This is a genomic window from Pseudomonas sp. RC4D1 (assembly GCF_018390395.1).
In the GTDB taxonomy this organism is placed as follows: Bacteria; Pseudomonadota; Gammaproteobacteria; order Pseudomonadales; family Pseudomonadaceae; genus Aquipseudomonas; species Aquipseudomonas danubii.
Window position 1 is genome coordinate 112,671 of sequence record NZ_JAHBAW010000002.1, and the last position, 52,798, is coordinate 165,468.

Genomic DNA, 52,798 nt, shown 5'->3' on the forward strand with positions numbered 1-52,798 from the left:
CCTCCTCCAGCGCCGCAAAGACCTTGCCGGCGGCATCGAAAGTGGCGCACTGCAAACTTACGCCGAGCTCTTCAGCCAGAGCTTCTGCCAAGGCGACCGACACACCTTGCGGCGAACCATCGCTACCTTTTTGCGCCAGGACTGGGTTGCCAAAGTTAATCGCGGCCCGCAGCACGCCTTGCGGTGCAAGGTCGTCCAGGACCGCGCGGTTGATAGCACTCATGTTTTGCTCCGTGAATGAGGTTCAGTGAAAAGCAGGACCGATTTAGCCGATACAACTACCTGATGAGCTCTGACTAGCGCGTAACTGTCAACGCACTCACACAGCAGCCACCTCAATCCTTCTGCCGTTGCGACCAACCGATAATCATAAAGACGCTCCCGGGTATCCAAAAACCGGGGTTCGAGGTTCCCATCCCTACAGCAAGCAAGGTCATGCCAACTACGAACAATGGCTGCCGGAACACATTTTCCATAACAAAAGAACCTCCTGAAAAAATCAGCCTCATTTAATCAGAAACTCTCCGTTTAAGTGCAGTCAACACCACATACCTTCTACCGCGCTCGGTTGGAGCGCCTGCCGATGTTTTCTCAAGGCAATAAAGAACCCGCTCAGGGCGGGTTTTAAGGGAGCCGCTTAAAAGCCTGCTCGGGAGTGGACAGTACCAGCTTCAGAAAGCAGGTCCGGATTCAACCGGACCTGCCAGATGACCTGCCTAAGGGCATTCACAGGTAGACGGACCAAACACCGGGCCACTGCACGGGTCCTTGGATGGGCCAAATACCGGGCACGCGGCCTGGGCAGTCAGGGAAAAACCACAAAGCAGCAGTACAGCCAACATGACTTTCTTCATTTGTAACCTCCTGGTCAGTAGACGAGCAATCCATGCCCCCCTGTCGAGGGCACAAGCCAATATCAGGGACATTCGCAAACCGTAGGCCCTAGAACCGGTCCCGCACAGGGATCTTCCCCAGGCCCCAGTACGGCGCAATCCGCCTGCGCCGTCAGTGAGAACATCCACAACAGCAGCGAAGCCGCCAACATTTTCCTTTTCAATGTGATCTCCTTGATCGAAACAATGATAACTATCCGTGTTCGCCCCTGTAGCCAGGCCATTGCCCGCTGAAGGCTCAAACACCCGTCCCTCACGCACCTACCGCCAGATCGGTCCGCGAGCACGCCAAAGGACCCGAAACAGAAAAGACCAGTCACGTCGGTTGCGCCAGTGCGGTGTATTGTCGCGCCAGAGGCTAAACGGATCCGAAGTCATCATTCCTATCGGATAGGCTAAGACCTTGTCCAACGCGCTATCAGGAGTCCATTTTTCACCATTGGTTTAACGAGGCACTTGCTTCAAAAGGCGCGCTTATCGTTATCGATCGCAGCCATAACCAAGTGATCGGCTCCTCTCGCTATTACGAATTCGATGAGAAGAAACGAGAAGTGACGATCGGGTACACCTTCCTGGCTCGTGATCGTTGGGGAGGCGGAACCAATAGAGAGTTGAAACATTTAATGCTGACCCATGCATTTCAATGGGTGGACACTGTTTGGTTTCACGTTGACAGCCAGAACGTTCGCTCTCAACGCGCCATGGAAAAAATCGGCGGGCACCTCTCCCATCGCGCCATCAGACAACTCACTGATCGCACTCAAGAGTACCTGCTCTACAAAATAGAGAAGCCGAGTCGCTTTGATTAATACAAAAGCCCGGCATTTGGCCGGGCTTTGCATTTCACATACAGGAGCATTCAGCTATGCACCACCAATACACTTCCTGTCTATTGCAAGCTCACCGCGAACCTGGACTTCTCGTAAACCAATCTCGGTTGCTCGTGAGCCCTTGACTCCAGCAGAGCGCTCACCATAGATCTGTGAGCCTTGCACACCCGAGTATCTCACGCACTTGTACATGATCAGTCACTGGCAATGAAGGATGCCGCGCTCCTTAGAGCTCTGTACCCGCGCCTCCTCTAAAAATCATCGGCTTTTTAAAATCACACCACTCATATATTGATTTAAATCGCGAAAATCATTAACCCGCCAAGAGAATGGCGATAGCTTTACACCATTCTCCCGTAAAGTTCTTGGAATCAAGTCGCCATTGGGTCGCAGTATTACTGATGAAACGATAACGCCTGGATAATCATTTAGGCGTTTTTTAAATGCGGATGTCGTTAGATCAGGCGTGGGCGGATTGCTTTTATTTGCCAATGGCCCCGTTCCCTTGATATCTGCTCCGTGACACATAGCGCATCGCTGTAGATAGAGATTTTTTCCATTGGCATTATCCGCGAAGGATAGGGATGCTTGAATCAACGACATAACCCCTAGCGAAACGATGAGCAATACTTTTTCTTTCATTTTTTATGTGGCCTTATTGGACAAACAAGATCTGAATCGAAGGAAAACCCCGGTCATACCTCTACAACACTCAACTCTCTCGAGAACATCTAGACCGAGATTATTCATTAGCAAGGTGCTTACCCCCCGAGAAGTAAACTTCAGACCAAACGGTATTTCGCTTGACATGCCCGACCACTAGCCTGATATCAGCTCGTTGATTTAACAGAACTGATCCTAATGACGGTGATTAGAAGCCCGCCATTCTCCTTCGAGACGCTCTTGCGTGCAACGATCGTTCAGAAAGGCTAATGAACAATCCCAAGGCTGTGCACACGTAAAGAAGGACACCCGCGGTGCTTTCTTCCGGCAAACCTGGCCACACCGGGCTCTGTGCCCGATGTTGGTTCGAGCGACTGGATGAAGGCGGCCCCAAAAAGCCTTTCATTGACCTGCCTTTCACTCGCACGCAGATCTGCTGTCATACAGTTGCGCAGTACCTTGAAAGCCTACGTCCAGCCATGATCATTTTTTACTAAGCTTGGTATGTTTTAGCTCGCAGCCTGCGAGTCGCATGACTACAAGGAGTCTGTCATGGGTCGTGAAATACCTAGAAAGTACATTAAACAGCAGAAATTTTATAAACGAAAAGAACTGGCCTGGTCGATTATTCACTACACGCTTGGGGTATCAGCAGGGGCATTTGCTTTCCTGGCAGCCCACACTGCAAGGCTCAACGCAGACGACGCCAGTGCGATGGCGATGCTGTCTGGGATAGTAGCGGCAGTGCTGACTTTTCTATCGCCAGCATCAAGGCGAAAAGCATATACGGAAGCTAGGGACTTAATGAGAATCGCGCGAATGCGATATCAGGAGGAAGGCAATCTTACGATAGCGCAGCTCATTGACGCGATGGAAACCGCATCTCAAGTTATGCGGCGCCGATAAGTAAGCCACCATCCCTTACCACCGTTACTACGCCCAGGCACTGGCAGGCCTTCCCTGAAATGCATACGTCTCAGTTTTTGCTGCTGCCTCTGCTTGTTGACCGTTAATCATGTTCGAGGAGCAAGTCACCAGCCAGTCCCAACTCCGCAATCAAAGTCCGCATGCTTTCAGCTTTTTGTGAGATCGGAAGACGATAACATCCAGAGGCTGGAAACTAAAAAGCCCAACGAAAGGTTGGGCTTAGAACCTGACAATCTATTTGAAGTAACCGGTTCGACGCAGCCGCAGGCTGTAGACCCAAACGGCAATCAGCAGGATTGCTTGCAGAGTGGACGGCAACACATGCCAGGCAACCTGCGCGTACATGCTGGCCGGTACTACGAAAATTTCCGGCAACATAAGCGGTATCAGCGTCAGCCCCAAAAGCAGTGCCCCCATGAGGCACCACGAGGATTTTGCGCTACGCACCCAAAACAACAGGCCGCCCGTAGCCAGCAGTAAGCAAGTCAGTACAGGGGGTAGCAGCATGATCAGCGCGATATCTCCTGTCCTGGCTAAGTCCCAGCCTTCATTGACCAGCCAATAAGCAATTTTGAGCGTCAGGAGCAGGCAGTAGGCCACTCCGAAGATGACCGGTGCCGGGCGTGAAGCGTTCCTTACTTGAAGCGTACTTGTGTCCATAATTCCAGATCTGAGTATATGACTGGCCAGCCCAATCGACCTGCGCAGTGTACCCGAGGCTCAGCGCATCACTAAGGGATCGACGTATCCGCCTGGGTCATCACCAGTCAGAAAGGAAAGAAGCTTTCCCCTCTAGAACTGGCCGACGGCATCAGCAGCACGCAATTCAGTGGTGACGCGCTGCACGCCAGGAAACTGGGTGAGCTGGAAAAAGGTTAAGCCCGCACGCGCCACGCCCAGTCTGTCTCGTCCAATTAACTATAACGCTCATGGCTGGAGTAACGCCCGCAGTTGCAAAGGAACCTCAATAACTTCTCTGGTAATCGGTGAGACACAAACGTGTGTAAGGCTAGAAGTAAATGCCATAACATCTGGCGTCAAACTGCCCTCGACTAAAAATGTGAACGAGTGAAGCCCAACACTGGAAACACTTACCTTAATTGAAAGCTCGTCATCCCAAGTGACCGGATGAAGAAACTCTAGCGAGAAGGCCCTTGCTGGAGGCAGTAAATTAAAACCTAGCAGCGTTCTTAATCCGGGACCGGACAGCCAAACTGTAAGTGCATCATGAACGGCCTCAACCACAAAGTACGAAAACCTAGGTGTATAGACAATCCCCTCCGGATCACAGTCGCCGAACAACACCTTCCTCTTGATAATCACTGAGTTCGGCAAAAGATCAATCCTTAATATTGAGTGACGAAGTTACAACAACCAACTCGCAGCTGCTGTTTGCCCAAGGACACGATACCTCCCTCCCTTCTCCACTGCATAGACGGTATAGCGGCCAAGGACGAAGTCATTTCTGAAAAAAGTCGTGATGCAGCAATCCCCAGAAGCCGCGAGCATCTAGACCGTGACCGGCTGGGTCGCCGCCGATGGACGTGTCTGGGGTAACAATGAACATATGCCGCGCTGGTGCGGCGCTATGTGACTTCAGCAAGCGTCAGCTCAAGGGAATGCTCCACTTTGAAGGTGTCGTGCGTGGCCGTCAGACTGTTAAGCAAGGAAAGACCAGGGCCCAAGCCTGTTTGTCGCCGGCGTCACGGGCATTCCAGCGCGCTTGCCACTCTTTGTCCTTTGCCAACAGGCCTTGGTTGTATGAGTCCGTCAGCGCCCAACCTGCCAGGGCAAGCAGTAGCAGCACCAGAGCGACCCCGCCAACCTTTATCGCCAGGGCGTTCATACCAGCACCTTCAGCGCCAGGTCATACAGCTCCTTGCGATCTGCAGCGCCATTTGGAATCCGCCCTGGCTGCCCGGTGTTGATGATGCTGCCAATGTCTTGAAAGCGGCCGGCGTCGGCGAGCTCGTTGAGCCCATGCTGCGCCCACCACCACGCGGCAGACTGAGCGGCCTGCTTGGTTGCTCAAGCAGTTCGGGCTGGATTTCAAGCGGCAGGCCCAGGCCTTCACCGGCTGCGCGGTAGTTGCTGCGGCCGGTGAGTTGAATCAGCCCGCGCCCGCGGTAACGGAAACCATCGCCAGAGGCCTCCGGGCCATTGCCCATACGCCCGCCGTAAACAGCATCGCCGAAGTGCTCCGGCTTGCCGCCCAGTTCATCCGCCCGCAGCACCAACGAGCGCCACCGGCTGCCAACAGCGGAGGCCTGGCCTATCTGGCGGATACGGTCGACGCGGTAGTTGAGGTTTTCCACAAGGTTGCACAGTTGGCCCGACTCATGACCGACCTGCGCCAGAAACGCAGCCTGACGCAGGCGGGAATCGATCTTCCAGCGGGCCATGGCGCGGTTGAGCGTAGGAACAAAAACGCCCGCGACTGGGCGGGCGCATTCGAACGCTGTAGTTACAGCTGTGGATTGAACGGGTATGGGTATTCAGCAGTGTCTATGTACGAACAAGAAGGCATGCGATCTGAAAGCAGCGACATGAACCCCTGGGGGGGGGCGTGCTGTAAACACCGTCATATGTGGTCTCCGGCGAGTTCCACATGCAGTGCACAATTGACCCTTGCTGGCCGTAGCAGCCCTCATGTACAGCACCTCTGAAGACAGTGCTACTGGTCCGTGCGTTCAGGAGCGATCAGCCCCTGCTTACGCAGGTAGACCCGCAGATCAGCCTTCGCGAATCCGCCGTTCTGCCAGAGCCCGACGAGCGTGGTGATCATCTGCAGATCAGCTGTCAGCTCCACGAACTCTTGGTTGACCTGGTAGGCGACCTTCTTGTCAGTGATGCCCATGTACGCGCAGCACCACATGAGCGCCCTGGTGTAGGCCTCGCTGACGTTGGCCACACACCCGGCAAGGACCGAAGTCGATGCAGACTTATCGCCACGGGCCTCGGTTGCCGTTTTGGACGACAGAGACGCCACGACCATGCGAGCACCCAACTCGATCATCATCTGGTTCTTGTCGGCCATGGCCTCCTTGACCAGCGTATTGGGCAAGGGCTGCGCATATGTAATCCGCCCGCTTGAAGGAGACGTCGTTGCTCATCGGGCGTATCCCATTTTGATAGAGGTGACGATCGCTTTGATCGGATAACGCTTGGCAATGAAGTAGCCAGCAGCATCGTTCATGTGGTCGTGCCCCTTCTTCGGATCTTTGTCAGGCTCGCCCTTGTCGTTGTAGGTCTGCCGCTCGAGGCAGAGAGTGAGCTGAGGGCACTGGTCGATATTGACCATCAAGCCGGCACAGCGAATCAGGTGCCCGCTCTTGAGCGTGATCAGCATGCCCGACTCGTTCGGCTTGTACTCACGCCACTCACGGGGGATAGCCTGCTTGAGCCGACGCCAGAAGACCCGGCGAGCCTGTTTCTGTGTCGGGGCGGCGTACCAGATTTCATCCTCGACGCTTTCGCCCCACTCCGCAGCCAGGCGGGCCGCGCGGCGCATCTCTGCCTTGCCGAGGAAGGTCTTACCAAATCGGCGACCACACACGGCATCGCGGAACCACGCACTACGCTGGAAGCCCCACACGTAAATGTTCGCCTGTTTTGGCGTCAGCCTTACCGGCGCTTCATAGGTGCGGGGTAGCGGGGACATTCTCGTCTGGCTCCAGCTTGTACTCAGCAACGGCGTACTGTTGGTCTGCCTGGGAACCCAACCGCCGGCGCGGAACGCTACCTGCTCGGCCTGGCCAAGAACTATCCGCCCCTGCTTCTCGAAGCTCGACGATGCCCACATAACCCGGATGTCTGCATCCAGTAGGTGGGTATGGTCTTCGTTGTGGATGCTGCCGATGTGGGCGAGGATCTCGGTTTGGATCCACTCCCACACTTCAAGGGCTGGGGCCAAGCGGATACCGAGGTCGGACAGATTGGTTAGCTCAAGCAGTGAGAGGGTAGGCACAGGCCTGTTCATTCGCTCACCTTCGCGATTCCGACATGACCTCAATGTGGCTCTTGAATGCAACCAATGCTGAGACGATCTGCTTACTGATCTCTAGGTTCTCTGCGATGCCCGCCTCATCCATTCCTTTAGCGAGCAGATTCACAGTTATCGACGCAGGCTCGACAACTATTGCGGACATGGTGTTCAGCACCAACCGAAGCGCCGCTTGGGCATGACTCGCACGAGGTGAAGCGTTAAACAGTGCAACCGGCTTATCAGGAAATTCATGGCTGGCCACAAGCCAATCTAAGGCGTTCTTGAAAGAACCAGGTATTCCACGAGCATACTCAGGGCACGAAATAAGGATGCCATCTACCTTACCCACCAAAGCCCGTAACTCTGCGACGATCTGCGGCGGATCATCAGCCAGATCCGGATCGAAGTGCGGTAATTGACCGACCGCCAGATAGTGCTTGATCGACACCCCCTCAGGGCTCAGCACCTCAGCCGCACGTAGCAGTGCGGAGTTAGAAGATGCTGCGCGAATGCTTCCGGACACCGCTAACAGTTGGACCATTTGTAAACATTCCATTCCCGTGAGATAGCACAGTGTCGCATACGTGAATCAGGACGATCTCAGACATGACTGGACCCCTGTCCGGGAGGCTCGTTCGGTCACCTCCCAGTCGGGTTGCTTGGTTGTCATTAAATTGCCTCTGAATTGTGGGATAGCCCAACATCGATAAACTGCATTGAGTTGAGTTATTCCAGTTCTGTTGATCTAGATACTGGGTATCGAGTTCTTAAATCACAGGAAATCGATAATGCAGCGCTCGACTAAAGCAATCATCCTCATCGCCCTACTAATGCTCCCCACTACCACTCACCATGATCTGGGTCTGTGTGTGGACGTGCCCATGCAGCATAGAAGTTACCTCTCGCGATATCCGCACCACAAAATGGCGCACCCGTGATTTGTGGTGCGGGCGCTGTTAAGCTCGCGACTTATGCCGCCATCCAAGGAAAAGGAAATGAGCTTCGACTGGCACGCAGGGCCAATTACCCGTAACACGCCGCTGGACAAGAACTATCGAAATACGCAAAAGGTGCGACAGTTCCTGACTGGAGAGTGCGGCGACGCATTCAAATTCAATCGCACCTTCATGGCTTGGATCAAAAGCGGCGAGCCAGTGACGATGGGCGATGTAGCAGATGAGTGGATACGTACCCGAGGCTGACCATGGGAAGGTCCGTTTGAGGGCGTCATCAGCTAACGTGAACGACGCCGCTCAACCCCATCTGGCCCATACCGGTAATCCTTCAAGCAGTGCTCGCAGTTCAGAGCCCGGCACAGCCAGACCTTCACCCTCTGCCAGTACGTGACCATGAAGACGTGCCGAACGCCGGCCAAGGCCAGGGAGGCGTATAAGGTCGCCTCGGCCACCGACTGGGACATGATCAGCCTATCGTTGCGTACCAGGAGCGCGTAGCCGCTCAGCGCGATAGTCGCGTAGATCAACTTCCCTAGCACCCCGTCGCGGACCTTCCCACTCAAGCAGCACCAGGTCGCCCATAGCGCGATCAGGCCAGCCGACCACGTTGCAACGTGGTCCAGGATCATGTGCCACCTCCCCCGAACTTCGAACGAATGAACGCCCAAAGGTCAGCAGCTTTGATTGCTCGGGTAATGGCAGCGATCAACGAGCCGCCGAAGGTGCCGAGCAGAAAACCGATACCGGCAACGCTGCGGGGCTCAACCACTCCCAGGTAAGCGCTTACCAGTCCAGTCAAGTAATGGGCGCAAACAGCACCCGAGAAAATGAAGACGGCCCAGGCTTTTCGGTCCACTAGGTCATCGCGGTGCCACCAGCTCGCGGCGAACGCACCAACCAATCGCGCGGTAAACCACGTATCAAGCCTGTCGAGCAGGCGGTACAGAAACTCCATGCGCTCGACTCCGTGGGCATGATTCGAGAAAAAAGGGGGGCATCGGAAGCTCAATGGGATTGAGCATTTCATGCTTTTTTTGCAGGAAGCAGAACGTCCGGCACAAAAGCCGGACGCTCATGAACGCTTACAGGTTGTCGTAGGTCATCCATACGCTGGAGTTGTCATTCCCAGGGGCCCAGAAAATACCAAGCCCAGCCGGAACCACCAGCTCATAAGGAAGAGTGTCGAAGTTGGAACCGGACGACGCCGCAAAAATTGCAGGGTAGCTATCCATTCGATGGCTGAGAGGCGGCTTCACGGTATCCGCATACAAACGGCCACCGCATGCTGAGACCGTACGAATGACGATGCCAGTAGTGTTTGCCGCAGGCTCTACAAGAGCATTGACGTATTGCCTGTAACCTACTTGGTTGATGAACTTGCTACCCACAGTAACTTGAGTCATGAGATATACCTTTTGAGTGAAATGAGTGGTGCGGATAGTGCCGCTTTCATGTCGCTCAAAGGCGATGGCTTGAAGCTCTTGGCTTTCAGTCAGCTGGCGACTACAGCCTGATACGGCTGAGCACCATCTGTTTATCTGGTGATGAGCATGTCGATGGTGCTGGTGTCGCAGACGTAGTTGGCCTTCTTGTCGAGGACCACGTAGAGAGCAGAACCTTTGGTGACAGGCACTTTGCTGGCCGAAAAGACAGCACCGTTACCTCTGCCCAAGCTACCGGACTGAAGAACCGTATCCCCCTGATTCAAAGACCAGGCAACGCCGTCACCGCAACTACTGTGAATACTGCTTACTCGCCCGAGAATATTGACCTCGCCCACCACAGGACTGGTCCAACGGATGACGGTCTGACTGCTCTGGCCTGGGTGAAATGCCACGTCACCAGCTGCAATGGTAAAGCTGCCGTTTGCCGTGTAGGTGTAAGGTTTCAGGTGAACCGACACGTGTGCCCCAGACACTTGATCCATCCAGCATGTAGCCTGGAGGTTACTGCATGAGTCGGCTTTGAAGTACGGCAATGGGACGTAGTTTTCGGCCTTGTTCACACCAGACGAGTTCTGCATAAACGACCAAGGAGAACCTTGTGGAGCACTCTCCTTTGCCAGAATTACATCCCTTGCCAAGTTCCAGGACATTGCTGTGTCAGCAAAGGCACTCATGCTGGCACCAAAAAGCGCCAACAAACCGAGCAGGGAAACACTGATAGTCTTTTTCATTTGGATTGCCCTATTGAGTCGAATGATTTGTCGCGGATGATTCCGCTTTCATGTCGCTCAAGGGCGATAGCTCGAGGCTCAAAGCCTTCACTCGGTCACATGCAGATCAGCACCTTTATCAAGCTGATACTCGCATCCTATGTACTCGAGCAGTGGAATGACTATCTCAACAAAACACTGTCTATTCAACCAGTATTTTGCGAGATACGTTTCATCCCTATAAATCTCATTCTTTCGATAAAATTCCCGACGTCGACACCTCAGCACATCGATCTCACAACTCCAGTCTCGCGCCACACTGTAAGCATTGATGGAGCAGAATGCGCGGGCTGCCTGTGTTGATTCCGTACGTCACACTATCCGGCTATCGACGTCCAGGCTATCCCGAGGGCTGTCCTGGCTACAGGTGAAATCGGAGCAATAAAAAACCCGGAGCAGTGGCCGGGTTCAGGGTTTTGTGTGCGTTTCGCGTTACTTCAGCAGGTGCTTCATGTTCATCACCGGGTGGTGCAGGTAGTGCCCGAACTTCTGCACCTGGAACGGCAGCGTGTCGATGGCGCGCAGTACCTTGCCGATCGTGGCCAGGCGCGCAGTGGACCGACCTAAGCCATGGCGCAGTTCGCCCAGGTCTTGAAGGTTTTGCAGGCCTGGTCTTTCGGGCCCGGCATGTCGGCGAGAATTTCGACTCGGTGCACCTCAATGCGGTCAAGTACCACCAACCCGCCAGAGCTGGGCGGCATAGTATCTGCCGTAATCTCTGGGGTAATCTCTGGGGTAATCTCTGGGGTAATCTCTGCTGTAGTCTCTGTAATAGCCTGCGGCTTTCTAGCACGCTTGCTTGCAGGCTTGCTGCATCCTTGTTTGCAGGATTCCTGCAAACTGGATTGCGGGTTTTCCGCAGACAAGTTTGCGCGAATGGCGTCGATGTTGACCCGGTAAAACAGACGGCACGGGACGCCCTTTTTCATCTCCTGCAGCGCCCCTACCTTGACCAACTTCTTGCGCGCACTCTCCTGGTCCGAACGCGTCACCCCCGTGTCGGCCTCCCACTCCTCCATGGTTTTGTAGAACCAGCCGTCCTTACGCCCTAACTCCTCTGCCGCGCTTCAACCTGCCGACATTCCTTGGCGAACGCCGGTAGGTGCGGTATGTCCTCTTCACTCATGATCTGGTCATCGAAAACTTCGCTGCTGGTATCGATCACGTCACCCAGCGCACTAACCAACGCGCCGAAGCTTTTATTGGCCCACTGCTCGCTCTGCATTTGGCGGGCGCCGATCAAGCCGTGGCGGCAGGCCAGTTCGTTGATGCAGTAATCGCGGAACTTCGGCTCCAACGCGTTGACCCACGGTTCCTCCAACCAGGACGGAATCTCCTGATCACCAGACAGCCAGCGGCCGGTGGCCTTCACGAACTCGCTTACGTCGTCTAGGCGAACGAGCTCCTCGAAGTCCGGGACCTTGGTCTGAACGATCTTCGCGGCGGGAACTCGCAGGCAAATCTCCCGGCTCAATGCTTGGGCGAAATCGTCCTGGCTCAAGCTGATGCGGGCGATCTGGTTTTGAGCGTGGGCGACCAGAACCTGATCACGGGTTTGTAAGGCATGTCTGGAACTGGACGTTTCCATGGAGCTCGCTCTCTTCTAATCTGGATTTACTGAGTAGGCTGATGGGCAGTCGCTCAGGCGACCATCTCGCCCCAGGAAAACGAGGGACAAAGCTGCTCCCTCTTAACTTCACCGCATGTGAGCGCTTCGATCTGAAGCGCCCTTGCTACCGGAACAGGCCGATCCTCCGAACACCACTGGCTAACAGTTGGGGTTCGAACATCAAGACGGCTGGCCAGCGCTATTTGGCTGCCCAAAATCCCGGCTGCCTTCCGAACCGCTTCTGCTGGTGTCATGGATTTTCTCTGGTTTGTCACGCGCTAAAAAAGGCATTAGCTAACCATAAAAAGCCATTGCCTACTCAACAACCGACTAGGCTTAATTAGGCAATGCTTACAGGAATAGAATTAGGCGCAGCCATCGAGCAAGCTCGGGTCGCCAAAGGCGTTACAAAGAAAAAGCTCGCCGAAGATTTCGGCGTGGCGGGCCCCTCTGTCCAAGGCTGGGTAAAGACGGGGCGAATCGACAAATCTAAGCTCATGGAGCTGATTGCGTATTTCTCGGATGTCGTTACGCCTGCGCACTGGGGGTTGAGTGAGCGGATGGGGGATATTCTGAGCGTCGCTGAAGCTCCAGTGACCAACGACTCCTCACGAAAGGCAGGCGTCAAGCTCTCCAACATCGAGACCTGGGATGACGCAACCCCGCTCCATGACGATGAGGTCTACGTCCCTTTCCTGCGGGAAGTGGAACTGGCGGCTGGCTCTGGACGGTTTGTGATCGAAGAAAGTGACACCGCCAAGCTGCGCTTCTTCAAGAGCGATCTGCGCCGTAATAATGTGCAGTTCAGCAACGCAAAGTGTGTGATCGCCCGCGGCAACAGTATGTTCCCCGTGCTACGTGATGGCGCTACAGTCGGCGTGAACACCGGCAAGAACTCGTTTGGCGATATCGTCGACGGTGACCTCTACGCGATCAACCACAACGGCCAGCTACGCGTGAAGCAGGTCTACCGCCTGCCTACTGGTTTGCGTCTGCGAAGCTTCAATCGTGACGAGCATCCGGATGAGGACTACACCTTCGCCGAAGCCCAGGAGCAACAAATTTCGATCCTGGGCCATGTGTTCTGGTGGGGGATGTTTGCTCGCTGACCCTCAAGCTCCACGGAAGTGTTGAATGCCAAAGAAACAACCATCGCATAGCAAAGCAGCAACTGCTGCTGATATCGAGCGATCCATCCAGGCCCTCAACAGAATGGCCGAGAGGCTTTGGGGTGAAGGTAGGGAGGTCGAAGCGAAAGCCCTCCTGGACGCACTGGATGGATTAAACAGGGCCTTGGATCGAATCAGGATCGGCGAAAGTCGCAAGGTTAGGACGCTTCATTAAGGAGCGCGGCTCAACACAGTTAAAAGCATTGAGGCTTACAGCGGCTGGGTGCTGCAGGTTCTGCGCTATCGCGTGGCTCAGTTGGAGCAACGGCAATAAGCGGTGCCGGCGCGCACAAGCGCGGCCAGCAGTTGGCGATCCGCTGCGCGAAACTCCGTCGCGAAGGTCTGTCTCTCTCCGAGGTCGCCCAGGCCACCGGCATCAAGAAGGAGCAGGCCAACGCCAAGATCACCCTGGGCGAGCGGCTTCTCTCGCTGGTCGAGTCGTGATCGCAATTCTCTTCTGGCGTAGCTCCTTCCCTGCCCTCGCCCTCTGCACCGCCGCAATGCTGATCAGCACCCTCGCCGATCACTTCCCCCAATAACCCACATCTTTCAAAGCTGCGCACCTGCGCGGCGGGAGATAGTCATGCCTGTACCTAACCTCGCCCTTTGGGAAGAGGTCGAAAAGACCGACCCCAAGTTCACCAAGGAATACACCGGCCCCGGTGGTTTCACGGGTACCGCGGTGAATGCCCAGTACCTGGCCAAGCGCGCCACGGAAAAGTTCGGCCCATGCGGTACCGGCTGGGGTTATGACGTGATCGAGGAGCGTTTCGACATCGGCGGCCCACTGCTGAACAAGGAAGGCGTGGTGCTGGCCCATGCCCAGGTACACACCCTCAAGGTCGCCCTGTGGTACCTGGGCGACGACGGTGAACGCAAGACGATCACGCACTACGGGCACACGCCCTTCATCACCCAGAACCGCTTCGGCATCAGTACCGACTTCGACGCGCCGAAGAAGTCACTCACCGATGCGATCGGAAAATGCCTGAGCCAGTTGGGCTTCTCCGCCGACGTTCGTCTGGGCCTCTACGACGACATTCACTACGTCAACGAGCGCCTGGGTGAAGCCGAGATCGAGCGTGCCGAGGACAAGATCGAAGCGAAGGAGCGTCTGGCCGCCGAGTACCGCGAATGGCTGGCTGAGACGCTCCATCTGATTGGTACCGCGCAGTCGCTCAATGAGCTGCAGCAGCTCTACAAATCGGCCATGCGCAAGCTGGACCTTCGTCAGAACGATCCAGAACGCGAAGCCCACAAAATCAAATTCACCCGCGCCAAGGACGCCCGCAAAGCGGACCTTGAAGACGCTATGGAAGGTGCAGCATGACCGAACTCTACGCACTGACTGGCCAGATGGCCGAACTCGCTGCCCTGGCAGATACCGATGATGAAGGGCTCCGCCAGGCCATCCAGGACACCATGGACGGCATCAAGGGCGAGTTCGAAGTGAAGGCTGACAACATCGTCATGTTGCGCCGGAACATCGAGGGCGACATCGACGCCATCGACAAGGAAGTCGACCGCCTCAACGAGCTCAAGCGCATCAAGAAGAACACCGTGGGCCAGATCAGCGACTACCTGCGCCGGAACATGGAAGCCGCGGACATCAAGTCGATCAAACGACCGCTGTTCACCATCACCCTCGCCCTTTCGCCAGAGAAGGTGATCGTCGATGACGAGAAGGCCGTACCTGACGAGTTCGTGTCGCTGAAGAGCGTGATCACCCCGGACAAGAAAACCATCGCCGTCCGGCTCAAGGAAATCCGCGATCACAACGAGGCGGTGCGCAAGCGAATGGCCGCCGGCGAGGACGCGGAAGCCGAACTTCTGGAAGAACCAAGCTGGGCCCACCTGGAGCGCGGCGAAAGCTCGATTCGCATCAAGTGAGGTAACCATGACCAACAACTTCATCCTGGTCTGCTCCGAGCGCTAGGCAGAACTGGAGGCAGCTAAGGCTGCCTTCTTCATGTCTGGGAACAGCATCGAAGTGCTTGAGCCGTTCAAATTCAAGCCACGCGACCCACGCAAAGACATTGATAGTCCGCTTAGCAAAAGTGGCCCGCGAGGCAAACACAAGCGCACCAGCGAAAGCCACTTCGTTCAACGCAAGGCCTACGTCGACACCATCCGCGAGCTCGCAAAAACCATGACCATCGACCAGGCCATGGCTGCCACCAGAAAGTCCGAGTCAGCCATGCGTCGGGCCTCCCATGAAGGCGGGTTCACGTTCAAGAGCAAGGTCGTGGATAGGGAGCGGGATTTGAAGCTCATCGAGCGCCTGGCGGCCCTGCGGGACGCTGGAGTGTCACGTATCGCGGCCTGCAGGAAGGTCGGGATCTCTGACACCCTGTTGAACCGCCTGGTGCTCGACTACGACTTCAACTTCCCAAAGCGCTGGGAGAAGCGAGCTTGAGGCGCTTCAGCAACCGCCCGCAACAGCGCAAACGTCAAACCTGGTCGACGATACCGGCCAGCGGCATCGAAGAGGTAGACCATGGCCAAGACTGGAAAAGAGCGATCTGCGAAAACCGCCGCGAAGCGGATCGAGTACGACGAGAAGGAGTTGCGGCACCGGTGCCGGCTTGGCACACGCAACATTCTCGAAGAGGTCATGGCCTGGAATGAAGACACCGAACAGGCTTCAGTGATTGAAGGATGCCTGCGGTATGTGCATTCGCTTGGACCTGAAGGTGCGCGGAAAGCACTGAAAGCGCGCCACGAAATCGTGATTAGCGAAAACGTGGCGCGGGAATTTCACAATCAGAGCTTGGCAGAACTTAAGCGTGATCCGGGTGATGAGATTGTTTCGCCAGACTGAGCCAAGCGAAATCAATCTGAGTCGGGCATCGTCTTCATAGCACTCAAGACTGATAGATTAGCCAGCAAGCCTAAGCGCGCTAAATCTGGCTCAGTGGGCTTGTTCTCCAATATAAACATAGCAACTACCCAAGACTTAAGTGCTGGGGTAAAGCTCTGATAATAATCTGGAGGCGTTTCTTTCTTGACACGGAAATTTTTTTCCATGTAACCGTATACGACAGTCAACGAATCAGATGCACAATGTGAGGCACCATCAGGAGATGATGGCCTCTTAGGCAAACATTCATCGAGACTAGCCCTCATGAGCTTGAGGACGTTCATCTCCTGATTGTTATCCTCAGTTATCAGCAACTCGAGTTTCTTTTGATAACCGGCATCAAAAACTTGGTTCCTCCCTACTAATTCATCGGGGATGACAGGCAATTTCGATTTCGGCGCCTGGCAACCAGATATCGTGAACGCAACTGTTATTGCAACAAGCATTCGCTTCATCAAAAACCCTTATCCATAAGCTTTAAGCGTTTGCTCTATCGTAGCAAGCGATCTATTGCACCCATAGTTTATCTGTCGCATCCAGCCACGGAGGGCGGCGCATGCATGGAGAGAGCCATGGCGAATTTCTACTACCAGATCAAAGGACGCCAGCCGGCTGGACCGAACCGCGAAGCAGAATGGGCCTGGCCGCCGGTGTTCAGCGGTATGGTCGAGGCCGATAACCGCAAGCTGGCAAAGGCGCAGATCGATGAACTGTACGAGCGCCAGTTCCCGCAGCGGGTCTTGCGCACAGACATGACTGATCACGCATACCTCCTGCACATCCAGGAGCTGCACGAGCACGACACCTACCTGCTACGCCGCTTCGAGGACACTGCCTGCAAGGAGTGCGGCACGGTGTTTAGGCTGATCGACAAGTACAACGACCCGAACACCGAAACCACCAGCCATGACTACTGTACGGAGGCCTGCAAGCAGGCGGCGCGATTCCGGGATGTTCAGGAGTTCCGCTTAGTCAACGAAGGCAGAGCGCCAGCGGTGATCTACCAGGTCCGGCAGAAGTCCACTGGACGTGTCTACGTCGGCCAGACCACCCAGCCGTTCACGCTGCGCTGGTGGCAGCACGTAAGCAATCCAACCGCCTGCAAGTTCCATTCGGCACTGAGTAGCTCGGACATCACCGACTGGGAGTTCTCAGTGATCGAGGTGATCGCCTATCCCCAAGACTGCGTCAATCGAGCGGCCTACATTACCCAGCGGGAAAGCCATTGGGTCGAGGCTCTGTCGGCGGTAGACGCAGGATTCAACACCATTCGCCCTACCGGGGCAGTCGATCAAACACAGATTTCGCTGCCTCTCGCAGGCTTGGCCTGACTATCCAGCGCTACCTATTTGCGTTGTCCAGGCGCCACTGGGCCAGCTCTTTCAATCGGCTATTAAATAGGGCCGAAAATCTTGGCTGCAACACGTGAGACTCAACCGTCAGTTCCGGTCGATTTTCTGCAAGCAATCGCTTGAGACCAGTCTGGAAATCGCCTGAGGTTACAAGCTTAATGGCCGCTTCGACTGGCCCATGCTGTCTGTTCATCCTTTCCCATATGGTCGGGCTGTACTTGATCCGATGGCACTCCTGGATGGCCTCTTCGATTGCCCTCGCAAACTCTGCTCTCAACGCGTCCATGATTTCCCCTGAAGTAGTCCATATGCCTATTTGGCCAAAGTAGCGTAGTCCACACTTCTTGACGCGCGCCACCCCGATGAGGGCGGCTCACCCATGGAGAAAAGCATGAGCAACTACAACTGCGAATACGTTCGCCAGCATTACAACGTGCCGGCCGAGGTCGGGCGCCGGGTGATCGCCAACGGTGAGCCAGGCGTGATAATGGCCGACCGCGGCCACTACATCGGCGTCATCCTCGACAGCGACCCGAAGAAGCGCATAAGGAACTACCATCCGACCTGGGAAATGCAGCACGGCGAGATGACCGAGACGCTCCCACTCAAAGAGTGGCTGGTCCTACCGTTCAACCATGACTGAGATGATCTCTCCTGGAGTAGAGAGGCCCGAGAAGACCTGGTCAGAGTTTGGGCTGCGAGCCGACGCCAGGCCAAGTACAAGGTCTATGAACGACTTCAGGATTACTGCCACAGCATCAAGGCGATGCTGCACTTCAAAGTTCGGCGCGCCTAACCCGCCCCACCTATTGAGTTAGCGGATTTGCATCACCATCACAGCACTCGAAGATGACGATTGTCGATCCAATATCTCCAAGCCACGTGGGCGATGTCACACAGATCATGCTGCGCGCCATCCTTGTCGGTGAGAATCCAGGTGGGAAGTTTGTTCAGGCCTTTCTGGTCGGAATCGGCTCTATCCCTGAGCCCAAATGTCTGTGGCTGGTTTTTAGGATGCTTGACATCGTTTGTAAGTAGCCTGCAGACGTCAAGCGCTGTCCCGGCTTCCATATCTACGAGTTTGATTGCAGCGATAACCTCTGTAGGTTTCTCCATTCCTCGCTGCTCTGCGACCTTGTCAGTCATATGATTCAAGAAAAAAAGGACGGTGACCAATCGGCGGTAGATGAACCTATATCGTCCGATATCGACAGGAAGGTCTTCCTGGTATTCGAACCAAAACTCTTCAAATGCAGGCGCAGCTAATTCTTTGAAATAGCCCTGCGCATCACGTAGCCATTGTCGAGGCAGTGCAATAGGCACTGCGACAGGAACAGCAGCCGGAGGCGGGAGTGAGAGCAGTTAATTTAGCGCTCCTACAATTAACTGCTGTGATATCTTCCTTTCCCTTTGCAGCGAGATTTATGGGCGCAGAACCCGGGTTGAGACATACCCTGTACAACTAAACTTAAGCACTGCGCTCAAAAATCAAATTCGCCGATTTACTGTGTCGGAGTTCGTTGGAGTTGCATGATTTCCGTTGGAACAGCTTTGATTTGTGGATTAGACCCATAGACTTTTTCAGTGAGTTCCAGGCATGCGGTTATAGCCTTAGCTCGTGCCTCACCTATGACACCCGCAGTTTCGAAGCTCTTCTCTAAATCCCGTTTTTGTTCATCACTTAGATTAATCCCCTTCACTTTTTCGACAATCTCGGCAATCTCTGCTTTGGTTGTTACTGAGAATTTCGAGTTAGTACTCGCTACCGTGAGTTCGGTAACACAGTGAGTGTACGCGACCATGACATCAGGCAAACAAGCTGCCACATCTGCATCTCGGTAGTAATAGACGCGTTCGCCAGCAGGGCAAGCTTTTCTTTGTTCGATACCAAGCACAGGGATTTTTCTTGGAAACAGATAAGTGCAACCGGTCATTGTAATAGGAATCAATACAAGTAATGCAAGTGCGACAGACTTTTTCATATTCCTTCTCCATGGATGACTGCTTACTGCTGGGGAGCCACGATAATGGCTACCAAGAGCATGGTAGCGATAAGCTATTAATGCAAAGTTCCCAAAGGTCGTATTGAAATCAATCGGAATTTTTTTATCGTCTAAAGCGTTAAAAAATCGTCGCTACTCTCGAACGCATTGACACACCGAGTAGAAGAATGTGGCTGCCTTCCACCCTTCAATATCAGCCGCTATAGCGGCCAAGGACGAAGTCATGCCTAAAGAAATGAAGAAAGCGTGGCCAGACCACTACCGCTACATCGACACAATCGGGCCAGACGGCCTTGAGGTCCACTGCATCACCTACCAGGTGATTGGCGAAACCGCACAGTGCTACTACATCGGCGACAAGTAGACCTGCGACCTCATCAAAGGCCCGCAATACAGCTGGACCGCCGACGCAGTGAAGAAGCGCCGCAAGCGCGTAATGAAGGACGGTGGCAACTGGGGGCGTCGCTTCGCTTACACCGACAAGGCGCTGGCTTTGCGCTCGTACAAAGCACGCAAGTCCTGGCAGATGCGACATGCCCAGTTGTCGCTGGAGCGCGCCCAGGCAGCTATCGGGTACTTCGGCAATCTTGAAGTCGAAAGCACGATTCCGGCCGAGGCAGTGATCATCCCTAACGACTACATCCAGGGCTTGAACTGGGGGGATTACTTATGATCCTCCCCGCCCTCTACATGCTCTACCTGATCTACCTGATCTACCTGATCTACACGGGACCAAGGCCATAAATGACGTTGCCGAACCTGCGCGGCCTAGACCAAATCCAGCGTTACCCATAACCGTAAATGCACTTTTGGTTCATTGCCCGAGGTTAGGCTGGACCGGAATCAGATCCTGAACTTTTGCGCAAGAGTAGGTGTTGGAATAGTCGAAGAATTTCGGCCTTAATTCGGAGCCGTAGCTCATACATTGGAACGCAGACGAGCCTTTTTGCAAGATTAGAAAGTGAACCGTGCCGACTCTTGCTGGCGACTGGTAGGCGGCTTTGATCTCATAGCCACTGCTTAACAGATCGGTCACCTTTTGAGTTTCTGCCAAGGCCAATGTGCCAGTGACTAGTAGGCCCAGCAGCGAGATGCTCAGGGCATTTTTTGCAATACGATTCGTTCTTGGCATGAATCCGTCATCCGTGAAGTGAAAATGCCAAGTTACCTAAGTTCAACAAAACCGTCACGGCCCAAGCAAGCTGAGTCGTAAAACTCAGCGGACTGGTCACACTCCGACAGGACTGGTCAAGAAGAGTCCACCCGACCCGAGAGCCCAGGACTTGAAATGAAGGACTAGGCCGGGCGAACGCTGCAAACCACAGCCAGGCGCAACGCCAGGGCAAATCAGCAACACCCTCAACAATCGGAAAGCCTGCCGGCGATGGCGGGCGAGAGACACGCATGTCCGACATAAAAGTTCAGTGCTGCCGCCGCAAGAACAAGCACATGGAAAGCGAGCGGCTAAAAGTGCCAAGCAAGAAGTACGGCTCGGGCGTCAGCGACATGATCTGTCCAAGGTGCCGGTGCACCACCTACTACCGGCTGCAGGCCGAATAACCACCTTCTGCCGCTACGCGCGGCGTGGATACCCTATGGACATTCAATTTTTATCGCACCAAGAGGTCGGCGAACTGACCGGAGCAAAGACTAAGGCCGGGCAGATTTCCGTGCTTGTTCGAAACGGAATTCGGCACACCATCAAACGCAATGGCTGGCCTTGTGTGATCACCGCGACGCTTACAGGCAACCCTAACGAAGCGAAAGAGAAGCCCACATGGAAGCCTCGCAAGGCGGGATAAAGGCAGGATAAATGGGACGCAGACCAACAAAGCCAGGAAGCATATCCCGGCTCAGAGAAAGGAAGCGCGGCAAGTTGGTGTATTTCACTTACGACCTGGGTGGCAAGCTCTGACCAGGCGTGAATCGGCGCCTGTACGCGCCAATCGGGAGAAGGCTCTATTTAGTGCGATCTGGAACTATGCCCGTAACAAGGGCTATACAGCTCTCGCCCCCCCCTGCACAGGGATCAAGGGTAACAAGGAGACGGGGCAAGACAACTACGTTGAAGACGAACTATTCCAGAGGGTTTACGAAAAAGCTGATGTCGGGCTCCAGGACGCAATGGACCTCTTCTATCTGACCGGTCAGCGCATTGCCGACACATTGAAAATGGATGAACGCGATATTCGCGATGGCCGCTTAGCTGTTCAGCAAGGAAAGATCAAAGCAAAGCGCCGCATCGAAATCACTGGCGAACTGAAGATTGTTCTTGATCGAATAATGGCGAGGAAGGACTCCCACCAATTCCGCTCGACGCGGCTGATCGTTTTGGAAGATGGCACACCATTGACGGTGGCCATGCTACGAAGAAGATTCGACCTTGCTCGAGAGGCGGCCGGGGTTAAAAAGGCTGATTTTCAAATGAGGGATCTGCGCGCAAAAGCAGGCGCGGACAAGTTCGAAGCTAGCGGAGATATTCTGCAGGCACGCGACCAGCTTGGGCACACAACTGTCGTCATGACCGAGCATTACATTCGCAATCGGATAGGTAAGAAGGTCACGCCTACAAAGTGAATTGCGGAGCAGTATTTGAAATTGCGGAGCAGTTCAGGATAAGGCTCACTCAAAAAAACCGTGCAAGCCCTTGAAATAGATGGTGCCCGAAGCCGGATTCTAACTCAGGCAAAAAACGCCATATTTTGCTGGGTCAACCTCAAGCGCCGGCTTTCCGATGTACTACCTGCTGTACTATTTTTCCGGCGCTGGCTCAAATCTTGAGCTGCGCTGAAACTGATGATACGCCCTTCCCCGGCGTCCTGCCGAACGAACACCAATCCCCTATTTACCCAGCCCGTCATAGGCCTGCATCAGAGTCGCTGGCACGGAATTCTCAGCACTGCTCCGTCATCCGACAAGAACTCAATGTAGTTATTGATGGTTGGCGTGCCGACTGTAGTGGCCCCTACTTGAATGCGGCCAGTCCCCTTTGGTAGCAACCGAAGGTTGATATTTGTATCGCCGCCTGCGGCAACAATAAATGGAGCAGAGCCTGTGGGCGCCCCGGACGCTTCAATTCTATTGGCTGCGTTTGCAGCGTCTCGGATACCAAACTGAAGGCCACCAGGGGTATTGAAAAATGTGTTTGCCTGGCTATCAATCCTGAGATGTCCAGATGAGTTTGCAAGCTGAGACTGCCCAGCCTGCACGCCAAGATAGACAAAAGGATTTGCTGCACCCAACGTGTTGCCAGAGTTCGTAGACACTCCAAATATGCGGCCGTTACCCTCAACTATCTCGGTACCATATCGGCCGTTGTTGAGGGTGGTTGTTCCGGAGCCCTCGATTACTCCACCATCTCGGACAAATAGCCCACTACCATCATTCGCTGAAGTGGTGCTATCGAAAATCCTGCAGGTCGAGTTTGACAGGCTTGCAAAGCCTCCGATCTTGCAACCGCTTGCGGAGATTCCAGTGCCAACAAGCACAGAGCCATATTCTGCCTGGAACCCAAAGCCCCATGGCTGTCCCGCCGCATTGGCATTATTGGAGACTGCGCCGTCGCAAATGACGGTAGACCCACAGTACGACCAGATCCCCACATCACCGGATTCTGTGACTTGAGCGTCTGGACAACGCACAAATGACCCATAGCGGGCAGCGATCCCATAGAACCAGTTGCTTGTCCGGATGTTTGAACCGGTGATAATTGTTGCACCCGAATCAGCAAGCAAACCTATGCTGTTGTTCGGCATCTCGGCTTTCGAAGGGCGCGTAAGAAGGAACCCGTCAATAAAGCCAAGAGAGTGCCCCATCGAACACGCCAATGCGTCGAATGTAGATGCGTTGGCAACCGTAAGAACGCATAGCGTTGGGGTTGCCTGATTGCCTAAGATCCGGATTTGAATGCCCTGTGGGTGGTTCAAATCGACAGTTGTAGCGAGGGTGTACGATCCATCAGAGACCTGAACGGTTACCGTTGCACCTTTGGCAATGGTCTTCGTTCTGAGCCAGTTCATGGCCTCGCCGAGCCCGGCAAAATGAGCAGGCACAAGCACGGTCAAGTCTTCGCTGATTATTCCGCCGACTAGATCCTGAAGAACACCCGGAACTCCAGCTCCATTTACATAGATGATGTTGGCCGCATTGTTCACCGGCCCCTGGCCAGTCTCAAGAATTCCAGAAACATAGGTCTCGACAGAATTTTTAGTGGCCGCATCTTGCGGCTCTACCGGGTCTTTCACGCTGGCAATTCGACGGTTCTCGGCAAAGAAGTAATCTCGACCGAAAGGCCGGGTAAGTGCCCGCTTGAAAGTGGCTAACCCCTGCTGAATTAGCATGGTCAGTTTGTCGAACACATCCTCATGCGTTTCCGCCAGAAACTTGCCCTGGTTGCGCAGGCTGGTTTGCTGAAACGCTTCCATTTCCCTGGAGACGACCAGCTGGCCAGGGCCAGCCAAGGCTGTGTTCGTCACGACGCTTCCGCCGTTATCGACTCCGGCGCCATTTACCGTGTAGTGAGTACCAAGGCTGAGTGTGCTGCTTACGCCAAGCGGATCGACGTAAGTGACAACCAGATCCTCATTGGCCAGGAATTTGAAGTAAAACGGGAAGTTCGTAGTAACCCCATTGGTCACAAACTCGGCGATGCTATCGACTGTGTTTACGGTCACGGGCGTGACTCCTTTTTCTCGGGGCGAAAAAAAGCCCGCTCAGTGGCGGGCTTCGTTGGGGCGAGTGATTTATCGGGCTATGCCCAGAGGGTCCAAGTAACTTTGCGAAGGTCTGACCAAGAACTTCTGGCCGTTCTCCTGCTGTATGCGTTGCTCTGTCCTGCGCAGCGAGCCGGGGTTCAAAGCCTCTTGCACTGACCAAAGGAACAGATGGTCCATGGCGATGCGCGTATAGAACAGGTTCAAGAACGGGGTGTTGTTCTGGGCCAGGCGCAGCGCTGATGACGCGGCGTCGTCGCCAGATCGAACCCTGGCCCACAGGTCCACCAAGTTTGCGGCAGTGCCCAGCGTCGGCCCGGCCACAGTTTCCAGTGGCTTGTTGCCAAAACGACTGACCTCACCGAACATAAAATCACCCATGATCCCAAACCCGCCGCCCTGGGTCATGGCGGCAATCCACGTTTTGGGATCATCTGCCGGACGGGGCTGGCGTCCCTTGACGGCGTCCTTGGCCGACATAGACAGATATCCGAAGGCCGTGGTCCACAGCAGCAACTGAGCCATGGCTAGGCGCTCGCCATTGCCATTGCGCAGGGCGGCGATCAAATCCTTGCTACCACGGTAACCCTCGCCCAGCGGCGTCGGCGCGTAGCCTCGGCCATACAGCTCCCGGCCCAGGGTCTTTTGCATGTACGCGGCGGGGAAACTTTTGAAATGGGTCATGAAGCGGTTGAGCTCACCCATGATCGTGCCAGGACGGGAGCCTTGGTTCATTATTGAACGTGTGCGAGCGTCCGGCTCTAGAACGGCATAACTCACCCTGTCGTTGATGTATGCGCGCAGACTGCGCTCCAGGCCCTCACGAGTTTCCCGGATAGCTGCATCAGAAACCTTGCGGCCCTGCTCGGCGAGGTAAGAGCTGATACGCTCGTCAGGGATGACCTTGATGCCATCGGTTGTCATGTAGTCCCGACCGTCAGCCATACGGGTATCCATCCCGCGCAACAGATCCCACTTTCCGGCGTCGAGGTCGTACAGGCCCAGCGTACGGCGCAGGCTAGCGTCCATCGTGCCCCACGCTCTACCTTTGTTCTGCGCCAAGTTGTGGGCCATCATCAGGCCCGCGCTTGCCTTGTTGGCATCCGTCCACCAGGACAGGCCGTTCAGCTTGAAGAACAGCGACATCCCTCGCGACATCTTCCCGCCCACAGAGTCATCGGCAGAAAAACGCCGCATGATCTCCCCTCGCATCGAATCCGCATACACACCGAAGCTCGACAAGATTTCTCGTTGTTCCAGACTGCCGCGGCCCTTGACCAGACCTGCGGTCATCTCACTCAATGCCCCAAGGAAGTTCTTGCCTTGGTAGCGCATTTCGCTGGCGGCAACTGGAAGGTCCATAAAGCTCGACAGCAATGCTCCACCCAGCTTGGATAGTGATTGCCAGACTCTGACATTGGCTGACACCCTGGCGCCCCATGCGCTGCCGGGGATGCGTGTAGCGCCGCTAACCTCGGAAAATCGGTTGGCAATCATGTTTTGACGGGCAGTGTTGAAGTTGGCCAGGGCCTTCGGGTCGCCAGACTTACGTACATCCTCCTTGATCACGTCCATGGCCATGTTCAGGTTGGCTTCTGGGTTTGTGCCCAGGCGCCGCATCAGTGCGGTGTTCTGCCCGGACAGGTCAAGGCCGCGCAATACCGCCTCTCGAAGGTTGCCGGTTCCGAACAGCGTGTTGTATTCGTGCCAGGCCACCCCGTCTTTGAAGTGCAGAACACGTTCCTGGCTGATCTTCTTGGCGATGTTGGCCGGGCCTTTGAAACCGTTTGAGGGTTTGTCACCTGGCGCCTTGAGGTGGTCGCCAGACACTAGGCCGTCATACACGCCGCGCAGGAACTGGGCGGGGTTGGACACATCGTCGAACGTGCGAGGATCTAGCCGGGGCTGAATTTCCTCGAGCCACTTGTCGAACCCTGCAGAACCGATCTTCTCGCCGTCGTGGCTTTGGCGGGCAATGTACCCTGGCAAACTGCCGATGTTCGCCCCGGCGCGGTTTGCATCAATGCGTGCCGCCTCCTGATACTTTTGGATGATGCGGGCAATGCTAACCACTTGGTCATTGAGCTTTGATGTATCCAGGTCATTGCCGATCCGCCATAGAGCGTCAGCAATATCAACGTCAGAATCTCCCTTGGCCAGAATGCCCACCAAATCTTGGCGCTCCAGGTCATGGGTGAACCCGCCTATGTATGCATCACCTAAGGCCTTCTGCTCTGCTGCCACCGACATCCGCGATCCTTGACGGGCCAGGTTGGTGCCAACCAACAGCGACTCAATACCAAGGTCAGGCCGGTCGGCAAAATTGTTCCGCACAAAGGAAATGATCTCGCCGCGGCGCCGAAGGTTGATCAGCGCATTGCGCTTCTCAATCAACGCTGCATGCTGGGCTTGCTTCCCAAGTTCATCGGCGGCACGGAGTGTTGCTTGCTCCATGCCCAGGGCGCCTTCCCTGGCCATAAGCTCCTTGGCTCTCCCCCGCAACAGCTCAAAGAGCTCGACAATTTCTTTGTCTTCGAGATTGCCAGCAGCAGCCCGTACAGCGTCGATGCAAGGGTTCATAGCGCGTTCCTTATGTCGCATACGGCGGCGGCGCGGTATGCCTTCGAGTATTGTTCGGCCCTATCGGCTTGAGCCTGGGCGGCTTCCGCTTCATCACGGCCGACGGCCAGCACGTCAGCCCTATCCTGTTCTGGGAGTTGTTCCAGCATTTCCTTGACTAGGGCCTCGTCCTCGTCGAATTGCTGCCGGGTGGCTTCGAAGTCATCCTGAGGCTGGGCCTTAGGCGCACTGTCCGCGCGCAGGCTCTCGGCCTGGCCTTCAGGATCAACCCGGCGCGCCAGTGGGCGTTTGACGTACTCCATTGCGCCGGCCGCCTTGCCTGGGGATTCCAGGTCAAACAGGGCCTGTACGTCGATATCCCGACCACTCACTGCCTGCGCTACGGCAGTGCGCAACGCACTGTCGCGCACGGTCCAGTCGGCCTCTTGAACTGTTTCCCGAGCAGTACGGACGGCCGCACCAATAGGCCGCTGCTGATACCCAGCCATGATTTGCTTGGCCCGGGCTTCAATCTGCGGCCGCAATCGGTCTGGAATCTCGCCACGGTCAAGCAATCCGAGGTCCCTCCGATCAAACTCGCCGGCACGGTTGCGCTCCAGCGCGGTATTGATTTCGGCCTGCCTGGTACGGATCTGCTCACGCTCCAGGGCAATCGATTCGCGGGCCTGACGCTCGGCCTGCTTGCGGCTCACCCGCGGGCCCTGCAACTCCTTTGCCCGGTCCCGAAAGGTTGCGTCTAAGGCCATGTCCCGCTGGGTGAGCCCCAGGCCCTCAAGCCTCAAATCAGCAACGTTGCCCACGCGCTCTCCTGCCAGCGTCGGGCGGATCTCGTCGATAGCCTGCCGCTGAGCAGCGCGGGCGAGCGTTGCCTGATCCGCCTCCAACTGCCTGGACATGGAACTGCGCAGCGCCATTTCGGGGTCCTGATCGAACAGCCGCTGGAAGTCAGCAGCCCGCAGGGATTGACCCGATGGCAGATCCTGGCCCACCTGGCGCTCTCCCGCATTCAGCACTGTCTCAACGGCCGGTGGTTCGCTGGCGATCCGCCGGCGCAGCGCATCGGAGACAGCACCGCCAACGGTATGCAGGCCGCCGCCGAGAATCCCGCCCAGCGCGATGTTGGCCAGGGAGTCAGAAAGGCCGTATTCAGTTTGGTCTTGGCTGGCTGCAAGAAGCGGCAGCGGCTCGATGATTGCGGCGCCAACGGCCCCCTCAACAGCCCCGACACCGGCACGAACTCCGGCGCGCCCAAGCGGCGAGGCGGCACGTCCAAGCATTGCCGCATACCGCGCTTCGCCGACCACCGGCACGAATGCCGAGGCAATGTTTAGCGGGTCAAGTAACGAAGCGGCAACACTGGCACCGAGTTGAGTCCCGAATGATCCGCCGTTTGCTCGTACCATGACTTGCTGGCGGGCGGCCTGTTCCCGGTGGCGCTCAATAAGGATATCAAGGGCGCCTTGGCGGATGCCTTGCTCGGGAATTTTGATATCGAGACCCATGCCGGCAACACGCTCTCGTGCGGCCTGTGCATCCATGATCGGAGTTTCAGGCTCTGCGCGGCCGGCATCAGGGGCAAAGTAGGACTCTGGCCCAACAACCATTGCGCGCCCCTGCTCCTGGCCGGCCAATTCCTCAGTACGCACCAGCGACGTAGTAGGGTTGGTACTGAATGCGCTGCCGAACGCTGCATCCCATACCTCGCCCGATTCTGCCGGGATGTCGAGCATCGTCCGCCGGTCAAGAACCGGAGCATCACCTGCATAGATAGTCATGGAAGAAGCCCCATAGGCGCGATACGGTACTTATCGGGCTCGCGCAGGCCGTTCTGCTGTAGTTCGGCCCAACTGCGGGTGATAGGCTGACCGTCAGCGCCGCGCACGCGGTAGCCGTTCAGGGTCAACGAAAGCCCGGTCTCGTCCTCGTTCGGAACCCACTGCCCACTGCTCTGCAAAGCGTCGTGCAACTGCTTGCGGTTCTGTTCCTCCGTGACGCCGGCGAACCCAGGCAGTGGCATCAGTTCGTCAGGTTTGATCTGCCGCATTGCTGCGGTGGCGCCACGGCTGACAGCCTCGGTATCCTGGGTCTTTGGAACCCGGTACGTGCCGAAGAAATCGTATTTGTCGTTCAGCATCCCATTCACGACTTTTTCAGCAGCTTTTTCGGGGTCCATACCTTGCAGCACATAGGATGTGGCTGTTCTGGCAGCGGCTTGGTACATGGTGTTGTAGGTGCTGATACCGCCAGACTGGCCTTGCAGCGACTGAGCGAAAGGCGCCATAGCGGTAGATACCGATTGCATGATTGAGTCTTTCTGCCCCTTTTGTAGGCCTGCGTGCAGTTCTTTATCGTTGATGGACGCTACCGACGCCATCCGCTCAGCTACATCCTTGGGTAACCCGGTGGCAATAACCTGGGCCTCGGCCGGGAGCTTGTTGCCCACCTGCTGCAACACCGACGGGAAATCCTTGCCCCACAATTCTTGCTGCTGCTCGATCATGGTGGCCGCGTTCTCGCCACCATTGATCTGGTTGTTGAAGTTGGCAACCAATTGGTCGGCGGCTGCATCCGGCAACAGCTTGGGCTGGCTCACGCCAAGGCGTTGCTGCTCGGCAAGAGTGGCTCTGGCGTATGCTTGATATGCCTCAGGCGTTCCGTCCTGCTGAGCAACCGCAAAGGCCTGCTGGACGGTCGGGCTGTACTTGGCCACATAGGCGGCAGGGTCGGTCTGCTGCTGCTTCATCAGTCGAACCCCGACATTTGTCAGGTGCTGATAGAGCTGGCTGTCTTCCTTGAATCCCTCGCCCACAGTGCCCGCGCCGTAGCGCTTTGCCTGCTGATTGTGTAGAGACTCGGCGTAAGCCGTCGCATCATCCGGATTATCGAACTTGCCCAGGTGCTTGCCGGTGCGCAGGTAAGTCTGAATAGCCGCCTCGTCACTGAGGATCTTCCCGTCATCACTGACCGTGGGTATCAGCACTTCCTGCCCATCGAAGTTCGCCGATATTGACCGTACGGTGCTGATTGATCCGTCAGCGTTTTTCACGGTTGGTCGTGCGTTGAGATCGATATTTCCCTGCTCAAGCATGCCTGTGGCCTTGTCGCCGTAGAATACTCCGGTGTCTTTTCTGGCGGGGTTGAACTTGTCGAGGATCTGTTGTCTTTCCTGCGGATCGGCGGTAGCAAACTCACGAATTGCCGGGGCCAATGCCTGAACCTTGGAAAATCGTTCGTATTCCTTGGCTCCCTTCTCAGGTCCGTACGCGGCTGAGAAGTCCACTTTCGATGGGGGATTATCGAAGTCCAAGCCCTGGGAATAGGCCGCGCTGGCATCCTGAACCCGGCTGCTCAGCTCCATGCGGTTGATGGCCTGCATCTGGCGAGCCTCCACCTGGCGCTGGCGTGCCTCGGCCTCAAGCCGGCGGAAGCCCTGGTCGATACCGTTGCTGGTGCGGATTTGATCCTCTGCCGTCATCGTGTCCTTATAGGCCTCAAACAGCCCCTTTGCCTTCTGCGGCGAGTCGATCAGCATCCGCTGAATAACCGCGGTGGACATTCCGCTATTCGCCTTCAGGCGCTCTGCCTGCGCAGCCTCCGGCGATAACCCGAGACGCTCGGCCCTGCTGGCCAGCACCGCGTCAGTCTTCGCCCTGTAGGCCTGGACTTTGGCCGGGTCCTGGTACTCCAATGCAGCGCCCTGCATCGACGTTTCAAGCTGCCCCTGCTCGACCTGCCCGAAATAGCTCTGGCGCTCTCCATACTCATAACGATTCAGGTCGCTCGACAGTGAGTTGCGCCGGCTGTTGACGATCTGCGCATACCTGGCTTTCTGCTGATCGTTGGTCAGAGTTTTGGCAATCTCTGCCTGGGCCTTTTCGAATTGATCAAGGGTCTGATTCGTGACATCCAGGGCGTTCTGTCCCTTACGGGTGTAGACGCCCTGCTCTCCGAACATGGTCTGCTGTTGCCACTTGGTCAGTTTGTTGTCAGCGTCCATCAGCAGCGCGGTATCGGCTTTCTCACGCTCCTTGTCCATGAGCATCTGCGCGCCGCGCCCGAGCGATTGAAGGCCCTGAGCAATAGAGGTGGTATCAGGCGCAACGCCCTGTAACTGAATAGGCCGGGTTGCCTGCTGCTGAACTTGCGGAACTTCGTATGTCGGGACCCGTGGCATTATCGACCCCCCGCAAACGAACCAAACGCACTGCCAATCCCGCCAAGGATTGAACCCATAGCGGCGGTGTTACCGTTCTGCACAGTTTGGTTGGCATTCAACAGATCCTGGCGCGCCTGAACGCGATAGCCGTAGGCCTCGCGTGCAGCGTTGTTCTGGATCGTCAAGGCGTCCAGTTCGCCAAGCATGGCGGTATCTTCCTGAATCTGTGCGGCGCTGCCACTGTTCACGTCAATGCCGTTGGCGGCCTGAACGCTGCGCTGAGTACCCACGGCTTGCCCGGTGCGAACGCGCTGCCAGTCAGCCGACGTATCACCCGCGTTCAAGATCTCCTGGGCGGTCTGACGCTTGAAGCCGGCATTCTGCTGCATCATGTCAGATTGGAATCCAGCGTTCTGCTTCTGACCTTGGGCTTGCAGAAGACTGCCGCCGATAGCGATAGCAGCCGGAATTAATGCCATCCAGCACATGGTTATTCCTCTCGATTCAGCGTAAAGGGGTAGAACGGAAGGCGCTTAGGACCATACGGGACGGCCTCGCCGAAGTTGAAACCCAGCCATTTCAACCAGCGGATGGCCGAAGTGTTGCGGGCGTCGACGTAGTTGATGAGGTGGCGGTGCCGGGTAAGCATCCCTTGCACCTCTGGCTTGCAGACCTTTAGGAATGCACGGGCGTGGCGCTCCACGTGCGTGGTGCTGATCAGCCAAGGCACGCCTATGGAACCCAGGACGCTGTGCACTGCATCGCCGAACACCGCGACGATGTGCCCGTCTACTACGATCTTGCGGGCGTTGAGGCTATCGTTGATGCCTTCCAGCAGCTCCATCTCCAGAGAGACGCCCAGCCCTTCGACGATCTCGTCGATATCGGCCTGACGCACATCACGCAGGATGGCCGGAATGTCCTCGGGTTCAATGGGCAAAACATCAGCGGCCGCCAATGGTCACCTCCGGAATCACCGCAAGGACCGACAACGGCAGCGGGTCGGTTTGGCGAATGAACACTCGCCCCTTCCCTTGCCAGTCGTTGGAGATTGGGATTTCAGCCTGCCCCGTCAACAACTCAATGGGCGACTCATACTCGTCGCGATCAGTCTTGCATTCGTACAGGTGATTTTTGTCCTTCCCGGCAAATATCCCTCGCGACTCCTCAACCCGCACAGTCAACCCAGTGACGGCAATCTTCTTGTCCAGAACCGTCTCGTTGGCGTTTTTCAGCTCAAGGTCAAGGGTCTCCATGTCAGAGGTGTACTGCAGGCCAACATGGGCAATGCCAGCGGCTTCTTGCAACACAATCGAACCACTCGATACAACGCGCTGCGGGTGAACGCTGCCGTCGGCAAGTATGGAAACAGTCTTTCCCTCAAGGTGCCCCAGACCTGACAACGTCTTGACCTGGCGAGCCCAAGTCGAAACCGGAACAGAGCGCAGCGATTCAGGGCAGATGATGAGCAGCTTCACCGTGACCACACTGGCGCTGGTGTATCCAACAACCTCTACCCTGACTATATCGGTGGCTTTGTCGCCGTTCGCGTCAGTGACAACAGCCTTCAACGAATAATTGACGCCGACGCTTCCTACGGTGAACGGTGCATGCCCCACGGCCGTCATGGTGACCACCTCAGGAAAGCCCCAGGTCGTGCCACCAGATAGCGTGAAGGTCTTGGCGGTGTCGGTGTTGCGACCGTCGTACGTCAGGCCGCAATCGACGAAGAATGCATCTTCAATGCTGGTGATCTGCCGGCTGGCCATGCGCTCTATGTATCGCTTCTGCACGCCGTTGATGTTTCGGCGAACCACCATGTACAGCACGTCTTCCTGGCCCTCTGGGATGCACGCGATGGACTCAACGAAACCGTCGGTGTCGTGCCAGTGCCAGCCAACAAGCTGCTGTTCCGGGACATAGGTCATCCCCAGCAGCACGCCGTCATCGCGGACGTACCACACAATCGAGTCCGGAACCTTCTGATAGGCCACGTTCGTCAGCTCTTTGCCCTTGAATAGGTGGGCACTAAACAACGTCAGGTCATCGGCGGCGAACCCGTCCGCATTCAGGGAATAGCCGAACGAAGACACCCGGTTGCCGCGCGCCTGGACGTAGACGGCACTATTGCCTACCACCACGGGCGGAACGATCGATGAGCCGTCGTAACCCTCAGGGCTTGCCTGGACGGTCTTGGCTGACAGTCCAGTGTCGCCGCCGGCAATGGTGAACTCGGCTCCAGTAGTGAGTGCAATCAGCTTGCGCAGGCCCAGCAGGTGTCGAACGCGGTTCACCTTGTTGCTGCTCAGCGTGAAGGTGATGGCGTCGTCATCCTTGTTCGGCACCGAGTAACCGAAGTTCTTGAACAGCCCGGTCTTGCTGGTCCATACCGTCTGCGGCTTTAAATCGCTGCCAGCGAATATCAGGCGCTGCTGGTAATACACCACGGCGCCCGGGTAATTGCCGGCACCCACGAACGGGTCATTCCCATTCGGTGGCGTATCGGTCTTGATGGCTGTGATGTTCTGATCGGTGAAGGTGGTACCGGTGGCGCGACCGATAAACCCGTAGATCCCTGCGCCAGCGTTGTCCTTGTAGACGATGTAGTAGGTAGCTCCAGTAACCGCCGCCCAAGTGATGGTTGCGGAGGCAACATCAGCATGACTGGTGATCGGATTTGAGGTGGCCGGCAGCGATTCATCCAATGTATTGCCGTCATCCAGGACCGCCGTCACTTGGTAGCGCCAGGTCTGCGGAACGCCTGAGCCGCCGCCTGAGACTGCTGTTGCGGATGATGGTGCGGCAATGCGCGGGGCCAGGTTAATTTCGGCTGTGGTCCAATTGTCGTGCGCTAGGCGGTTAAGCTCCCGCGGCTTGTACGCCGGCTGGGCAAACGTCATCACGTCGGCTGACTGTGTGAAATTCAACAGAGTCAGGTCGTTCTGCGTGTATGGCAATGCCAGTTCGAATGGCTGACCAACGTTTGGACCAGAGCTGTACAAGACCTGCCCGCCATCCTTGATAACGCGCATGTTCAGGTCGCCGAAAGCCAACACGTATGTCTGCACATCGTTGAACTGAAACGGGATGAGCCGGCAGCGCTTGGTCGAATCTTTTACTTCAGCAACCAGGCGAGTACCAGCCCGGTTACGCACGCCGCCGTATGGCATCACCATGAAGTTGCGGCAGAGCTTCAAACCTGTGTAGTAACGGGCAATGTCGGTGCGGGCGCTGGCCGATGGCGACAGCTCGCCCGCCGCAAAGGTCGGCTGCAGTACTCCGCTCATGCTCGCACCGTAATGAATTCAGATTCAGGCTCTACGTCGTCCTGGGATTCTTCGAAGGCGGAACCTTCGGCTAGGGTCAGGGCCATCTGGTATTGCTGGGCCGCAAACTGCTGCAGGTCAGACTTGGAACTGAGCGGCAACGCCAAATCCATTGCCAAGCGCCAGGCCAGCGCGTCAGCGAACTGCGGGTCAAAGAGCGTTGAGTCCTCGACCTTGAAGGTAAAGCGGCACGAAGCCTCGGGTTGATCGGTGTGAATCACGCGACCGCCGGCGTCATATCCAATCTTGAAGGGGATCTGCTGATCGATTGACAGCGCCCGACGCCAACCTGGCTGAACGATGTCTCGCACTTGCAAACAGTCTGAAGGGTAGCGATAACGGTAGGCCCAGCCTGGCGCAGGACTGCCCAGGCTAGCCAGTGCAACAATGGATTCCGCGAACGGCCAAGGGAACGCCTGCAGCACCAGCTCACGCAGCGGGCCATAAAACACTCGGCACAGTTCAGCGGCCTTGCTCTTTTCCGTGAACGACACGATTGGCTGGGTGTAAGCAACCCGCGACAACGCGATGTTGCAGATCTCTACGTCGCTGGACATTCGGGAGCCTCAGAAATAGAAAAGGGCCCCGAAGGGCCCTGAGAGCTGCTACTTGCAGTCAGGCGTCAGGCAGTTGGCTGTCGCCCTTTTCATCGCCGGCGCCCCCGGAAACATCACCACCAGCGTTCAATCGAGCCACTTCGGCTTCGGCTTCATCCTTGTTGCCGGTGAACTCGCCAAAACGCTCACCATCCTTGTCGAGGATGATGTAGCGGCCACCACCATTGTGCTTGGCGGTGTACTCGGCAGCCGCTCCAGCACTCGCGCTTACTGCTGCCGAAGCCCGGGAAGTCAGCTGTTTCAGGTTGCCGCCAGGGCTATCGATTTCCAGCACCAGTGTTTCACCCGGCTCATAAAGCTGGCCGTTGATAAACGACCGCTCCAGCACTTCATATTTCTTAGGCATTGGTTTGCACTCCGGCTACCACGCCAGCGGTTACCTTGCCCAGGGTGGGCGCGGTGCCGGTCACGGTGTAGTTGAGGCGCAGATAACGTTCGGTCTTCTGCGGCAAGGTGATGACTGGCGCTTGGTAGCCCAGCTTCAGGTCAGCCAGCGGGACTACAACCTGGAACAGGGAGCGCGGGGAACTGAAGCCCGAGTTGTCATCGGTCTGCACGTCGATGGTGAGACTGGTCAGGGTGTTGAATGTTTCAACAACCTGGATCAGCAGGGAAATATCACCGGCACGGCCCACGTCTTTGGTGTCGCCGCGATCAATGATGTCGGTCGATGCAGCCGTAGCAGTGATTGCCTGGGCGCTCGACATGAGCAGCTTTGCGTCGAAAAGCATGATGGTTTCTCCGAAATATGGGAAAACCACGCAGTCGTTAAACTACGCGGGCTTCGGTGTTCAGCAGTGCGTCAACACGCTTGATTGGGATGCCCAGGAACTCGGGGATCTTCTTGCCGGCGTATTCGCCGATAGTCAGATTCACGTTCTTGGAGTTCATGGCCTGCAGGTGCAGGAAGGTTTGCAGCGTGCGGTTGGCGTAGATAACCGTACGGCCCTCGCCCTGCATTGGGTTTTCCAGCAGGTAGTAGGCCTTGATCATCTGCTCGATCAGCTTGGCGCCGGTCGCGCCGTCAGCGGTCAAGGTGGTCACGTCGATGTTCGCGATACGAGCGTTGGCCCGCCAGTCACGTACCGACATGCCGATATCCCACTTGAAGTGGTCGCGGTAGGCCTGGTATTCGCCGCCGACAGCATCCTTGACAGTATCTTCACCGAGGTTGCGATGCTGGAAGCCGGCCACGCTACCCTTCGGATACAGCAGGTGAGTGGTCATTTCGCCCCAGGTAACGAACCAGAGCGATGCGTTGGTGGAGCCGGTGCCGCCCGCGTCGATGATGTTCGCGCCGGATTCTGCTGCCAGGCTGTTATAGCGCGGCGCCAGGCCGAGGAAGGCCTCAGGCTCAGAACCGGTGTTGCCGTAGAACATGTAGCGCGCGGCCTTGTTGTTGAAACCTTGCAGCTTTGCGATGTTCTCGGACACGCGGAAGGCGTCGGCATTACCCGACAGATCGGCCAGGGCCTTATCCACCAGGCCGTAGTCTTCCATCATGCCAGTGGTATCGAGTACCGGCACGGTGGTGGACTTGCTTGGCTGGATGCCCTTGTTGAACAGGCGCCAGGTCGGCTCAGGAATACCCGAACGCATGGTGGTCTTGTGCTTGGAGCCGTCGTTGCACTCCTGGTACTCGGCGTCCATGAGGATATCGTTCTGCTTGGCCATCAGCTCGACGATCTTCATGATCTTCTTCTGGCTGTCTTCCCGGCTGAACTTATCCAGCAAGGTCGGCATGGTAGAGGTCAAAATGCCCATCTGTGTATCTCCTACGGTTGGTCAGGGCCTTACTTGAAGGCGTCGATGAGACTCATCTCTTTCGGTGTATTGGTCTGGCTGCCGGGCATGACGAACTTGTCTTCCGAGATAGCCGCGCTGATGCGGTGGCAGAACTTGAACAGCGCCGGGTGGTTGCCCAGCCCGGAGGTATTCAGCAACTCGGTCAATGCCGGATCGCCGAAGGACTGAATGACCTTGACGGCACTGGCTACGCTTTTCTCGTAGTTCTCGCCGCCGACTTCTGGGTCACTTTTGATTGATGCAGCCCAGTCCTGGGCCTGCTTGGTGACCGCGGCCTGGTACTGCTCGGCCTGCTTGGTCGCAAGTTGGGATTGGAAGTCGATCAGTTGCTGGGCCTTGGCCTGCGGGATGTTCAGCTCCTTGGCCAGGTTCTTGAATTCGCCCAGGACTTCGGTGTCCATCTCCATGCCCTCGGGCAGGGTGAAGTCCTCGTAGGCTTCGGGAGCGCCAGTGAGCTTGGCGTCAGCCTCAGTCTTGGCCTTTGCGTCAGCTTCCTGCTGGGTCAGCTCCTTGGTTTCGGTTGTTGCAGCCTCTGCTGTGGCTGTGGCAGGCGTCAGCGTGGTGGTGGCCGTTGCTGCTTCGGTCGCTGTCGCTGTGGTGGAAGCTGCGGCAGCCTCACCGCCACCAGCAGCACCGGTTTCTGCTTCATTCATGTACACGCGGCCAAGCAGCTTCATCATCAAAGCACTCATTCATCTGTCTCCTGGGGTTGTTCGGGGGTCGACTGCGGCGCGTTCTCGGCAGCCATGACCGCGTACAGCGATGGAGTCAGGTCATTCACCTGGCTCAAAAGAAGAAGGCCAACATTGCGTTGGCCTTCGTTGAAGTTCGTGATTGCGTCCGTGGGCCCTATTGAGCCCTGGAACAGCCGGCAATGGCCGAGGGTTCGCCACATAAATCGGCGCCCGCGGTGGTCGCTCATCAGCCACTTGAAGTCGGCGATGTCCTGCAGCTCCTGTTCGGTTGGTTGCTGCTCGGCCATCACATAGCCCCTGCAAGCGCCGTCAGGGCGTTATCGCCGCTGGTGTCTGTCTGGCTAAGAATCTGGGCGCCCTGAATGGCGCTGCCGAGCTCCTGCTGCATCTGCTGGGCTTGTTGTTGCTGAGCTCGCTGATCGCGAATCTGCGCGACCATATCGTCAGCGCGCACCATGGTTGGGGGAACACCGATCAGTTCGAAGTACTGGCGCATGGCTTCGTCGCCGTCGAGCAGGTCGAGAGGTTCCAGGCTTTGTGTGGTGGTGGCCACGGAGCCGGCAAACCCAATGGCACGCTCGATACTGGATACGCCAATGGCTTTCTGTGCCTGGGCCAGGATGCTGGTGAACTCGATACGCAAGTCCATGTTGGCCAGCTCTTTTGGCGGAGGTGGCAACAGTGGTGCACCAGGCAACATGCCGGTCCAGCGCGGAATGGACTGCTCCAGCATCTGGTTGAAGTACATGTCTACCAGCGGGTCGAGTAGGTCATCGGTCTGGCGCTCCAGCACTGGGCCGAGCATCAGCAGCTTTTCTTCCTTGCGGGTGGCGATCTCGTACGCGGTGCGCACGCTGTCCATCTGGCTGATCATGAGGAACAAGTCGACGAAGAACGCGGTGTCGATGATCGAGCTGTCGGCGGCAATCTCGCCACGCAGCTGGCCAAGCCACGCGGGCTGAACTTCATACAGCGGCGCAAACTTGGCGCCAACCTGCATGTCATTGAGGTAAGTGATGCTTCCAGGAAGAATCGAGGCCCGCTGATTCTTGAGGCTGGCCGGCGCACCCATCGGCGGCCGGACACCTTTCTCCAGCAGTTCAGCCTTACGGCGCTCCATCAGCTGGATAGCCTTGGTGGTGCCGATGCACATCGAGCCAGGCCCAGTGCCGTACACGTCTTCACCCAGCACATCCCAACGCGGCGCCATGACCGGAAACACTTTGAAGCCGGATTCACGCAACATCGAATCCTTGTCGCCGCTCTTCTCCCAGTACACGGAGCGGAACGGCATATTTGTGTTGTCCTTGCGGCCGGGCTCGCGGGTATCGTTGGGCTCGATGCCATGGCAGATGTCGATCCAGGCGTCAGGCTTGCTGCTGAGCAGGTTCTTGGACGCGGTGTCCATCTTGTCCTTGCCGAACTGCTGTTCCATCTGGCGAGCAGTCATGCGGAAGTCGCGATAGAGCGTGTCCACTTGATTTCGGCTGTTGTTGGCCAGCATGTAGCTGCCGACGGCCAGCGGGTACGAACGCAGCAAGTCGCTGTCGTCCGGCATCACCACCATTGGGGCTGTGCCGAAAATTCCTTCCTCGCTGTAGCGGTTGGGCAGAACGCTGTACAGGTTCGACCTGGCCATGACTTCACGCATGGCAGTCTCGGCAGCGAACAGCCAAGCCTTGACCGGCGCGTAATCCATCAGGCCAGGATCGGGAGTGCCGAACTTGACCCAGGGCGATGACGGGTTAGTCATGCCGGTATGCATACCAGCGCCCAGCGTACGAGCCGCGAACGTGGCCTGCGGATTGATGATCTTCTGATCGCGGCGCTTGCCGTCGTTGGTGTCGGTGTTGTACCAGCGTCCGGAACGTGGGCTGATGAAGTCACCCAGTTCCTTCCACTCGGGCAGCCAGTTGCTGTCGCGCTCGCTCTTGAGAGCGGTATAGCGCTTCTCGCAGCGTTCGCGCAGGGAGTCGGCCAACTTACACCCCCAGCAACGTTTTCTGGCCCGTGCTGGCGCCGCCAAGCACGCCAGACGACCCGGTCAAGATGGTGCCGTTCTGGCCAGACTGGGCCAAACGACGCTTGCGCTCGGCCTCAACAGCTGCCTGAACGGAGTCGCTTGAGGTCGTGGCCGCCGCCGCAGTGGAGCCAACAGAGCCAGCAGCTTCAGATGCCGCCTTTGCCAGCTCCTTGTCGCGCTCAGCCTTATTGAACATGCCGGTTTTCTCGCCAAACATGTTCGGAAGGCCCATACCCTCCAGGAGTACGTCGCCGCCACGCAAAGGGTCGAGCTTGACCACCTTATTGACCAGTTTCTTGATGCTCTTTCCGCACATGTCAGTTACTCGCGTAAGGGTCGTATTCGGATTGGAATTTGCCCGAGTCATTGGACTCAAGCTGCCAGCGTTGCTGCCCGAAGCGGCGCATCATGTATGCGTATCGGGTGGCCGAAAGGATGTCGTCGTTCAACTTGACGATCTTGCCGTTCTCGTCCCGGTGGTAACTCATCTTCTCGTCGAAGAAGTCCGACAGGTGGGAGAACACCTTGAATCGGCCGGTGGTCATTCGCTCGTACAACTCGACCAAGCCGATTTCCACGCCAACACCACCATCAGCCCAGGTGGCATGCACGTCGAGCATCTGCCAGCCAGCATCGACATAAGCCTTTTTCTGCTGCTCGCCTGATGACTTCTCGGACTGCAGCCCGTCAGAAGGCCATGCGGTTGGGATGTTTGCAGCCCAGGACTTGACGGTGCCCCACACAGTTGATGGCGTGACGCGGGACTTCTTCCAGGCATGGGCCAGGTAGATCACATCCGATTCGGTATCGATCCACAGTTGAACGTGTGCTTGAGGGTGATCCCAGCCGAAGTCCATGCCGTTGATGACGTAGAAGTGCGGCGGGCAAGGGAACGCCTGGCACTTAATATCCTCATCCGAAAAGTCGAATATCAAGCCGGTACCAAGCAACGGGAGCCCCTTAGAACGCATGTCTCGCTGCCACTCTGGGTACATACCTAGCAACTTGCGCTGAGTGTCAGCAGTCAAGTGCGGTGCATCTGCCCAGGTGGCGCGCTGGATGTATTGGCCCTCGGCTGGGCAGTCCATGAACTGAACAACCAGCTCGGTACGGCCATTCTCCGGGGTAAACGTCAAAATGCCGCGACCACCCAGGCCGCCGTCACCAGTCGCGGTACGGGTCAGCACTTGTGGGTAGATCGCTTTGTCTCTTGGCTCTTCGTCGATGTGGTACCAGTCGACGCTGTCGCCCATGATTGCGTGCTGGCCCTGGCTGTAGGACCAGAACTGCACTGTTGACTGGCTGCCGGACTTGTGCCGGACGGTGATCTGGCGCATTGCCCCGGATGTGCCGGTGGCTGACAGATGCGCAATGATTCGATCAGCAGGGATCAACCCGCCAGTCCACTTGCCGCCTTCAAGCGTGCCGAACAGCGGCGTCTGCAGCAGGTCGCGGGTCTTCTCCATGGAGAACCCAAGAAGCCAGCACATAGGCGCGTGGTCGAACTTGTGGCCTTCCCAGTCGTCTGGGTAATCACCCAGCAAGTGCATGGCATCGATCGTTAACCCGGTGCGCGTCTTGCCTACCCTGTTCGCCGCCATGAGCATGCATGACGTGTGATCGGCTGTAGCTCTTACAAACTTGCGCTGCCACTCATAGAGGGTTTCGAACTGGAGCAGGTGCCGCCTCTGTGCATCACGACGCGCTTTCTCCTCGAGCAACGCCAATAGCTCAAGCTTGTTAGCCCTGGCCTGCGAGCTTGGCGATTCTGCGATCAAGTTCTTCTTCCGTCAGTTGACTGCGGTCATCGCCTGGTTTCTCGGAGCCAACGTCGTAGGCCTGGCGCTCCAGCGTGACCAGAGTCTTCAGTGTCTCGCTCAGCTCTTTGATGATCTTGCTGCGGCCTGGAAGGCTGGCCATCTTCTCGGCAGCCTCCAATAGTGATGCAGGACCCTCATCGTCCTTAAGCTGGTCAATCAGCTCGCGCAAGGTGCAGTTCTCGTCAGTCATCGCCTCAAGCTCATCCAGCAGCTTGTTAGCCAGCCGTCGAGAGCGGCCAATGTCATTGCGATGCGCCATCCGGATGTTGGCAATGACTTGAGCATTCGCCTCTACGATTCCACGCTCGGTTACCAGAGCTTCCGTGGAAACCTGCGTGGAAACCTCTGCTTTGGAAACCAGCGAATCAGCCTTGGCTTGGATCTTCGCCTTTAGGTCACGATCCCAGCCGTTGGCCTTGGCTCGCTTATTGATTGCGGTATGCGATACCCCGCACGAGGCGGCTATTTCACGGACGGACAACACACCAGCCCGGTAGAGCTGTTCAATGCGCTCCCAGTCAGTTGGCTGCTTTTCGGTCATTACTCACCCGCCAACTCAGGCTTGTCGGTAGAGGGCTCTCCCGGATCAGCAGGCGCAGGCTCAGCAGGGATGACCTTAATCCACTCGAAAGAAACGAATATCGCTACAACTGCGCCACCATCGCCGATGAGGCGAAGCTGATCGCTCTGGGTGAAGGTAGTAGCCAGCACCTCATGAACTTCGCCGGCAGATTTGACTTGATACTTAATCATTGGAATGACCTCAGGGATTCGTAGGAGCGCTCACAGGCGAATCCGGCCCGGCGACTTGCGTCAAGCGCTGCTGCCAGTTCACCCGCATGGTTGTCAGCTTCTGTGCGCAGCTGGGCGAGCAGATCGGTAAGGTCGTCGATTGTCTTGCCTCTTGCGGCAAGGCGGGCACGGAGATTGGCGCGGTCGGCAAGCAGCTTGGCTTGTTGGTCGCGCAGGCTGTCACCCACAGCAACAAGCTCAGTAGCGTGAGCGTCATCGCTGATCTTTTGATTGGCTGCATCTGTGCGTACCCGCTCTATGGTTTGCTGTAGCTTCTTCTCTGTCTGCCGGGCCTGTTCGCTGGCTGCCTTGGCTTGACGTTCAATGTCTGCCACGTACTCGGCGTGAGAGGTCTGCGCGTTGTCCAGGCGGTGCGTCTGGATTCCCGCCACGATCACCAGCAACGCAATGGCGGCGATCAGGTACCGGATCATTGCGCGGCCATGCACTTGGCGTGACGGTCAAGCTGCCGCTGCCAGACGCCCCAACAGCGGTTGTTAGGCTTGCCGTTGATCTTGGTGCTGCAGTCGTAGCCGGCGGCGAACCGATACAGCAGCAGCGCTTCGCAGGCGCCTACGTAGTTGCCTTCCAACAGGTAACGTCGCGGTGAGCCCTTGCGCCAGGTGCCGCCGCCATACTGGCCGACAAAGTCCATGTAGAGATCGAACTCTTCCTGGTAGAGCTTCACGCCAGGCAGGCTGGCGGCGAACTCCTTCTCGGCCTGGGTGTTCAGGTTGCGGGCCAGGATCTCGGCCCGGGGCCGGGTGATAGTGTCGGTCATCTTGACCGCGGTACCGTCCTCCCAGCGTGTGGAGCCATAGCCAAGGGTAGGAACGTCGCCCTTGGTGGGAATCACCGCGTGATCGGTGAACCCCTCGCTGGCCTTCCAGGCGCCGAAGCCTGCCATGCTCATGGTCAGGAGACCTACGGCGATGCGCTGGCGAATGACGCTCATGACCGGCACTGATCGCGCAAGGCCTTGATGCGCTCCTGGCTCTCGGCATGTTCGCGCCGGTCACGACGAATCTGGAAGTACGTGCTGACCAGTAGGCCAAGCACTGCTACCACAACACCAGCGATACCAATCCAGTTCACCTGGGATAGCCAACCGACCATCCCAGCAGCACCACCCACAATCATGCCCTTATTGGCCACTGACGCACCTACCACCTCTACGATGCTCTCGGGCGTCGGGTTGGCCATGTCTCTACTCCTGCCTGGGGCTGCCATAGGGGCCTCCAGATAAAAAAAGCCCCGCACAGTGGCGAGGCTCAGGATTGAATTTCAGACACAAAAAAGCCCGACTCAATGGCCGGGCTTGTCTGGAGCGGTAAAACCGCAATATGGGGGTAATCTACTCCTGGCCGTTCAAACCGTCAACCGGCTTACTACGCCCTAACATCTCTTTGCAGTAGCGCAGAACGCCCATGTAGTTTTGATCGTTTCCAATCTCGGCCAGATCGAGCAGCTCGTCAGTTATTGAGAACCACTCGCCGCGCAGTCGGCTCTTCGAGAATATTGCGTGGAGTGTTGGCTCAAATATTGAAGGAGCTCGGAAGTGACAGAGCAGCGACAGCTTGCTCGGATTGGACACCTGCAACTCAGCCATTCTCTTCTTCACGTTATCTGCTCGACCTATCTTTACAGCGCCAGTCCCGCCACAGATGATGAAATAGATGTAAGTGAACGACTTGGCGTACCAAGAAAGCCCTGACTTGGCGAGTTGCTCACCCTCTCCAGGGCCATTTTGTCTGACTCTCGCAATATGCGATGTCTTTTCGATTTCATCGTCGATCATGCGCATGATTCGCTCGTTAACTGGGAGAGACTCATCGATATGAGCCCCCTTGCAGGCAAACGAGCGTTCGCACATGAGGCGTCTAGCCCTGTTTCGGATCATGCAGCCACCCCCATTTCCATGTAAGCCTCGACATAACCCTTGGCAGCGATCAGGTACTCGCGCACCTTTAGCCTAGGCTCGCCGACGATCCTGCCGACCTCGGCCAGGGTTCGATCAGACCTGTAAAAGATCACTACGCATTCGGCCGTCTTGGGGTAGCGCTTCGCCATCCTGGCCACAATCTGGTCAACCATGATCGCCTCTTCGTCAGTGATACATGCGGCCGGCAGGCTATCCATCTGCTCTACGTTGTCGCGCATCAGGACGTATGAAGGGGATGTGCAGCGCGGAACGCCTACCTGTTGACGGCTCCAGCGGCCCCACTGGGTCAGAAGTTCTTCTGCGTCTCTCATGCTGCACCTGCCTTCAACATGTCGGAATTGATTGTCAGACGCCCTACTTCGCCGTATGCCTTGTGATAGGTGATTACCTTGGCGTCTCGACCACTGATCCACCCGCCGCGGCTTGCGTAAGCATCAGGGGCGGCCAGGGTGCGGTGCTGCTCCACGATCATCAGGTTGTTTTCCTTGACGTCGACGTGGTGCAGATGGCCCAGGTGCGCATAGCTGTGCTTGGTGCGCCCAAATACGTCCCGGAACTTGGCCACGAACACGTCAGCTACTGCCGTCGGCTTCTTCTTGTGCCCGTGGTGGAAGAACAGGCTGGTCTGGCCGTGTTCGACGCAGTAGTACGGGTCGGGGCTTCGGTCTACAGTGATGCGCGGCTCGTTCTCGTAGATGGCCGAGAACCATTCACGCAACCAGATAGAGCTGGCGGTGTCGTGGTTTCCCTCAGCCATCAGCACATGAACACGCTGGTGCTTGGTGAGCAGCATGTCTACGACGCGGCGGGTTACCCGGATTGCCACACGAACCAGCTTCTGAAAACGGGTGTCAGCGTCGAGCAGGTGCTTGCTGGCTGGGGTCACGGCATCGAGGCCGTCCCAATGAAGGTAATCCCCGAGCTGTGCGAAAACGCCTATCTCGGCGTCCGGAGCCATACGGATTGCCTCGGCGAACCAGGCCACGAGCTGGTGCTCGGCAATGCTAAGGTCGTAGTCGGCGCCAGTTTCCTCGTGCCAGGACAAAAGGCCCAGATGATAGTCGGTGATGACGTAGCAGTTCAGTAGGTCTGCGTTGCAAGCGCTCGGTGCTGGCGTGAAAGACATCCGCGGCAGGTCTTCACCCATGGCCGCAATAGCCGCTTCCATAATCTCGCGCTGTCGCTCCTCATCCGTTGTGGTCTTTACCCACTGAAGGACTGGAGCTTTCACGCCATCCTTGTACAAGCTCGATGTGCCTTTCAAGCGGAACCCATCCGGCACAATGTGAGTCATGTCGTGTTCCGGGCTCCAACCCTTGCGAACCATGCGCGCCTTGCGTTTGGCTAAGGTACGCAAGTGAATTCCGAGGTGAGCTGCAGCCTCTGGCCGGCTCATTGTCTTCAGCGCCTCGATGATCTGCTCGTCGGTGACCTTTGGCTCGTTCATTGGGCGTCTCCGGCGATGGTGTAGTGCGTTGGGGCCTTGTCTTCGTGCATGGCCTTGAGGCGCGCCACGTGAGGTGTCAGCGAACTGATCAGCTCTCGGTATCCGCCAGGGTGCATGCGGTCGTCGTTGAGCTTCCCAGCTGCCTCCGCGTCGACAATGATTGCCAGACAGGCGAGCGCGTGGGCCAAGTGTGGAAGGCCGCTATCTGGATCAATTGCCTCCCCTTCGAACCATGCGTTCAGGTGGCGGCTGGCGGCGTCGTAGTAAATCGAAGCGCGGATACCTACGGCTCGGAAATTGGAGCGGCCGTATTTGAGCATCCCATCCAGAAGGCCCAGGCTTCCAAGCGCTGTGGCAGTTACTGGCCAAAGATGCAGCGGCAACTTACCGCTGCCGATGAGATCCTTAGGGTTCGACGGTTTCAATTCGCTCATGCTGCCTTCCCCACCTTCTGTTTGTTCAGATGTTCAACACATGCCGCCTTGGCCTGGTCCAGCTCCTTGCCCGATTGCAGGATTTTCCCTTTCGGGCAGCGGCACACGTACGCGTGGCCGACTTCCAGGGCGTACTTGCTGATCAGGTAGCCCTCTTCAGATGAAATGCAGTACTTGCTGACTGGCTTCCAGATCATGCTGCAGCCCTCTTGAGTTCTTTGGTCTTTGCCCGGTATTCGGCGGTGATGGCCTTGAGGTCTTCGACGGTGTAGCGCCGCGGCTCAGAGGGCCCCAATAGGGCCTCAACCGCTTCAACACCAATCCGGCGCTCAAGCTCTGGCCGGTATCCAAGGATGTTTCCGCTCAGGTGGTTGTTGCAGACCGAACAGGCCTTGTGCACGTTGAGCGGGTTGAAGCGGTGCTCTGGCGATGAGCCGACGCTGCGGAAGTGAGAGGCGTGCCATTGGCCGGCCCAGGTCGCGGGCTTGTCGCAGCTCACGCACCCCATGGCGGCGTCACGCAAGCGCACCCAAGCGTTAAACGCGGCCTGGGCCTCACGCATGTACTGGCCTTTAGGCTTAACGCGCTCCTTTGCGGCTCTCAGCTCCTTGCGCCCTACTTCGGCCAGCGACTTCCGCGCCTTGTCCTGGTTCACTTCCTTGATCGCAAGGCCACACCTTGGGCTGCATACGGCCTGCCCCAGGCGCTGAGGGACGAATGAGGCCCCGCATGCTGGGTTCTTGCACTTCTTCGGGCGGGGTTGTTTGGCTGGGAGGCTCATAAGCACCTCCGCATCTTCACGTTGCCGCACACTGCGCATTGAAGGTTGAACCAAGTCCCATTCTTGAACTGATCGCTGTCCACGTAGGTGAGCTTGTAAGGCCCTTTGTCGATGACCTTCCACTCATGGACCCCGAAGAAGCACCAAAGCTTTGCGGAAAGATTCATGCCGGCACCTCCTTGGCTTTCTGCTGCTCAGGAGTGAAGTCGCCGCGCAGGGGCATCAGGTATCGCTCCTGAACTAGGGATATACCGCCAAGGTCAATGTGGACCGCCTGAAGAGTCATCGCAGAAAGTCCAGGCGCCTCGACCATCCAGCATTCAGGGCCTTTATTCACAGCCCGACTACCATCCGGAAGGTTGAAACAATCATTCGTGCGCAGCTTGATGACCAACTCGACAGCCATCCCGATATTTGGGGATGTTCCCTTGCTTGAGCTTACGATCAGCGCCAGGTCGCCCGGCTTGAATTGATGGCTCATGCTGCTTGCTCCCACTGCTCGGGCATCTGGCCCTTCGGTTCGCTAAAGCGCCATGTATGGCCTTTGTGAGATTTGATCTTCCCGGCACAGCACCGGCTGATGCTGCAGCTAGAAAATCCAGCGCGAACTGCATCCATCCCGCTAGGGAACAATTTCTCTATGCCTGTAGCAATTTCAGTCGCGACGACTGCTTTTGAGGCTTTGTTCGCAGAGCCAAATTTTCCAAGGCCATTCGCCTTTCGTCCGTTATGAGAGAACCCGTGGGCAACATTTTCTGAATGCGTTACCCACTCAAGATTCTCCGCTCGGTTATCTGTACGGATGCCATTTTTGTGATTGATGATCAGGCCTTCCTTGAACCCCGAGCAAAAAGCTAGAGCTACAAGTTGATGAACAGAACGCCTCTCCTTTTTAGATAGAGAAACCTGCAAGTAACCAGTTTTCTTGGCAGGAAACGGTTTAAGCACTTTCCCAGGCAGGAATCTTTCGTAAGCTGACGATCTGCGGCTAGCAGCTTGAAAGACTGTCCGATCCTTGCTGCGTACCAACCCAGATGAACAGACTTCATACCCAGGGCAGAACGAAATTTCTTTCCAGGTATCAGCCATCAGTACCGTCCTCCCCAATTGTCTTTCTGCGTCCAGCGCACCTGGTGCTCGGCGCCGAACGCCATAACCCACTCGATCAGCTCTCCGCACTGCTTCACGGTGAGCTTGCTTGTGCGCTCATAGATGACGTCGAAGCCGTTACCGTCTACCGCTGGGATCATCTGCGGCTTGTCGCCCGTCTCGCGCAACCAGGCGGCCGTCAGAAGGCGTTTCCAGATCAGGACATCCCACTTCTTGCCGGCGTGCTCGACCTGGGCAGCGATATCAGCCAGGGCCGCGTGCAGGGCCTTGTTCTGCTCAACGCTTCGGTCCACATCAGTGATGGCCAGCTTCTTGGGTTTGGTCAGGTCGAGCCCGGCGATGTAGCCCATCGCCTTGGTGCGCTCTGATTCGTTGCGGATCTGGAGGCTGGTCATGGCTGCTCTCCCTTGGACAGGGCGGCGCGGGCGGCGTCAACGTAGACTGACTCTCCAGGCTCTAGATCGCTCCAATGCTCAAGCAGCGGCTTAAGCGCCTTGCGCAGCGCCTCGTTCTCGGCGATCAGGGCCAGGACTGCGGATGGGCTGGTTGCAAGCCTGTAATCGGTGCTCCAACTGCATCCTGGCTTATTTGCAGCCTCGGCCAGCCGCTTCAGCTCTGCGTAGTCAGCAAGGTCTTGCGTCTTCACTTCTACGAAATCAGTCATCAGAAACCCTCCTTGCCCCGCTGCGATTCCCACTCGAACGGAACGACGATCACGCCGCCCTCTCTGAGGCGATCTGTGCAACGCTCGCCGATTGCCGAGGCCAGCGCCTTCGCGTCCAAGTTGGAAACGATGACGGTGGGTCGCAGCTCCTCGTAACGGCCGTTGATGATTGAGAACAGCGTGGTCAGCTCGAAGTCGCTAGGCTTTTCCTTGCTGACGCCGATCTCGTCCAGGACCAGCAGCGAGGGGCTGATCAGGCTCGCGAGGATCTGGCTTTCGCTTTTCTCACTGGCGTTGTCGTATGTGGCGCGGATGGCCTGGAGCACTGCGCCGACGGTGCGATACACGGCTGTCGCGGTGGTGGTCGCCATGACCTCGTTGGCGATTGCCACGGCAAGGTGCGTCTTTCCGGTACCGGGCTTGCCCAACAGCAGCAAGCAGCGGCCAGACTCGGCAATGACTGGAAACTCGGCAGCGTAGCGGCGACAGGTGTTCAGGGCCTTGCGTTGCTCGGTCGTCTTCGCAACGTACTGGTCAAAGGTTTTGCCCGAGAAACGCTTAGGTATCAGAGCTGCACCAAGCTTTTCGGCCATCCGGATGCGCAGCGCAGTCGATTCCTGAACCTGGCGCCGCGACTCCTCTTCCTCGGCACGGATGCGGCTGCACTCAGGGCAACCAGATTTGAGATCCCGCCCCAGCACCGAATAGACCTTCTGCTCGTACGCACCATGGGTTTCACAGGTGGCCGGCTGAATTCGGGTTCCTGGCGGATAGGCCTGAGCTGGCATGGCGACAACGTTCTCAGAAGCCATAGCTGCCGTCCTCCCGCTGGATCAGGCCGGCGGTGTAGTCGCGCTCAGCAAAGCCGGTGTGGCGGGACTGCACCGGCACTTGCTGGGCGTTATCGCGGATACGGTTGATCACCCAGGACGCCTTGAATCCCTGCCATCCAGCGGACAAGGCCTCGGTGATTGCGGTCGATGCCGAGATTCCGGCTTCGGCGCATTTGGCCAGTTCGGTGTTCACGGTTGACCAGACTGTGAAGGTAACGGCGGCCTTCTTGGCTTTGCGCTGGGCCAGCCAGTCGGAGAGGAGTTGCTCGGGTACTTGGTGCGGATTGTCGGCCAGCAACTGGGTCAGGCCGAACTGAGCCTTGCGATCAGGTTTCGGCTCGACTGGCAGTTCAGCCTGAGCTGTGGGGGGGGATGTAATATCTTCCGAAGGAAGATTTACATAGGGGGTTTTATTCTTGGAATAAAGAAGGGAGTCGTCGGTTTTGGTCTGTTTCGCAGTAGATCCGATTCGGACGATTTGAGCCGAGTCAGACGATTTGGTCTGTTTCGGATCTTCAACGAAAACCCATTCTTTCGGGTCGCACAGACCGATATCGCCACGCGCCCCGCCCTCGCGGAACAGCACACGACGGCGCAGAAGGCCAGAGATAGCCTTGGAAACAGTGTCAGGGTGAATGTGGGTAGCCTTAGCGATTGCCGTGGCTGGAATGCGCTGAGCGCCCTCGTTGAAGTTCAAGGTGGCCTTGGCCACATACAGCACGATCTTCATCTCGCGAGCGGACAGGTCGATAGCCATCAGGCCATCCATCAGCTGATTGTCCATCCGGGTAAACCCCCCGGTGTTGCGTAATGGGACGATGTTTGTCATGATTCTTCTCGCTGAACTGCTGTTGAAAGAGCCGACCTCGTCCGTCGGCTTTTTTGTGCCTGGAATTCAGGCTCTGCTTAGGCCCTATTCAGGCCTACCTCCGGAACGGCGTTACCGTCCCTCGTGGCGCACGAGGCGCCGTTCTCTTCTTCAGCTCTTCCTGGATCAGCCTTGCTGCCAGCACTCCAGGGTCTACTCCCCGCTTCAGCGCCTCAGCCTTGAGCAGCCCGTCGAACTCTTCATCCAGGGGGACAGGAGTCATTCGTTCGGCCATAGAGCCTCCTTCGGCTCTTCAGGCCGCTGTTGTTTTGCCTGTATCGTCGCCGTGTACCTCGGAAAGCATGTTGCGCAGGCTGGCTTCGAGTAACTCGCGGGCCAGGACTGCCTTTTGCGTGCGGTGAAACTTCGCCAGGGACCTCAGAAGGTCGTCGGTGTCTTGATCCAGTCGAACGCGTGTGACCTGGTCGTGCAGATGGCTGCGGTCGTCGTAAGCCATACGGGTAAAGCTCCTTGTTTTCAGAAAGGGTTAAGCGGCTTTCGGCCCACTGTCGGAATCAACTTTGAGAATTCCGCCAGTGAGTTTTTCGAGTTCGTGCTGCCGGAGCTTTGGGACGATCTCGCCCCATTGAGCAACGGCCGCATAAGAGATACCCAGGGCTTTTGCCAGCTTTGGGATTCCCTTGAAGTGCTCTATTGCTTGAGTTCGAGTCATAAAGGTTCTCCGTATGATACGGAGATATGTAAGCACACTTACACTATTGTATGCAAGCATGCTGCTACAGCACGCTTGTACTATCGGGCGTATGACTATTACTGATCGGATCAACCAGCTTCTGCTGGAAAATGGCGTGAAATCGCGGAGCATTCGCCCGACGCTTGCACGCATCTGTGGGATTAGCTATTCGGCAGTCAGCCAGTGGTACTCAGGTACGACTGGGAGCATCAAGCACGAGAATCTGCAGGCCATTGCAAAGGCCTATGGGAGTTCTGTTGATTGGCTGCTCACCGGCTCAACGCCGAAACATTCTGAAACCTTGCAGGAAAATTTCAGATCAGAATTGACACCAGATCAGCCTAATGCGATCTATCATCCCATGGCGGCATCGGTGCCTTTAATCAACTGGACTTCTGTTGATCACTGGTGCAGCTCGGCAGTTTCTGCCGGCGCGACGGAGATTCGTATGGCCTGTCCTGACGAGATAGGCCCTCGCGGTTTTGCGTTAGCCGTTGAGGGCGATGCAATGAGGAATCCGAACGCAAACGAAGACAGCTACCCAAACAGCACCATTATTTTTGTAGATCCAGATATGAAGGGCTCGGTAGGAAGCCCGGTATTGGTTCTACAGCCTAGGGAAGCAGTACCTATATTCCGGATTCTCACGAGAGACGCAGGAAAGGACATCCTGAAACCACTGAATCCTCAGTACCCAATCATCATGCTTGGGGAAGAAGACAAGGTGCTTGGCGTTGTAATCGGCTACTACAGAAAGCCAGCAGCGCATTGAGTCATCGCTAAGTATCATGGAGTTTCTTAGCTGACTACACAGCAGCAGTCACTGAGGAGGATGGTAGATGCCAGTTATTCCTAAGAGATTTACTGTCAGTTCTCCCAGAAAGGGGGCCTCTTGAAAGCAGCAATTTCGCTCGTCACACTTTCAATTGCTTTCGGCTACATGGCCTTGATTCCTAGCGCAATCCTTCCTAAGCCTTACGGTTTGTGGATCTCAATCCCATTGATATTTGTTGGCTTCTTCTCTGCCATCGGAATATCGATGAGGATCTCTGAAGGAAGGATGAGCAGTTTACGCGACCTGGTTAGCTCGCTACGCGAAGGAAGAGACATGCTAATTTCTTGGTCTATCTACATGATGGCCATGATTGTCATCACAGGCGTGATATCCCTTATAGCTAACGCGCTATAGATCCACAGCCTCCAGTCCAAAACGAACCCGACCAACGTGTCGGGTTTTTCTTTGCCAAAAATTATTTTGTGAAGCGTACTTGCATTTAACTTTAAGCAGGCTTATATTTTTTCTCAACGCCGGCCAACGCCGGCCAGCAACAAAAGGTTTAGCGAGGTCGAGCCTCAATTCGACCCACGGGTAAAAGCGATCAGTGATCGCGCCTCGACCCGGCCGGAGCAGCTTAGATCCGTGCGAGAACAAGAGTGCAGTCGGGAAGAGCCGCGGACTGCTTAACAACGGAGTGCGAACTGGACAAGGTCCAGGTGGTATCGGATGCGCACTGACAACACAAAGCCCAGGGCTGACGCCAGCAGCGGGCCCAGGCGGAAAGCATCACTGAGCAGCCTTCTTGCGAGGGCTGCTTGGGATGACAACCGGGAGATAAAGAAATGCCAACGAAGCGCGGAAGCGAAATTCAAATAGGTGACGTGATCTTCCTGGGTCTTGGTGACCGAACTGGGAGGGTCATCGATTTCAAGGCCCACCCAAGACTTGCAGAGATGCACCCGGGCTTGACGGCCAGAGTAGCGGTAACCGATCGAGGATCAATCACGATCATCGACCAGCAGCCAATACGCATCCCAGCTTGATTCAAGCTGCCCGATCCCTGGTACTCCCCAGCACCAGGGCGCATCGGGGTGTGATCTGAACTGCCAGCAGACATTAAGGCGCTGGCACCTAGCCGAGATACGAGGGTTCGCAACCTCGGGAAGAAAGCGAGACCACGACCAGGCAGCGAGAAATCACCGGAGCGTGGCTTGAGGGGGCGCACTCAGAGGCGCAAAGCGGGGCTTGCCTTCCGCAC

At 56.6% G+C, this 52,798-nt stretch carries 68 protein-coding genes and 6 pseudogenes (1 of these 74 running past the window's edge); 17 read left to right on the forward strand and 57 right to left on the reverse strand.

What is annotated here, in order from left to right:
* The 3 genes from KHO49_RS16215 to KHO49_RS16220 all read right to left on the reverse strand — a co-directional run.
* Positions 1 to 223, reverse strand: partial view of a transporter substrate-binding domain-containing protein gene (locus KHO49_RS16215; protein ID WP_102882592.1) — the start only. It extends 509 nt beyond the left edge of the window; 223 of the gene's 732 nt are visible here — the first part of the coding sequence; it begins with the start codon at positions 221 to 223; its stop codon lies off the left edge, out of view.
* 493 nt (positions 224 to 716) lie between these two features.
* A complete protein-coding gene (locus tag KHO49_RS31040; protein WP_240322014.1) occupies positions 717 to 854 on the reverse strand; it encodes a PA0050 family protein in 138 nt (45 codons plus the stop codon).
* Between the two features lie 62 nt (positions 855 to 916).
* A complete protein-coding gene (locus tag KHO49_RS16220; RefSeq protein WP_003083582.1) occupies positions 917 to 1,057 on the reverse strand; it encodes a PA0050 family protein in 141 nt (46 codons plus the stop codon).
* 246 nt (positions 1,058 to 1,303) lie between these two features.
* Here KHO49_RS16220 and KHO49_RS16225 point away from each other — a divergent pair.
* Positions 1,304 to 1,702: pseudogene (locus tag KHO49_RS16225) on the forward strand (GNAT family N-acetyltransferase); the annotation flags it as partial.
* 279 nt (positions 1,703 to 1,981) lie between these two features.
* Here KHO49_RS16225 and KHO49_RS16230 read toward each other — a convergent pair.
* Positions 1,982 to 2,365: a c-type cytochrome gene (locus KHO49_RS16230; RefSeq protein WP_102882590.1), complete on the reverse strand. Its 384-nt coding sequence runs from the start codon at positions 2,363 to 2,365 to the stop codon at positions 1,982 to 1,984.
* A gap of 573 nt (positions 2,366 to 2,938) precedes the next feature.
* On the opposite strand from KHO49_RS16230, the gene KHO49_RS16235 reads away from it, so the two are divergent.
* Entirely contained in the window at positions 2,939 to 3,292 is a 354-nt protein-coding gene (locus KHO49_RS16235; RefSeq protein ID WP_110596591.1) for a hypothetical protein, read from the forward strand.
* A gap of 255 nt (positions 3,293 to 3,547) precedes the next feature.
* Here the strand turns inward: KHO49_RS16235 and KHO49_RS16240 are convergent, their stop codons facing one another.
* The 7 genes and pseudogenes from KHO49_RS16240 to KHO49_RS16275 form a co-directional block, all read right to left on the reverse strand.
* Positions 3,548 to 3,973 (reverse strand): hypothetical protein, encoded by a 426-nt coding sequence (locus tag KHO49_RS16240; protein ID WP_110652662.1) that lies wholly within the window; start codon positions 3,971 to 3,973, stop codon positions 3,548 to 3,550.
* A 267-nt stretch (positions 3,974 to 4,240) separates the two neighbouring features.
* Entirely contained in the window at positions 4,241 to 4,648 is a 408-nt protein-coding gene (locus tag KHO49_RS16245; RefSeq protein ID WP_102882589.1) for an acyl-CoA thioesterase, read from the reverse strand.
* Between the two features lie 316 nt (positions 4,649 to 4,964).
* On the reverse strand, positions 4,965 to 5,159 hold the full coding sequence (locus KHO49_RS16250) for a hypothetical protein (RefSeq protein WP_110596589.1): 195 nt from the start codon (positions 5,157 to 5,159) through the stop codon (positions 4,965 to 4,967).
* Positions 5,156 to 5,802 (reverse strand): annotated as a pseudogene (locus tag KHO49_RS16255) (glycoside hydrolase family 19 protein). Before KHO49_RS16255 ends, KHO49_RS16250 begins: the two are co-directional and overlap by 4 nt.
* Positions 5,803 to 5,990: 188 nt before the next feature.
* Positions 5,991 to 6,410: pseudogene (locus tag KHO49_RS16260) on the reverse strand (DUF4055 domain-containing protein); the annotation flags it as partial.
* Positions 6,411 to 7,031: 621 nt separating this feature from the next.
* Positions 7,032 to 7,292 (reverse strand): annotated as a pseudogene (locus tag KHO49_RS16270) (putative metallopeptidase); the annotation flags it as partial.
* 4 nt (positions 7,293 to 7,296) lie between these two features.
* The gene (locus KHO49_RS16275; protein WP_110596587.1) at positions 7,297 to 7,839 is read right to left on the reverse strand and encodes an NADPH-dependent FMN reductase; all 543 of its coding nucleotides are present in this window, start codon (positions 7,837 to 7,839) and stop codon (positions 7,297 to 7,299) included.
* 454 nt (positions 7,840 to 8,293) lie between these two features.
* Here KHO49_RS16275 and KHO49_RS16280 point away from each other — a divergent pair, with 454 nt between their 5' ends.
* Positions 8,294 to 8,500, forward strand: coding sequence for a DUF6434 domain-containing protein (locus KHO49_RS16280; protein WP_110596586.1), 207 nt, complete (start codon positions 8,294 to 8,296; stop codon positions 8,498 to 8,500).
* A 32-nt stretch (positions 8,501 to 8,532) separates the two neighbouring features.
* Here the strand turns inward: KHO49_RS16280 and KHO49_RS31045 are convergent, their stop codons facing one another.
* From KHO49_RS31045 to KHO49_RS16310, 7 genes and pseudogenes are all read right to left on the reverse strand, one after another.
* On the reverse strand, positions 8,533 to 8,883 hold the full coding sequence (locus KHO49_RS31045; RefSeq protein WP_249735655.1) for a hypothetical protein: 351 nt from the start codon (positions 8,881 to 8,883) through the stop codon (positions 8,533 to 8,535).
* Positions 8,880 to 9,209 carry an MFS transporter gene (locus tag KHO49_RS16285; RefSeq protein ID WP_213665322.1) on the reverse strand — a complete coding sequence of 110 codons (330 nt, stop codon included), beginning with the start codon at positions 9,207 to 9,209 and terminating at the stop codon, positions 8,880 to 8,882. The genes KHO49_RS31045 and KHO49_RS16285 overlap by 4 nt, the downstream gene beginning before the upstream one ends.
* Positions 9,210 to 9,336: 127 nt before the next feature.
* A complete protein-coding gene (locus tag KHO49_RS16290) occupies positions 9,337 to 9,657 on the reverse strand; it encodes a hypothetical protein (RefSeq protein WP_041117060.1) in 321 nt (106 codons plus the stop codon).
* 131 nt (positions 9,658 to 9,788) lie between these two features.
* The gene (locus KHO49_RS16295; RefSeq protein ID WP_213665323.1) at positions 9,789 to 10,430 is read right to left on the reverse strand and encodes a hypothetical protein; all 642 of its coding nucleotides are present in this window, start codon (positions 10,428 to 10,430) and stop codon (positions 9,789 to 9,791) included.
* 605 nt (positions 10,431 to 11,035) lie between these two features.
* Positions 11,036 to 11,161: pseudogene (locus KHO49_RS16300) on the reverse strand (phage replication protein); the annotation flags it as partial.
* Positions 11,162 to 11,517: 356 nt separating this feature from the next.
* The gene (locus KHO49_RS16305) at positions 11,518 to 12,057 is read right to left on the reverse strand and encodes a DUF8585 domain-containing protein (protein WP_213665324.1); all 540 of its coding nucleotides are present in this window, start codon (positions 12,055 to 12,057) and stop codon (positions 11,518 to 11,520) included.
* A gap of 53 nt (positions 12,058 to 12,110) precedes the next feature.
* Positions 12,111 to 12,332, reverse strand: coding sequence for a transcriptional regulator (locus KHO49_RS16310; protein WP_213665325.1), 222 nt, complete (start codon positions 12,330 to 12,332; stop codon positions 12,111 to 12,113).
* A gap of 93 nt (positions 12,333 to 12,425) precedes the next feature.
* Here KHO49_RS16310 and KHO49_RS16315 point away from each other — a divergent pair, with 93 nt between their 5' ends.
* The 7 genes from KHO49_RS16315 (at position 12,426) to KHO49_RS16340 (ending at position 16,068) form a co-directional block, all read left to right on the forward strand.
* Entirely contained in the window at positions 12,426 to 13,187 is a 762-nt protein-coding gene (locus KHO49_RS16315; protein WP_213665326.1) for a S24 family peptidase, read from the forward strand.
* 25 nt (positions 13,188 to 13,212) lie between these two features.
* The gene (locus tag KHO49_RS31050; RefSeq protein ID WP_110596581.1) at positions 13,213 to 13,422 is read left to right on the forward strand and encodes a hypothetical protein; all 210 of its coding nucleotides are present in this window, start codon (positions 13,213 to 13,215) and stop codon (positions 13,420 to 13,422) included.
* Positions 13,423 to 13,553: 131 nt separating this feature from the next.
* Positions 13,554 to 13,691, forward strand: coding sequence for a hypothetical protein (locus KHO49_RS16320; protein WP_213665327.1), 138 nt, complete (start codon positions 13,554 to 13,556; stop codon positions 13,689 to 13,691).
* 139 nt (positions 13,692 to 13,830) lie between these two features.
* Entirely contained in the window at positions 13,831 to 14,577 is a 747-nt protein-coding gene (locus KHO49_RS16325; RefSeq protein WP_102863177.1) for a hypothetical protein, read from the forward strand.
* Positions 14,574 to 15,137: a siphovirus Gp157 family protein gene (locus tag KHO49_RS16330; RefSeq protein ID WP_102863176.1), complete on the forward strand. Its 564-nt coding sequence runs from the start codon at positions 14,574 to 14,576 to the stop codon at positions 15,135 to 15,137. Before KHO49_RS16325 ends, KHO49_RS16330 begins: the two co-directional genes overlap by 4 nt.
* Positions 15,138 to 15,216: 79 nt before the next feature.
* A complete protein-coding gene (locus tag KHO49_RS16335) occupies positions 15,217 to 15,663 on the forward strand; it encodes a hypothetical protein (RefSeq protein ID WP_249735656.1) in 447 nt (148 codons plus the stop codon).
* A gap of 81 nt (positions 15,664 to 15,744) precedes the next feature.
* Positions 15,745 to 16,068 (forward strand): hypothetical protein, encoded by a 324-nt coding sequence (locus KHO49_RS16340; RefSeq protein ID WP_213665328.1) that lies wholly within the window; start codon positions 15,745 to 15,747, stop codon positions 16,066 to 16,068.
* 11 nt (positions 16,069 to 16,079) lie between these two features.
* Here KHO49_RS16340 and KHO49_RS16345 read toward each other — a convergent pair whose 3' ends face one another.
* Complete coding sequence (locus tag KHO49_RS16345; RefSeq protein ID WP_213665329.1) at positions 16,080 to 16,562, reverse strand: hypothetical protein; 483 nt, start codon at positions 16,560 to 16,562, stop codon at positions 16,080 to 16,082.
* Between the two features lie 117 nt (positions 16,563 to 16,679).
* Between KHO49_RS16345 and KHO49_RS16350 the strand changes: the two genes are divergently transcribed.
* Together KHO49_RS16350 and KHO49_RS31055 are read left to right on the forward strand one after the other, a co-directional pair.
* Positions 16,680 to 17,438, forward strand: coding sequence for a GIY-YIG nuclease family protein (locus tag KHO49_RS16350; RefSeq protein WP_213665330.1), 759 nt, complete (start codon positions 16,680 to 16,682; stop codon positions 17,436 to 17,438).
* A 412-nt stretch (positions 17,439 to 17,850) separates the two neighbouring features.
* A pseudogene (locus tag KHO49_RS31055) lies at positions 17,851 to 18,255 on the forward strand (hypothetical protein).
* A 38-nt stretch (positions 18,256 to 18,293) separates the two neighbouring features.
* Here the strand turns inward: KHO49_RS31055 and KHO49_RS16360 are convergent.
* Complete coding sequence (locus tag KHO49_RS16360) at positions 18,294 to 18,782, reverse strand: hypothetical protein (protein WP_213665332.1); 489 nt, start codon at positions 18,780 to 18,782, stop codon at positions 18,294 to 18,296.
* A gap of 179 nt (positions 18,783 to 18,961) precedes the next feature.
* Positions 18,962 to 19,441 carry a hypothetical protein gene (locus KHO49_RS16365; protein ID WP_213665333.1) on the reverse strand — a complete coding sequence of 160 codons (480 nt, stop codon included), beginning with the start codon at positions 19,439 to 19,441 and terminating at the stop codon, positions 18,962 to 18,964.
* 244 nt (positions 19,442 to 19,685) lie between these two features.
* On the opposite strand from KHO49_RS16365, the gene KHO49_RS31060 reads away from it, so the two are divergent.
* Both KHO49_RS31060 and KHO49_RS31065 read left to right on the forward strand, forming a co-directional pair.
* Positions 19,686 to 19,826 carry a hypothetical protein gene (locus KHO49_RS31060; protein WP_249735658.1) on the forward strand — a complete coding sequence of 47 codons (141 nt, stop codon included), beginning with the start codon at positions 19,686 to 19,688 and terminating at the stop codon, positions 19,824 to 19,826.
* Positions 19,827 to 19,874: 48 nt separating this feature from the next.
* Positions 19,875 to 20,135 carry a hypothetical protein gene (locus tag KHO49_RS31065; RefSeq protein ID WP_249735660.1) on the forward strand — a complete coding sequence of 87 codons (261 nt, stop codon included), beginning with the start codon at positions 19,875 to 19,877 and terminating at the stop codon, positions 20,133 to 20,135.
* 141 nt (positions 20,136 to 20,276) lie between these two features.
* On the opposite strand, the gene KHO49_RS16375 is transcribed toward KHO49_RS31065, so the two are convergent.
* On the reverse strand, positions 20,277 to 20,594 hold the full coding sequence (locus KHO49_RS16375) for a hypothetical protein (RefSeq protein WP_170003572.1): 318 nt from the start codon (positions 20,592 to 20,594) through the stop codon (positions 20,277 to 20,279).
* A 463-nt stretch (positions 20,595 to 21,057) separates the two neighbouring features.
* Here KHO49_RS16375 and KHO49_RS16380 point away from each other — a divergent pair, with 463 nt between their 5' ends.
* Positions 21,058 to 21,264, forward strand: a complete 207-nt coding sequence (locus tag KHO49_RS16380) for a DUF4224 domain-containing protein (RefSeq protein WP_213665334.1) — start codon at positions 21,058 to 21,060, stop codon at positions 21,262 to 21,264.
* 322 nt (positions 21,265 to 21,586) lie between these two features.
* Positions 21,587 to 22,039, forward strand: coding sequence for a tyrosine-type recombinase/integrase (locus tag KHO49_RS31370; protein WP_349628965.1), 453 nt, complete (start codon positions 21,587 to 21,589; stop codon positions 22,037 to 22,039).
* Between the two features lie 293 nt (positions 22,040 to 22,332).
* Here KHO49_RS31370 and KHO49_RS16390 read toward each other — a convergent pair whose 3' ends face one another.
* From KHO49_RS16390 to KHO49_RS16560, 35 genes are all read right to left on the reverse strand, one after another.
* On the reverse strand, positions 22,333 to 24,135 hold the full coding sequence (locus tag KHO49_RS16390) for a hypothetical protein (RefSeq protein ID WP_213665335.1): 1,803 nt from the start codon (positions 24,133 to 24,135) through the stop codon (positions 22,333 to 22,335).
* Positions 24,136 to 24,204: 69 nt separating this feature from the next.
* Entirely contained in the window at positions 24,205 to 26,754 is a 2,550-nt protein-coding gene (locus KHO49_RS16395; protein ID WP_213665336.1) for a hypothetical protein, read from the reverse strand.
* On the reverse strand, positions 26,751 to 28,529 hold the full coding sequence (locus KHO49_RS16400) for a hypothetical protein (RefSeq protein WP_249735662.1): 1,779 nt from the start codon (positions 28,527 to 28,529) through the stop codon (positions 26,751 to 26,753). Before KHO49_RS16400 ends, KHO49_RS16395 begins: the two co-directional genes overlap by 4 nt.
* Complete coding sequence (locus tag KHO49_RS16405) at positions 28,526 to 30,796, reverse strand: hypothetical protein (RefSeq protein WP_213665337.1); 2,271 nt, start codon at positions 30,794 to 30,796, stop codon at positions 28,526 to 28,528. The genes KHO49_RS16400 and KHO49_RS16405 overlap by 4 nt, the downstream gene beginning before the upstream one ends.
* 131 nt (positions 30,797 to 30,927) lie before the next feature.
* Positions 30,928 to 31,398, reverse strand: a complete 471-nt coding sequence (locus tag KHO49_RS16410; RefSeq protein ID WP_213665338.1) for a virion core protein, T7 gp14 family — start codon at positions 31,396 to 31,398, stop codon at positions 30,928 to 30,930.
* A gap of 2 nt (positions 31,399 to 31,400) precedes the next feature.
* A complete protein-coding gene (locus tag KHO49_RS16415; RefSeq protein WP_213665339.1) occupies positions 31,401 to 31,868 on the reverse strand; it encodes a phage protein Gp13 family protein in 468 nt (155 codons plus the stop codon).
* Entirely contained in the window at positions 31,855 to 34,197 is a 2,343-nt protein-coding gene (locus KHO49_RS16420) for a phage tail protein (RefSeq protein WP_213665340.1), read from the reverse strand. Before KHO49_RS16420 ends, KHO49_RS16415 begins: the two co-directional genes overlap by 14 nt.
* Positions 34,194 to 34,793: a phage connector family protein gene (locus KHO49_RS16425; protein ID WP_213665341.1), complete on the reverse strand. Its 600-nt coding sequence runs from the start codon at positions 34,791 to 34,793 to the stop codon at positions 34,194 to 34,196. Before KHO49_RS16425 ends, KHO49_RS16420 begins: the two co-directional genes overlap by 4 nt.
* A 58-nt stretch (positions 34,794 to 34,851) precedes the next feature.
* On the reverse strand, positions 34,852 to 35,199 hold the full coding sequence (locus KHO49_RS16430) for a hypothetical protein (RefSeq protein WP_213665342.1): 348 nt from the start codon (positions 35,197 to 35,199) through the stop codon (positions 34,852 to 34,854).
* A complete protein-coding gene (locus KHO49_RS16435; protein WP_213665343.1) occupies positions 35,192 to 35,584 on the reverse strand; it encodes a Bbp16 family capsid cement protein in 393 nt (130 codons plus the stop codon). The genes KHO49_RS16430 and KHO49_RS16435 overlap by 8 nt, the downstream gene beginning before the upstream one ends.
* Before the next feature lie 37 nt (positions 35,585 to 35,621).
* Positions 35,622 to 36,617, reverse strand: a complete 996-nt coding sequence (locus tag KHO49_RS16440) for a major capsid protein (RefSeq protein ID WP_213665344.1) — start codon at positions 36,615 to 36,617, stop codon at positions 35,622 to 35,624.
* A gap of 29 nt (positions 36,618 to 36,646) precedes the next feature.
* A complete protein-coding gene (locus KHO49_RS16445) occupies positions 36,647 to 37,351 on the reverse strand; it encodes a hypothetical protein (protein WP_213665345.1) in 705 nt (234 codons plus the stop codon).
* Positions 37,348 to 37,641 carry a Bbp19 family protein gene (locus tag KHO49_RS16450; RefSeq protein ID WP_213665346.1) on the reverse strand — a complete coding sequence of 98 codons (294 nt, stop codon included), beginning with the start codon at positions 37,639 to 37,641 and terminating at the stop codon, positions 37,348 to 37,350. Before KHO49_RS16450 ends, KHO49_RS16445 begins: the two co-directional genes overlap by 4 nt.
* Positions 37,641 to 39,335, reverse strand: coding sequence for a portal protein (locus tag KHO49_RS16455; protein WP_213665347.1), 1,695 nt, complete (start codon positions 39,333 to 39,335; stop codon positions 37,641 to 37,643). Before KHO49_RS16455 ends, KHO49_RS16450 begins: the two co-directional genes overlap by 1 nt.
* A 1-nt stretch (position 39,336) precedes the next feature.
* Entirely contained in the window at positions 39,337 to 39,693 is a 357-nt protein-coding gene (locus KHO49_RS16460; RefSeq protein ID WP_213665348.1) for a hypothetical protein, read from the reverse strand.
* Position 39,694: 1 nt separating this feature from the next.
* On the reverse strand, positions 39,695 to 41,155 hold the full coding sequence (locus KHO49_RS16465) for a phage terminase large subunit family protein (RefSeq protein ID WP_249735663.1): 1,461 nt from the start codon (positions 41,153 to 41,155) through the stop codon (positions 39,695 to 39,697).
* Positions 41,118 to 41,738, reverse strand: coding sequence for a hypothetical protein (locus KHO49_RS16470; protein WP_213665349.1), 621 nt, complete (start codon positions 41,736 to 41,738; stop codon positions 41,118 to 41,120). The genes KHO49_RS16465 and KHO49_RS16470 overlap by 38 nt, the downstream gene beginning before the upstream one ends.
* Positions 41,738 to 41,950 carry a hypothetical protein gene (locus tag KHO49_RS16475; protein WP_213665350.1) on the reverse strand — a complete coding sequence of 71 codons (213 nt, stop codon included), beginning with the start codon at positions 41,948 to 41,950 and terminating at the stop codon, positions 41,738 to 41,740. Before KHO49_RS16475 ends, KHO49_RS16470 begins: the two co-directional genes overlap by 1 nt.
* Positions 41,947 to 42,423: a DUF2514 family protein gene (locus KHO49_RS16480; RefSeq protein ID WP_213665351.1), complete on the reverse strand. Its 477-nt coding sequence runs from the start codon at positions 42,421 to 42,423 to the stop codon at positions 41,947 to 41,949. Before KHO49_RS16480 ends, KHO49_RS16475 begins: the two co-directional genes overlap by 4 nt.
* A complete protein-coding gene (locus KHO49_RS16485) occupies positions 42,420 to 42,944 on the reverse strand; it encodes a glycoside hydrolase family protein (RefSeq protein WP_213665352.1) in 525 nt (174 codons plus the stop codon). Before KHO49_RS16485 ends, KHO49_RS16480 begins: the two co-directional genes overlap by 4 nt.
* Positions 42,941 to 43,192 (reverse strand): holin, encoded by a 252-nt coding sequence (locus KHO49_RS16490; RefSeq protein WP_213665353.1) that lies wholly within the window; start codon positions 43,190 to 43,192, stop codon positions 42,941 to 42,943. Before KHO49_RS16490 ends, KHO49_RS16485 begins: the two co-directional genes overlap by 4 nt.
* A 151-nt stretch (positions 43,193 to 43,343) precedes the next feature.
* Positions 43,344 to 43,793 carry a GIY-YIG nuclease family protein gene (locus KHO49_RS16495; protein WP_213665354.1) on the reverse strand — a complete coding sequence of 150 codons (450 nt, stop codon included), beginning with the start codon at positions 43,791 to 43,793 and terminating at the stop codon, positions 43,344 to 43,346.
* 92 nt (positions 43,794 to 43,885) lie between these two features.
* Positions 43,886 to 44,242 carry an antiterminator Q family protein gene (locus tag KHO49_RS16500; protein WP_213665355.1) on the reverse strand — a complete coding sequence of 119 codons (357 nt, stop codon included), beginning with the start codon at positions 44,240 to 44,242 and terminating at the stop codon, positions 43,886 to 43,888.
* Complete coding sequence (locus KHO49_RS16505; RefSeq protein WP_213665356.1) at positions 44,239 to 45,378, reverse strand: winged helix-turn-helix domain-containing protein; 1,140 nt, start codon at positions 45,376 to 45,378, stop codon at positions 44,239 to 44,241. Before KHO49_RS16505 ends, KHO49_RS16500 begins: the two co-directional genes overlap by 4 nt.
* The gene (locus tag KHO49_RS16510; RefSeq protein ID WP_213665357.1) at positions 45,375 to 45,812 is read right to left on the reverse strand and encodes a dATP/dGTP diphosphohydrolase domain-containing protein; all 438 of its coding nucleotides are present in this window, start codon (positions 45,810 to 45,812) and stop codon (positions 45,375 to 45,377) included. Before KHO49_RS16510 ends, KHO49_RS16505 begins: the two co-directional genes overlap by 4 nt.
* On the reverse strand, positions 45,809 to 46,009 hold the full coding sequence (locus tag KHO49_RS16515; RefSeq protein WP_213665358.1) for a hypothetical protein: 201 nt from the start codon (positions 46,007 to 46,009) through the stop codon (positions 45,809 to 45,811). The genes KHO49_RS16510 and KHO49_RS16515 overlap by 4 nt, the downstream gene beginning before the upstream one ends.
* Positions 46,006 to 46,593 (reverse strand): recombination protein NinG, encoded by a 588-nt coding sequence (locus KHO49_RS16520; RefSeq protein WP_213665359.1) that lies wholly within the window; start codon positions 46,591 to 46,593, stop codon positions 46,006 to 46,008. The genes KHO49_RS16515 and KHO49_RS16520 overlap by 4 nt, the downstream gene beginning before the upstream one ends.
* A gap of 163 nt (positions 46,594 to 46,756) precedes the next feature.
* Positions 46,757 to 47,074, reverse strand: coding sequence for a hypothetical protein (locus KHO49_RS16525; protein ID WP_213665360.1), 318 nt, complete (start codon positions 47,072 to 47,074; stop codon positions 46,757 to 46,759).
* On the reverse strand, positions 47,071 to 47,682 hold the full coding sequence (locus KHO49_RS16530) for an NUMOD4 motif-containing HNH endonuclease (protein ID WP_213665361.1): 612 nt from the start codon (positions 47,680 to 47,682) through the stop codon (positions 47,071 to 47,073). The genes KHO49_RS16525 and KHO49_RS16530 overlap by 4 nt, the downstream gene beginning before the upstream one ends.
* The gene (locus tag KHO49_RS16535) at positions 47,682 to 48,098 is read right to left on the reverse strand and encodes a recombination protein NinB (protein WP_213665362.1); all 417 of its coding nucleotides are present in this window, start codon (positions 48,096 to 48,098) and stop codon (positions 47,682 to 47,684) included. Before KHO49_RS16535 ends, KHO49_RS16530 begins: the two co-directional genes overlap by 1 nt.
* Positions 48,095 to 48,367, reverse strand: coding sequence for a hypothetical protein (locus KHO49_RS16540; protein WP_213665363.1), 273 nt, complete (start codon positions 48,365 to 48,367; stop codon positions 48,095 to 48,097). The genes KHO49_RS16535 and KHO49_RS16540 overlap by 4 nt, the downstream gene beginning before the upstream one ends.
* Positions 48,367 to 49,179, reverse strand: a complete 813-nt coding sequence (locus KHO49_RS16545; protein ID WP_213665364.1) for an ATP-binding protein — start codon at positions 49,177 to 49,179, stop codon at positions 48,367 to 48,369. Before KHO49_RS16545 ends, KHO49_RS16540 begins: the two co-directional genes overlap by 1 nt.
* A complete protein-coding gene (locus KHO49_RS16550) occupies positions 49,169 to 50,029 on the reverse strand; it encodes a replication protein (protein ID WP_213665365.1) in 861 nt (286 codons plus the stop codon). The genes KHO49_RS16545 and KHO49_RS16550 overlap by 11 nt, the downstream gene beginning before the upstream one ends.
* A gap of 292 nt (positions 50,030 to 50,321) precedes the next feature.
* On the reverse strand, positions 50,322 to 50,525 hold the full coding sequence (locus KHO49_RS16555; protein WP_016967649.1) for a hypothetical protein: 204 nt from the start codon (positions 50,523 to 50,525) through the stop codon (positions 50,322 to 50,324).
* 30 nt (positions 50,526 to 50,555) lie between these two features.
* On the reverse strand, positions 50,556 to 50,741 hold the full coding sequence (locus KHO49_RS16560; RefSeq protein ID WP_213665366.1) for a Cro/CI family transcriptional regulator: 186 nt from the start codon (positions 50,739 to 50,741) through the stop codon (positions 50,556 to 50,558).
* Positions 50,742 to 50,832: 91 nt separating this feature from the next.
* On the opposite strand from KHO49_RS16560, the gene KHO49_RS16565 reads away from it, so the two are divergent.
* A complete protein-coding gene (locus KHO49_RS16565) occupies positions 50,833 to 51,534 on the forward strand; it encodes a LexA family protein (RefSeq protein ID WP_213665367.1) in 702 nt (233 codons plus the stop codon).
* Positions 51,535 to 52,798: the final 1,264 nt, after the last annotated feature.

Coding starts and splice junctions, on each gene's coding strand:
- KHO49_RS31040 (WP_240322014.1), bottom strand. CDS start 854: ATGAAGAAAGTCATGTTGGCTGTACTGCTGCTTTGTGGTTTTTCCCTG.
- KHO49_RS16230 (WP_102882590.1), bottom strand. CDS start 2,365: ATGAAAGAAAAAGTATTGCTCATCGTTTCGCTAGGGGTTATGTCGTTG.
- KHO49_RS16235 (WP_110596591.1), top strand. CDS start 2,939: ATGGGTCGTGAAATACCTAGAAAGTACATTAAACAGCAGAAATTTTAT.
- KHO49_RS16240 (WP_110652662.1), bottom strand. CDS start 3,973: ATGGACACAAGTACGCTTCAAGTAAGGAACGCTTCACGCCCGGCACCG.
- KHO49_RS16250 (WP_110596589.1), bottom strand. CDS start 5,159: ATGAACGCCCTGGCGATAAAGGTTGGCGGGGTCGCTCTGGTGCTGCTA.
- KHO49_RS16275 (WP_110596587.1), bottom strand. CDS start 7,839: ATGGTCCAACTGTTAGCGGTGTCCGGAAGCATTCGCGCAGCATCTTCT.
- KHO49_RS16280 (WP_110596586.1), top strand. CDS start 8,294: ATGAGCTTCGACTGGCACGCAGGGCCAATTACCCGTAACACGCCGCTG.
- KHO49_RS31045 (WP_249735655.1), bottom strand. CDS start 8,883: ATGATCCTGGACCACGTTGCAACGTGGTCGGCTGGCCTGATCGCGCTA.
- KHO49_RS16285 (WP_213665322.1), bottom strand. CDS start 9,209: ATGGAGTTTCTGTACCGCCTGCTCGACAGGCTTGATACGTGGTTTACC.
- KHO49_RS16290 (WP_041117060.1), bottom strand. CDS start 9,657: ATGACTCAAGTTACTGTGGGTAGCAAGTTCATCAACCAAGTAGGTTAC.
- KHO49_RS16295 (WP_213665323.1), bottom strand. CDS start 10,430: ATGAAAAAGACTATCAGTGTTTCCCTGCTCGGTTTGTTGGCGCTTTTT.
- KHO49_RS16305 (WP_213665324.1), bottom strand. CDS start 12,057: ATGGAAACGTCCAGTTCCAGACATGCCTTACAAACCCGTGATCAGGTT.
- KHO49_RS16310 (WP_213665325.1), bottom strand. CDS start 12,332: ATGACACCAGCAGAAGCGGTTCGGAAGGCAGCCGGGATTTTGGGCAGC.
- KHO49_RS16315 (WP_213665326.1), top strand. CDS start 12,426: ATGCTTACAGGAATAGAATTAGGCGCAGCCATCGAGCAAGCTCGGGTC.
- KHO49_RS31050 (WP_110596581.1), top strand. CDS start 13,213: ATGCCAAAGAAACAACCATCGCATAGCAAAGCAGCAACTGCTGCTGAT.
- KHO49_RS16325 (WP_102863177.1), top strand. CDS start 13,831: ATGCCTGTACCTAACCTCGCCCTTTGGGAAGAGGTCGAAAAGACCGAC.
- KHO49_RS16330 (WP_102863176.1), top strand. CDS start 14,574: ATGACCGAACTCTACGCACTGACTGGCCAGATGGCCGAACTCGCTGCC.
- KHO49_RS16335 (WP_249735656.1), top strand. CDS start 15,217: ATGTCTGGGAACAGCATCGAAGTGCTTGAGCCGTTCAAATTCAAGCCA.
- KHO49_RS16340 (WP_213665328.1), top strand. CDS start 15,745: ATGGCCAAGACTGGAAAAGAGCGATCTGCGAAAACCGCCGCGAAGCGG.
- KHO49_RS16345 (WP_213665329.1), bottom strand. CDS start 16,562: ATGAAGCGAATGCTTGTTGCAATAACAGTTGCGTTCACGATATCTGGT.
- KHO49_RS16350 (WP_213665330.1), top strand. CDS start 16,680: ATGGCGAATTTCTACTACCAGATCAAAGGACGCCAGCCGGCTGGACCG.
- KHO49_RS16365 (WP_213665333.1), bottom strand. CDS start 19,441: ATGAAAAAGTCTGTCGCACTTGCATTACTTGTATTGATTCCTATTACA.
- KHO49_RS31060 (WP_249735658.1), top strand. CDS start 19,686: ATGCCTAAAGAAATGAAGAAAGCGTGGCCAGACCACTACCGCTACATC.
- KHO49_RS16375 (WP_170003572.1), bottom strand. CDS start 20,594: ATGCCAAGAACGAATCGTATTGCAAAAAATGCCCTGAGCATCTCGCTG.
- KHO49_RS16380 (WP_213665334.1), top strand. CDS start 21,058: ATGGACATTCAATTTTTATCGCACCAAGAGGTCGGCGAACTGACCGGA.
- KHO49_RS31370 (WP_349628965.1), top strand. CDS start 21,587: ATGGACCTCTTCTATCTGACCGGTCAGCGCATTGCCGACACATTGAAA.
- KHO49_RS16395 (WP_213665336.1), bottom strand. CDS start 26,754: ATGAACCCTTGCATCGACGCTGTACGGGCTGCTGCTGGCAATCTCGAA.
- KHO49_RS16400 (WP_249735662.1), bottom strand. CDS start 28,529: ATGACTATCTATGCAGGTGATGCTCCGGTTCTTGACCGGCGGACGATG.
- KHO49_RS16405 (WP_213665337.1), bottom strand. CDS start 30,796: ATGCTCATGGACAAGGAGCGTGAGAAAGCCGATACCGCGCTGCTGATG.
- KHO49_RS16410 (WP_213665338.1), bottom strand. CDS start 31,398: ATGTGCTGGATGGCATTAATTCCGGCTGCTATCGCTATCGGCGGCAGT.
- KHO49_RS16420 (WP_213665340.1), bottom strand. CDS start 34,197: ATGAGCGGAGTACTGCAGCCGACCTTTGCGGCGGGCGAGCTGTCGCCA.
- KHO49_RS16425 (WP_213665341.1), bottom strand. CDS start 34,793: ATGTCCAGCGACGTAGAGATCTGCAACATCGCGTTGTCGCGGGTTGCT.
- KHO49_RS16430 (WP_213665342.1), bottom strand. CDS start 35,199: ATGCCTAAGAAATATGAAGTGCTGGAGCGGTCGTTTATCAACGGCCAG.
- KHO49_RS16435 (WP_213665343.1), bottom strand. CDS start 35,584: ATGCTTTTCGACGCAAAGCTGCTCATGTCGAGCGCCCAGGCAATCACT.
- KHO49_RS16440 (WP_213665344.1), bottom strand. CDS start 36,617: ATGGGCATTTTGACCTCTACCATGCCGACCTTGCTGGATAAGTTCAGC.
- KHO49_RS16445 (WP_213665345.1), bottom strand. CDS start 37,351: ATGAGTGCTTTGATGATGAAGCTGCTTGGCCGCGTGTACATGAATGAA.
- KHO49_RS16450 (WP_213665346.1), bottom strand. CDS start 37,641: ATGGCCGAGCAGCAACCAACCGAACAGGAGCTGCAGGACATCGCCGAC.
- KHO49_RS16460 (WP_213665348.1), bottom strand. CDS start 39,693: ATGTGCGGAAAGAGCATCAAGAAACTGGTCAATAAGGTGGTCAAGCTC.
- KHO49_RS16470 (WP_213665349.1), bottom strand. CDS start 41,738: ATGACCGAAAAGCAGCCAACTGACTGGGAGCGCATTGAACAGCTCTAC.
- KHO49_RS16475 (WP_213665350.1), bottom strand. CDS start 41,950: ATGATTAAGTATCAAGTCAAATCTGCCGGCGAAGTTCATGAGGTGCTG.
- KHO49_RS16480 (WP_213665351.1), bottom strand. CDS start 42,423: ATGATCCGGTACCTGATCGCCGCCATTGCGTTGCTGGTGATCGTGGCG.
- KHO49_RS16485 (WP_213665352.1), bottom strand. CDS start 42,944: ATGAGCGTCATTCGCCAGCGCATCGCCGTAGGTCTCCTGACCATGAGC.
- KHO49_RS16490 (WP_213665353.1), bottom strand. CDS start 43,192: ATGGCCAACCCGACGCCCGAGAGCATCGTAGAGGTGGTAGGTGCGTCA.
- KHO49_RS16495 (WP_213665354.1), bottom strand. CDS start 43,793: ATGCGCATGATCGACGATGAAATCGAAAAGACATCGCATATTGCGAGA.
- KHO49_RS16500 (WP_213665355.1), bottom strand. CDS start 44,242: ATGAGAGACGCAGAAGAACTTCTGACCCAGTGGGGCCGCTGGAGCCGT.
- KHO49_RS16505 (WP_213665356.1), bottom strand. CDS start 45,378: ATGAACGAGCCAAAGGTCACCGACGAGCAGATCATCGAGGCGCTGAAG.
- KHO49_RS16510 (WP_213665357.1), bottom strand. CDS start 45,812: ATGAGCGAATTGAAACCGTCGAACCCTAAGGATCTCATCGGCAGCGGT.
- KHO49_RS16515 (WP_213665358.1), bottom strand. CDS start 46,009: ATGATCTGGAAGCCAGTCAGCAAGTACTGCATTTCATCTGAAGAGGGC.
- KHO49_RS16520 (WP_213665359.1), bottom strand. CDS start 46,593: ATGAGCCTCCCAGCCAAACAACCCCGCCCGAAGAAGTGCAAGAACCCA.
- KHO49_RS16525 (WP_213665360.1), bottom strand. CDS start 47,074: ATGAGCCATCAATTCAAGCCGGGCGACCTGGCGCTGATCGTAAGCTCA.
- KHO49_RS16530 (WP_213665361.1), bottom strand. CDS start 47,682: ATGGCTGATACCTGGAAAGAAATTTCGTTCTGCCCTGGGTATGAAGTC.
- KHO49_RS16535 (WP_213665362.1), bottom strand. CDS start 48,098: ATGACCAGCCTCCAGATCCGCAACGAATCAGAGCGCACCAAGGCGATG.
- KHO49_RS16540 (WP_213665363.1), bottom strand. CDS start 48,367: ATGACTGATTTCGTAGAAGTGAAGACGCAAGACCTTGCTGACTACGCA.
- KHO49_RS16545 (WP_213665364.1), bottom strand. CDS start 49,179: ATGGCTTCTGAGAACGTTGTCGCCATGCCAGCTCAGGCCTATCCGCCA.
- KHO49_RS16550 (WP_213665365.1), bottom strand. CDS start 50,029: ATGACAAACATCGTCCCATTACGCAACACCGGGGGGTTTACCCGGATG.
- KHO49_RS16555 (WP_016967649.1), bottom strand. CDS start 50,525: ATGGCTTACGACGACCGCAGCCATCTGCACGACCAGGTCACACGCGTT.
- KHO49_RS16560 (WP_213665366.1), bottom strand. CDS start 50,741: ATGACTCGAACTCAAGCAATAGAGCACTTCAAGGGAATCCCAAAGCTG.
- KHO49_RS16565 (WP_213665367.1), top strand. CDS start 50,833: ATGACTATTACTGATCGGATCAACCAGCTTCTGCTGGAAAATGGCGTG.